The organism is Pseudomonas lini (assembly GCF_964063345.1).
Classification (GTDB): domain Bacteria; phylum Pseudomonadota; class Gammaproteobacteria; order Pseudomonadales; family Pseudomonadaceae; genus Aquipseudomonas; species Aquipseudomonas lini_B.
The window spans coordinates 1,601,920-1,659,590 of record NZ_OZ061318.1 but is presented as its reverse complement, the minus strand read 5'-3'; the positions used below and the strand labels follow the sequence as shown (position 1 = coordinate 1,659,590).

The following is a 57,671-nucleotide window of genomic DNA, read 5'->3' as shown; positions in this document are numbered from 1 at the left end:
CCGCGCCGAAGCGACTGCCCAGCAAGGTCAGGCCGCCGAACAGCTCCTGGCTGTCGAGAGTGTCCACTTTCGGGTAGCTGTAATGGATCATGCCCACTTCGTAGCCGAGGGAGTGATCGAAAGGCTGTTTAAAGCCCATGTAGGAATCGACTTCAAGGTTGCTCGATGGGCTCAATCCCATGCTGGGGGACCATTGACCCACGTAGAAGCCGCTGTCGTGGCTCAGGTCGAGACCACCGTGGAACGAGCCGGTCGTCGACGGTTTGACCAGTCCTTGGGCCATGCTGCGGCTGGGGGTGGTGGCGAGCTTGAGATCGAAGTCGCCCAGTTCGCGCTGAAAGACTTGCGCATGGGTGACGGAACACCACAGCAGGCTGGCGAGCAGGAAAAGAGAGGGCTTGAACATGCGTCACTCCATGAACAGCGAGGAACAGGTTCTGAAAACCTGCTGAAACGCTTGATCCAGACACGTGCAAGCATACCGGCGAATGTTCGGCATCGAGGGCCGTTCGTCGATTTTTGAAATATTGATTTGTTTGATGGGGTATTGCGGGAGGGTTCCAGTCCAAGCGCTTCGAAGCTCAAAGCGCTTAGGGACCAGTTAACGCGGGGGGAATTACTTTTTGCCCAGCGTGATCTGCTTGGACGGGCCGAACGTCTGGCCGCTGACGCCTTTGGCAATTTGCTGGATCTCTCCGCCGGACTTGAGGAACGCAGCGATCTGGTTGTTGATCGATTCGCTGGTTTCAACGGCTGGAGCTGGCTTTGCTTTGCTGTTGGATGCTTTTACACGCATGGCGGCCATTAACCTGTAGAAATTAACTTGGCCAGGCATAGTACAGGAAATACTTGACAATTGCTTGGTAAATATCCTCCCGAAATACACGTTGGAGAAACGCGATTCATCGCAAGTTATTATTCGCAATGTTCCCCTAAGCTACTGTTTTAACTAAGAACCCAAATGGAAAAAAGGCGCTTTTCAGATGGGCGACCCCGGGTGCGAGGCACCTAAATGGCCTGACGAGCGGCCAAACGCACACGGCAAAACCCAGGGAAATTAAGCCCTTTCGCGGATTTTCTTGCGCCCCCGGGCCGGCCGCCGAACGCCACCCGCAAAAACGGGTAGAATGCCGCCCACGCAATGAGGGTATTGGACATGGCTTTAGTCGGGCGCTACAACAGTTTGCAAGTGGTTAAACACACTAACTTCGGTTTATATCTGGACGGTGGCGCGGACGGTGAAATCCTCCTGCCTAATCGTTATATCCCCAAAGATATTCCCAGCGAAGATGAAGACTGGCTCAACGTTTTTATTTATCTGGACAGCGATGACAAACTTATCGCCACCACCGAAAAGCCGAAAGTTCAGGTCGGTGAATTCGCCAGTTTGAAAGTTGTTGAAGTCAACAGCATCGGCGTGTTCCTGGATTGGGGTTTGCCGAAGGATCTGCTGCTGCCGTATTCCGAAGAGAAGCGCCAGATGACGGCCGGCGAGTATGTCGTGGTGCACGTTTATCTCGACAAACACACGCGCCGTATCACCGCGACGGCGCGTCTGGACCGCTACCTGGACAAGACCCCGGCCAATTACACCCCGGGCCAGGAAGTTGATTTGCTGGTGGCCGAAGCGACCGATATGGGCTTCAAGGCAATCATCAACAACAAGCACTGGGGCCTGATCCACAAGAACGAAATCTTCAAGTTCATGCGTGCCGGCAAAGAAGAGAAAGGCTTTATCAAGGAAGTCCGCACCGACGGCAAGATCAGCCTGAGCCTGCAACCGGTGGGCGAAGAAGCCGCCACCAGTCTGAACTCGAAGATTCTTGCCAAGTTGCGCGACAACAACGGCACCCTGCCAGTCAGCGACAAGAGCGACCCGACGCTGATCAGCAGTATGTTCGGCGTCAGCAAGGGCAACTTCAAAAAGGCCATCGGTGCGTTGTACAAGAACGGCCAGATCGTCATTCACGCTGATCGTATCGAGCTCAGCTGACCCTACGCGCTCCCTGTAGGAGCTGCCGCAGGCTGCGATCTTTTGATCTTGATCTTTTACAGGCAAAAGATCGCAGCCTGCGGCCGCTCCTACAATATGCGTCGGGTACAAACTCCCACGCTCACCACAAATCCAATGTGGGAGCGAGCCTGCTCGCGATCGACTGCGCAGCAGTCACCCATCTCTTTGTATACATAATGTCCTGCACCGTTTACAGGCGCTGACGCCCTGTTCATGGGCATTACCATCCCCTCTACGTCTTAAAGCCTTTCCTCTGAACAGAGCTGAAAGCCCGATTTGTCGCATCGTTCGAACGTATGGCACGCATTCTGCGTAGCAACTCGTATACAAACCATGCCAGCTCCCGTACGCAGTGTGGTCGCCACATCAATCTCGGGGGCCGCGCCTGTACTTTCGAGGAGCCCTGCGATGACCGAGCAATTGCCCAATGGCTACAGCCCACGCCTGTATAACCAGGACCTGGGGCCGCTGCCGCAGAAATGGAATTGGTACAACATCTTCGCCTTCTGGATGAGTGACGTGCATAGCGTCGGCGGCTATGTGTTCGCCGCCAGCCTGTTTGCACTTGGGCTGGCCAGTTGGCAGGTGTTGATTGCGTTGCTGGGCGGGATTTGCATCGTGCAATTGATTGCCAACCTGGTAGCCAAACCGAGTCAGCAAGCAGCGGTGCCATACCCGGTGATCTGTCGACTGGCGTTCGGGGTGTTTGGGGCGAATATTCCTGCGGTCATCCGCGGCCTGATCGCGGTGGCCTGGTACGGGATTCAGACGTACCTGGCGTCCAGTGCCCTGATCATCGTCGTGTTGCGGTTTTTTCCTTCAATGGCGGCCTACGCCGAACCGCACTTTGCCGGTTTGTCCTACCTCGGCTGGTTCGGTTTTCTCAGCCTGTGGTTCGTCCAGGCGCTGGTGTTCTGGACTGGCATGGAGTCGATCCGCCGCTTCATCGACTGGGCCGGCCCGGTGGTCTACGGCGTGATGTTCCTGCTCGCCGGCTGGATCGTTTGGCAGGCCGGGTGGAGCAACATCAGCTTCACTCTGGCGGAAAAATCCCTGTCTGGCTGGGAAGCTTTCGGCCAAGTGATCGTGGCAACGGCGTTGGTGGTGTCGTACTTTTCCGGACCGACCCTGAACTTCGGTGATTTCAGTCGCTACTGCCGCAGCATGAACGACGTGCGTCGCGGCAATTTCTGGGGGCTGCCGGTAAACTTTCTGGCGTTCTCGTTGGTGACCGTGGTGATTGTTTCCGGCACCTTGCCGGTGTTCGGTGAGATGCTTCACGACCCGATCGCCACTGTTGCGCGCATCGACAACAGTGTGGCCGTGCTGCTCGGCGCCTTTGCTTTCGTCACCGCGACCATTGGCATCAACATCGTCGCCAACTTCGTGTCCCCGGCGTTCGACTTCGCCAACATCGCCCCGAGCAAAATCAGCTGGCGCGCCGGTGGCATGATCGCCGCCGTGGCTTCGATTTTCATCACCCCGTGGAACCTGTTCAACAACCCCGAAGTGATTCACTACACCCTCGACGTGCTGGCGGCGTTCATCGGGCCGCTGTTCGGGATTCTGCTGGTGGATTACTACCTGATCAAAAAGCAGCAGATTGATGTCGATGCGCTGTTCAACGACGGCCCGAGCGGACGTTATTACTACAGCGGCGGGATCAATTGGACGGCGGTCAAGGCATTGATTCCGGCGACCTTGATGGGCGTTGCGATCGCGTTCATTCCAGTCCTGCAGCCGATGGCCAACTTCGCCTGGTTTACCGGCTGCTTCCTTGGCGGCGCCCTGTACTTCGCACTGGCCAAGCGCGAGCAGGCACAGCAGTCGGCGGCGCTGGTCATAGCGGGATGACGCAAGCGGCGATTTAAAGGTCTTTTGCAGACACCTTTTTCTGTCCATCTGGTTAATAATCGACAGCATAATTTTTTGCCCCGGCACTCTGCTCAGCCAGAAGGTCGGGGTTTTGCTTTTACTGTCGAGTCACTGCCATGGATTGTGTTGTCGAGGTGTTCAGGTGAGCGCCACCCGGCGTAGCGCCGATGGATTTGCCCTGCAGGTAATGGTCGGGCTGTGCCTGATCTGGGGCGTGCAGCAGGTGATGATTAAGTGGGCCGCGCCCGACATCGCGCCGGTCATGCAAGCAGCTGGGCGGTCGGGTATTTCCGCGTTGCTCGTAGGATTGTTGATCTGCTGGAAGGGCGGTTGGGATCAGGTCGGTAATACCTGGCGCGGCGGCTTGCTGGCGGGTGCGTTGTTTGGTCTGGAGTTCTTCTTCATTTCCGAAGGCCTGCAATTGACTACGGCGGCGCACATGTCGGTGTTCCTCTACACCGCGCCGATTTTCACTGCGTTGGGCGTGCATTGGCTGCTGCCGAGTGAGCGTTTAAGACCGGTGCAGTGGCTGGGGATTTTTCTCGCTTTCATCGGCATTGCCATTGCGTTTGCCGGGGGCGTGTCCTGGAATAACCTCGACCACCGCATGCTGATGGGCGATGCGTTGGGCGTGCTGGCCGGCGCATCGTGGGGCGCGACCACCGTGGTGGTACGCGCCTCGCGTCTGTCGGAAGCGCCGGTGACCTTGACGCTGTTTTATCAACTGATCGTCGGCTTCGTTGGCCTGCTGTTGATCGCGATCCTCAGCGGGCAGGTCAGCCATGTCAGCCTGACCACTGTTGCCGTGGCCAGCGTGCTGTTCCAGGGATTGGTGGTGTCGTTCTTCAGTTACCTGACCTGGTTCTGGCTGCTGCGTCGTTATCTGGCGGCAAACCTGGCAGTGTTTTCGTTCATGACGCCGCTGTTCGGCGTCACGTTCGGTGTGGTGCTGCTGGGCGAAGAACTGAGCCTCAACTTTGTGATCGGCGCGGTGCTGGTTCTGCTCGGGATCACTTTTGTGAGCGCAGAGCAGTGGGTCCGCCGTCGTTTGCGCAAAGCACTTGGGCAACCCTGACCGGGCGCAGCAACAGGCCTCCTGCGATGAGCAAACCGCTGCCGGCGATCACTAGCGCGGGTTGCAATCCACCGCTGAAATGACTGCTCAGCGCTGCCAGCAACGGACCGCTGAGTTGCCCCACGGCAAAGCACGCGGTCAGTAGCCCGGCGTTGCGCTGGGTGGCATGGGGCGCCAGTTCCCGGGAGCGCTGCATCACCAGTTGCATGCAGGCCAGGAACGGCCCACCACACAGGATCACTCCCAGTGCCAGGCCGGCACCGCTGCCCAACAGGCAGGCGAAGACCCCGGCCGCCTGCAACCACAGCGTTGCCATCAGCCAATGGCGGGTGGCGTTTGGGTTGTGTCTGCGCAGGCTCACTAACACCACCCCGATTGCTGCCGCCAGACCGAAGCATGGCCAGAACAGATCGGCTTGCCATTGCCCATGGAACTGCGCGCTCGCCATTTGCGAGAGGAAAGTGGCCGGGATGATGTAGCCCAAACCGTATAACCCATAGATCACCGGTAAACGTCCGACACCTTGGGTGCCCGATGTAACGGCAGACGGTGTCGCCGTAGAAAGGGCAGCCGGTTGCGGCAAGAACGGCAGAATCCCCAGCAGCATCACCAGCCCGACACCGGCATACACCAGCCACAAGGTCGCGGACGTCTGCCCCAGCAGGTTCGAGCCCAAGGCCAATAATCCTGTCAGAAAAATCCCCAGCCCCGGCCCGGCAAAGACCAGCGCGCCGAGCCGTGGACGACCGGCCGCCGCTGCCAGCGGTTGGCTCAATGCGGTAATCATCACCAACACCCAGGCGCTGCCCACGCCCGTGCCGAAACGCAGCACCAGATGCGACCAGAACCCGTCGGCCCAGAACGAGGCCAGGGTCAGCAGTACACAGAGCCACAAACCACCGAGCAGGCGCCGACGAACCTGGTCGGGGCGACGGGCGAACATCGCGTCCACCGCGCCGGCGAAGTAGCCGAGGTAGTTGGCAGCGGCAATCAGACCGGCGGCAGTCAGGTCGATCTGGCCTTCGCTGAGCAAGTGCGGCAGTTGCGGCGTCAGGGCGAAACGCCCGATGCCCATGGCCATCATCAGGGCGATAAAGCTGGCGGTTAAGCGAATCAGAGGAGACATGGTCTGAGTTCCTTTTCGAGGATCAATGACCGTCAGGCTAGGACTGATTGACTTTCTTTAAAAATGAATAATAGTGAGAAACTTGTTCTGATTTGGAGAATGGCGTGGAATTCAGCCAATTGCGGATCTTCCAGGCGGTGGCGCAGGAGGGCTCCATTACCCGCGCGGCTGAACGCCTGCATCGTGTGCCGTCCAACCTGTCGACCCGGCTCAAACAGCTCGAAGAGCAACTCGGTGTCGAACTATTCGTACGCGAGCGTCAGCGTTTGCAGTTGTCACCTGCGGGAAAAGTCCTCTTGGACTACACCGCCAAGCTGTTCGCCTTGCACGACGAAGCCCACGCGGCGGTGCAGGGCGGGCAACCGGCCGGGGATTTTGTACTGGGCACCATGTACAGCACCGCTGCGATTCACCTGCCAGAGCTGTTGGCGCGTTATCACCGCAGCTATCCGGCGGTAAACCTGCAAGTGCAGTCGGGGCCCAGCGGCGAATTGCTCGAAGGTCTGCTCACCGGGCGCCTCGATGCGGCGCTGGTGGACGGCCCGCTGGAGCTGGCCGGGCTCGACGGCGTGCCATTGTGCGACGAACGGCTGGTGCTGATCAGCGAGGCCGATCATCCGCCAGTGCGCAGTGCGCTGGATGTCGAAGGGCGTTCGGTGTTTACGTTTCGGCAGGGCTGTTCCTATCGGATGCGCCTGGAAGCCTGGTTCGCCCATGATCACGCGGCCATGGGCCGGGCGATGGAGATCGAGTCTTATCCGGGAATGCTCGCCTGCGTGATTGCCGGCTCCGGCGTGGCGCTGATGTCGGAGTCGATGCTCGCCAGCCTGCCGGGGCGCGAAAGCGTGGCGGTGCACCCGTTGGCCGAGCCGTTCGCCAGCGCGACCACTTGGCTGATGTGGCGCAAGGGCATGGTCGGCGCCAATCTGAATGCATGGATCGAGCAGCAGCAGGCGATGTATCCGTCGGCAGCGATTCCGGCCAAGGCATTTGCTTGAACCGACGTCCAGGAATTTGGATCAATTCAGTAACAGATCATTGCGATGTTGGACGAGCATTGCGTAGGACTTCGGACTATTATCAGTTCGAAGGGGCTACAGAACTTCGGCCGCTCGGCACTACCCTGAAGGGGGCACCATGAAAGAGAAAATCCAAAACTGGCTGCATGACCTGGGTGTCGCACTCGGTTTGATCGAACCGCCTCTGCAACCCGTGCCTATTCGCACGGACGACGAACAACGTCGCCGCCAGCAGCAGCGCCGCCGGTAAGTCTGGGCAGGGGGCTTGCCTGTGGCGAGGGAGCTTGCTCCCGCTGGGCTGCACAGCAGCCCCCATTGATCACCACCGAGGTGTATCAGGCAGCATTCGGATCCTGGTTCTGCGACTGCTGCGCAGTCGAGCGGGAGCAAGCTCCCTCGCCACAAGAGCCTGCACTCTTGCCTCAAAGGTGCATTTCAACCCATCTCAATACCGCCCAATCTCAATCAAAAACCGGCTCAAGTCGTCGACGGTCGTCGCGGTCTGGAACATCCGGTCTTCTTCGGCGGTAAACGCTGTCAATCCCAGCTGATCTTCCAGATGGAAAATCAGATCTTCAATATCTTCTTTATCCAGTCCCAACTGCACCAGACGGGTGTTGTCGTCGAAGTCATCCCGGCCCTCCAGCAGGCGGCTGATGAAGCAGTGCACGGCGGTACGAACGGCATCTCTTGTCATGATTGTTCTTCGAGGGCGTTATTGTTGTTGTCCCTGGTGCTGAGTACAGCAGGCTTCAGGCTTGCCGGCGCTGCCACTCGTCAATCATCGTGCGTAATAGCAGTTTTCTTCAGACGAAAAAAAACGGGTGTGGCAACCGACGCCACACCCGTCGAAGAAAGCATCAAGTCGTTATAGAAAGCTTAGATAGCGCTCGCCACCACTGCCGGGCGGCGGGACAGCAAGCTGACCACCACGAAACTCACCAGGCCAACGCCGAGGCTGTAGTAGATCGGGGTGTTGGAATCCATACCGTCCTTGATCATGAACAGCAGCGCGGTGGCAAAGCCCATGCCCATGCTGGCGATAGCGCCTGCGGTGGTTGCGCGTTTCCAGAAGATTGCACCGATCAGCGGGATCAGCATGCCGCCCACCAACAGGTTATAGGCCAGGGTCAAGGCACTGATCACGTCGTTTACCACCAGCGCGATACCCAGCACGGCGACGCCGGTCAGCAGGGTGAACAGGCGGTTGATGCCCAGGCTCGACTGTTTACCGCCGCGCAGTTTCGGCAGCAGGTCTTCGGTCAGGGTGGTGGCAGCGGCGAGCAGGCCGGCGCTGGCGGTGGACATCATGGCCGCCAGGGCCGCCGCAATCACCAGGCCACGGATACCGTCCGGCAGGGACAGTTTGACGATGGCGGCGAAGGCGTTGTTGACGTTGTCCAGGTCCGGGATCAGCACATGAGCGGCCATGCCGATCAGGGCGCAGGCCAGTCCATAAAGGATGCAGTAGACGCCTGCGAATGTACCGGCGACCTGAGCCACTTTGGCGCTCTTGACGGTGAACACACGCTGCCAGATGTCTTGGCCGATCAGGATCCCGAAGAAGTAGATCATGAAGTAGGTGATGATGGTGTCCCAGCCAATCGTGGTGAAGCTGAAGGCGGTTGCCGGCAGTTTCAACACCAACTCATCCCAACCACCGACGCGGTACAGGCATATCGGCAACAGGATGAACATCAGGCCTACGGTCTTGATCACGAACTGGACGATGTCGGTCAGGGTCAGCGACCACATGCCGCCAATCGCGGAATAAATCACCACCACGCCACCGCCGACCAATACCGACAGCCAGAACGGCAGGTCGAACAGCACTTGCAGCACGGTGCCAATGGCCAGGATCGAGACCACGCCGATCATCAGCGCATACGCCAGCATGATCACCGCGCTCGCGGAGCGGGCCATCGGGTTGTAGCGTTTTTCCAGCACCTGGGTAACGGTGTAGATTTTCAGTTTCAGCAGTGGTTTGGCGAGGAACAGGTTCAGCGCCACGATCCCGCAACCGAGGGCCGCGCAGAGCCAGAAACCGGAGATGCCATGGACGTAGCCCAGGCGTACGGTGCCGACGGTAGATGCGCCGCCCAGAACGGTAGCGGCCATGGTGCCCATGTACAGGCTCGGGCCGAGGTTACGACCGGCGACCAAAAAGTCTTCGTTGGTCTTGGCCTTGCGCATGCCGTAGTAGCCGAGCACCAGCATCGCGGCGGCGTAGATGAGTACGACGAATAAATCCAAAGCCATGATGGCGTGTCTCCGATTGTCTTTTTTATGGTGAGGCGAAAATCAATCTTTGTGGGAATACCAATCCCTGTGGGAGCGAGGCTTGCCCGCGAAGGGAGCGCCACGGTCAGTCAGGCCGACCGCGTTATCGTTCATCGCGGGCAAGCCACGCTCCCACAGGTAATGCGTTGACCACAGGTAATGCGTTGAATCAGGCGGCTTGGCGCAACGCCGGTTTACCGAGCGAATCCTTGCCCTTGCTGCGTGGATCGTTGGGGCCGAACACCGTGGCCGGTTCCGGGAACAGGCTCAGCAGCGTCAGGTACACCAGCGAGGCCAGGCCGAGGGTCACCGGCAGGCTGATGTCGATACCGCCCGCCAGATTCCCGAGTGGCCCGACAAACTGCCCCGGCAGGTTCACGAAGCACAAACCCACCAGCGCGCTCGGGATCCAGGCGCCCAGGCCACGCCAGTTCCAGCCGTGGGTGAACCAGTAACGGCCGCCTTTCTCGCCACGGGTGAACACTTGCAGGTCATCCGGGCAGTAGAAGCCGCGACGCACCAACAGGCCGATGATCATGATCACCATCCACGGAGTGGTGCAGGTGATGATCAGCACGGCGAAGGTCGACACGCTCTGCACCAGGTTCGCCGCAAAGCGCCCGATGAAGATGAAGGCAATCGACATCACCCCGATCAGCAGCGTTGCCTTGACCCGCGACAGCACCCGTGGGAACACGCTGGACATGTCCAGCCCGGTGCCATACAGCGAAGTGGTGCCGGTGGACATACCGCCGATTACCGCAATCAGGCACACCGGCAGGAAGAACCAGCTCGGTGACACTGCCAGCAGACCGCCGACGTAGTTGTTGGCCGCGATGTAGTCCGGTGCCTTGACCGCCACGATGGTGGCGGTGGCGAGGCCGAACAGGAACGGAATCAGCGTGGCCAGTTGTGCGGCAATCACCGACAGCATGATCCGGCCTTTCGGCGTATCACGCGGGATGTAACGCGACCAGTCGCCGAGGAACGCGCCGAAGGAAATCGGGTTGCTCATGGCCACCAGCGCCGCGCCGATGAACGCCGCCCAGAACCCCGCCTGACCGAGGGCCACGCTGCCGGCGTATTGACTGTCGAACGCCGGGGCGAAGGCGAAGATGCCGAGCAGGAACAACAGGCTGGCGGCCCACACCGCGATGCGGTTGACCCACAGCATGAAGCGGAAGCCGTAAATGCACACCGTCAATACCAGCAGCGCGAACAGACCGTACGCCAGGCCCAGGGTGAGGTCGGTTTCCGGCAGGTTGATCAGGCGTTTGGCGCCGCCCACCAGCGCATCGCCCGAACTCCATACGGAGAGCGAAAAGAACGCGATAGCGGTCAACAGTGACAGGAAAGAGCCGACGATTCGTCCATGCACGCCGAAGTGTGCACCGGAGGAAACGGCGTTGTTGGTGCCGTTGATCGGTCCGAACAGGCCCATCGGCGCCAGGATCAGCGCACCGATCACCACGCCCAACACAATCGCCCACACACCCGCCTGGAAGGACAGGCCGAACAGCACGGGAAAACTGCCGAGCACCGCTGTGGCAAAGGTATTGGCACCGCCGAAGATCAGGCGAAACAGGTCGCTGGGTCTGGCGTCGCGCTCATGATCCGGGATCTGTTCGACCCCGTTTGTTTCGATGCTGCTAAGGCTTTTTTCTTTGTTGTTGTTATTCATGATCTGCTCCGATCATAAAGGCGCGCTCATCGTGCGTGAGCGTCACCTGTTTGGCTAAGGGGGTGGCAGCCCTTCCGGCATGGCGGACAAATGTTCGTGGCAGGCCAGCCATAGGCCTTGTTGTTCTTGGCCAGACGTCTGTTTTTTGAAAACAATCGTCTCGCGCTCCTGGCTGAAGTGATGCTCCCCTTGCATGCGCAGCTCGGTGGCCACGTCATGGATGAAAATCGCCACGTCACCTTGCAGGCTGACGAAGGCGTTGCTCGAGGTGCAGGACAGCACCTCGAAGCCGTCCTCGGCGCGCCAGGTGTCCCACAACGCCTGATAAGCATCGCGCGACAGCAGGGGCTGCTCGAGGGTGTAGAACACGAAGCTGGCATCAACGCTGAATGCGCCGAAGTAGGCTTCGCGATCGTTACGGGCAAAGGCCGATACCAGCTCGGCGGCAGCGTTGAGTACCTGATCACGTTCGCTCATGACCGATCCTCAGCGATGGACCACGCCCGGCAGTACGCAGAGCATTTCGTACAGCAGGTTGGCGCCCAACAGCGAGGTATTACCGGTGGTGTCGTACGCTGGCGAGACTTCTACCAGGTCGCAACCGACCAGGTCGAGGCCTTGGCAGCCGCGCACGATTTCGATCGCCTGAATGGTCGTCAGACCGCCGATTTCCGGGGTGCCAGTGCCGGGTGCCCAGGCCGGGTCGATACCGTCGATATCGAAACTCAGGTACACCGGACCGCCGCCGACTTTCTCGCGAACTTCGGCCATCAGCGGTGCCAGGGATTTGTGCCAGCATTCTTCAGCCTGAACCACACGGAAGCCTTGATTGCGGCTCCAGTTGAAGTCATCAGCGGTGTAACCCTGGGCGCGCAGGCCAATTTGCACCACGCGGTCGCAATCCAGAAGGCCTTCTTCTACAGCGCGACGGAAGGTGGTGCCGTGGGCGATCTTCTCGCCGAACATGTGATCGTTCACATCGGCGTGAGCGTCGATGTGCACCAGGCCGACCTTGCCGTGCTTTTTATGGATGGCACGCAGGATCGGCAGGGTGATGGTGTGATCGCCGCCAAGGGTCAGGGGGATCACATCGTGTTCGAGGATATTGTCGTAGGCCTCTTCGATGATTCGCACGGCGTCCAGCAGGTTGAACGTGTTGATCGCCACGTCACCGATGTCGGCAACCGACAGCGAATCGAACGGCGCGGCGCCGGTGGCCATGTTGTACGGGCGGATCATCACCGATTCAGCGCGGATTTCACGTGGCCCGAAACGGGTGCCGGGGCGCAGGGAAGTGCCGATGTCCAGCGGGATGCCGATAAAGGCAGCGTCCAGGCCGGCAGCGGATGGCAAATGGGGGAGTCGCAGCATGGTGGCGATGCCGCCGAAGCGCGGCATTTCGTTGCCGCCCAGTGGTTGGTGAAGAATCTTGTCCACGGGTAAGGCCTCATCGTCGTTGTTTTATTTATGTCGGTTGCACGCTCGGGGAGAGACGGGCACCGCTGTGGGCCGATTCTGCGAAATGCAGTGATCGGGAAGAATCGCTACGGGCAAATACTTAGTTCAGATTTTTCTAAACTAATGGCGAGGGCAGAGATAGACTTCTGACCACACGCAGACCCCCTGTGGCGAGGGAGCTTGCTCCCGCTGGGCTGCGAAGCGGCCCCAAAACCATTCACTTCGTTGTGTCTGGTGGACCGCATTGGCAAGTTTTACGACTGCTGCGCAGCCGAGCGGGAGCAAGCGCCCTCGCCACAAAAGCAACATGCATTACCTTGCAACCGGAGCCCCCATGGCCAACGCTTTACCCGACCTGAAACTATTGCGCATCTTCGTCAGCGTGGTCCGCCATCAGGGGTTCGCCAACGCCCAGCAAGAGCTCAACCTCTCGACCTCGGCCATCAGCACTTACATGAGCCAGCTCGAAGCGGCCCTTGGCTTGGTGCTTTGTCATCGCGGGCGCGGTGGTTTCAGCCTGACCAGCAAGGGCGAGCTGTTCCATCAGGAAACCCTGCGTCTATTGGCGGAACTTGAAGGTTTCGAACAATACGCCGCCGCCCTCAAAGGCGAGCTGCGCGGCACCTTGAACCTAGGTGTGATCGACTCCACCGTCAGCGACAAGGCCTTGCCGTTCGCCGAAGCCATCGGCGCCTACAGTCAGGAACACCCGGCGGTGCATTTGCATCTGTCGGTCATGAGCCCTTACGAGCTGCAGCTCGGTGTGCAGGACAACCGTCTCGACCTGGCCATCGGTGCCTTTTCCACGCGCATGAGCGGTCTGGTCTACATGCCGCTGTACCGCGAGCAACATTGGTTGTATTGCAGCAGTCGTCATCCGCTGTTCACCGAGCGGCGTATCCCCGAGCAAGTCATCACCCAACAGCGCATGGTCGGTCGCGGCTATTGGAGCCAGGCCGAACTGGCTCGCCACGGTTTCAAACACAGCGCGGCGACCGTGGAAAGTATGGAAGCCCAGCTGATTCTGGTGCTGTCCGGCGCCTACATCGGTTACCTGCCGGAGCATTACGCCCAGGCTTGGGCCGACAAAGGGGATTTGCGCGTGTTGCTGCCAGCGACGTTTGGTTATCAGGCGCCGTTTTCGATGATCGTGCGCCGTGGCCGCAGCCGCGAACCGCTGATCCAGACCTTTCGTGATTTGCTTAAAGCACAGCTCAATCAGGCTTAAGAATATGTCCAGAATCCAGTGCCCACGCTGTCTCCGCCCGCAAACCCATTGCCTGTGCCCGCTGATCCCGAGCCTCGACAGTCGCACTCGGGTGTTGCTGCTTCAGCATCCAAGCGAAGTGAACCATGCGCTGAACACCGCGCGGTTGGCGGCGCTGGGGTTGAAGAATGCCGAGTTGATTGTTGGCGAGGTGTTCGAGGATTTGCCGGCGCTGTTGAATCAGCCGGGCTATCAGGCACGGTTGCTGTTTCCCGGTGAGGAGGCGCAGCCGATGCAGGCCTACACCGCGAATGATGAGCCGCTGCTGCTGGTGGTTCCGGATGGTACCTGGCGTAAAGCGCGCAAAATGCTGCACCTCAATCCGTTGTTGGCGGCGTTGCCCAGAGTGACGTTGGCCGAGGGCGGGGTGTCGCGTTATCGATTGCGCAAAGCTCCGGGGCCGGGGGCGTTGTCGACGTTGGAGGCGATTGTGCAGGCGTTGCAAACGCTTGAGTCACCGGCCAGTTTTGTGCCGTTGTTGAAGCCGTTCGAGGCGTTGATCGAGGGGCAGATTGCGGCGATGGGGGAGGAGACCTTCAAGCGCAATCATGGGCCGAAATGATCGTTGTTTGTGCGGACCTCTTCGCGGGCAAGCCCGCTCCCACAGGTTTAGCGGTGTTCGCAGAATTTGTATTCGACACGGACACTGTGGGAGCGGGCTTGCCCGCGAAGAGGCCGGACCAATCACCGCAGTATCTGGATAATCACTACCGCTCCCGCATCGCCTCGGTCCGCGCTTTCAACACTGGTTTAAGCAGATAATCCAGCACGCTTTTCTCCCCGGTAATAATGTCCACCGTCGCCACCATCCCCGGAATGATCAGCAGCGGTTTCACGTCCCCGCCCAAGTGATTCTTGTCGGTTCTTACCTGAATCAGATAAAAGCTGTTGCCCTTGTCATCGGTGATGGTGTCCGCGCCAATCAACTCCAGCTTCGCACTCAACCCCCCATAAATCGTGTAGTCGTAAGCGCTGAACTTGACCATGGCTTTCTGGCCGGGGTGCAGGAACGCCACGTCTTGAGGGCGGACCTTGGCTTCGATCAGCAGGTTGTCTTCCAGCGGCACGATTTCCACCATGTCGTTGCCCGGCTGGACCACGCCGCCGATGGTGTTGACCTTCAGCATTTTGATAATGCCGTGAACCGGCGACACCACGGTGGTGCGCGTCACCCGGTCGTCGATGGCGATGCTCGTCGCGGTTATTTTCGACAGGTCGGTGCGTTTTTCATTCAGCTCTTTTGCCGCGTCTGAACGGAAGGATTGTTCGGACTCATCGATCTTGCTTTTGATCTCATTGATCGCCGATTCGGCACGGGGAATCGCCAGGGTCGTGGCATTCAGCGAGCCGCGGATTTCCACGGCGCTGCGTTTGAGTCGGAGGATTTCCACCGGCGAAACCGCTCCGGTGCCCACCAGCGGCGCAGACATGTTCATCTCTTGTTGCAGCAAGGCCAGGCTGGAACTGAACTGCCCCTGTTTGGAGCGGAATTCCGCCAGCTCCTGGGTTTTCTGCCGGAGTTGTTCGGTCAGCGTGCGCTGTTCGCTGGCCAGTCGGCGCTGGCGTTGTTCGTACAGCGAGCGTTCGTCCTCGGCCACTTGCGGCGCCTTGGCGATCACTTCCGCGGACAGCTTGAACGGCCGGCCTTCCGCTTCGGCCGACAGCCGTTCGACCTGCGCGGTCAGTGCATAGCGGTCCGCTTCGCTTTCACCTTTGTTCGACAGAAATCGCGTGTCATCCAGGCGCAACAATGTGTCGCCCTTATTCACCATCTGTCCTTCGCGCACGAAGATTTCCGTGACGATGCCGCCCTCCAGGTTCTGGATCACCTGAATCTTGCTCGACGGAATCGCCTTGCCTTCGCCCGTGGTGACTTCCTGCAACACGGCGAACTTGGCCCAGAGCAGTGCGGTGATCAGCAGCGCTGCCGCCAGCCACACGGTGATCCGCGACCAGCGCGGCGAATCCTGCAACGAGGCGCCGGCGGTTTCCGGCATGAATTCGCTTTCGGCACTTTTGCTGAAACTGCCGAGGTAGCTTCGGGCCGCTGAATCCGGTGTTTGAGCAGACATGGGCAATACCCGTCAGTTAAGAGAAATAAAGCCGAACACAAACCTGTGGCGAGGGGGCTTGTCGGAACGCCGCATCGCCCCGTTCGGCTGCGAAGCAGTCGTAAACCTGCCAGCTAACGGGGTGAATGGCTTTGGGGCCGCTTCGCGACCCAACGGGGGCAAGCCCCCTCGCCACAGGTTTTGTGCTGGCATCGAGTGGGTGCCCCTAAACCGTCGCAGAGCCGACACGGCCCTTGCGCAATGCATCGATGACTGCTTCTTTCGGGCCATCGGCGACGATCCGCCCGTTGTCCAGCACCACCAACCGGTCCACCAGGCTGAGCATCGAGGTGCGGTGGGTGACCAGCAGCAGGGTTTTGCCCTGAATCCAGCCGTGGAGTTTTTGCCGCAGAACGTCTTCGCTGCTGTTGTCCATGGCGCTGGTGGGTTCGTCGAGCAGCATGATCGGCGGGTCGAGCAACAAGGCCCGCGCCAGCAACACCGCTTGGCGTTGACCGCCCGACAGCAACTGACCGCGTTCGCCCACCGGCCGGTCGAAGCCTTGGGGATGTTGGCGAGCCAGTTCGGTGACGCCGGTCAGTTCAGCGACTTCAAGCATCCGGGCATCGCTGATGTAGCGCGCGCCCAAGGTCAGGTTGTCGCGCAAGCTGCCGGCCAGCAGCGGCAGGTCGTGGGCGACGTAGCCGATCTGTTGGCGCAGGTCGGCGACGTCCAGTTGTCGCAGGTCCAGGCCATCGAGCAGCAACTGGCCTTCTTCCGGTGCATAGAAACCCATCACCAGCCGCGCCAACGTGCTTTTGCCCGAGCCGCTGCGGCCGATGATGCCGATCCGTTCGCCCGGTTTCATGCTGAAGCTGACGTTGGCCAGGGCCGGAGCATTCTGGCCGTTGTAGTGGAACGTCACGCCGCTGACATCCAGTGCGCCTTGCAATTGCGTGCGCTCCAATGGCCGCTGTTTGGCGTCACGTTCTTGCGGTAACGACATCAGCGCATCGGTACTTTTCATGGTCAGTTGCGCTTGCTGATAACGGGTGATCAGCCCGGCGATTTGTCCCAGCGGCGCGAGTACGCGGCTGCCAAGCATGTAGGTCGCCACCAGCGCACCAACGCTGAGGTTGCCGGCGATGATGCTGTAGACGCCGGCGACGATGGTCGCCATGCCGGAGAATTGTTGAATGAACAGCGTGCCGTTGGTGGCCAGCGCCGAGAGGTTGCGCGCGTGGCTGTCGAGGCGGGTGAGGGCGCCGTGGGTGCTTTCCCATTTGTGTTGGCGTTCGCTTTCGGCGCTGCAGGCCTTGAGGGTTTCCAGGCCGCCGAGGGTTTCGATCAGCAGGGCCTGGCGCTCGGCGCCGAGGCTCAGACTCTTCTGCACGGTGTCGCGCAGACGTGCCTGAATCACCATGGCAAAAATGATCGTGATGGGGAAGGCCAACAGCGGAATCACCACCAGCCAGCCGCCAAGCAGGCCGATCACCACCAGCATCAACACCGCGAAGGGCAGGTCGATCAGGCTGGTCAGCGTGACGGCGGTGAGAAATTCCCGCAGGCCCTGAAAATCATGAATGCTCTGGGCGAAACCACCGATGGTTGCTGGCCGCGCTTTCATCGCCATGCCGGTGATGCGTTCGAACAAGGTCGCCGAAAGAATCACGTCGGTTTTCTTCCCGGCGGTGTCCAGCAAGTGCGCGCGAACCACCCGCAGCACCAGTTCGAACCCGGTGCCGATCAGCAAGCCGATCGACAGCACCCACAACGTTGAAGTGGCCTGGTTCGGCACTACCCGGTCGTAGGTCTGCATCACGAACAGCGGCACCATCAGGCCCAGCAGGTTGATCAGAAAACTCGCCAGAATCGCATCGCTGTACAGCCACTTCGACAACTTCAACGTGTCGCGAAACCACGCCTCGACTCGTGGCACCAGTGGCGCGCGCAAGTCTTCGAGTTCATGCCGCGGCCGGGCGAACAAGGCCTGGCCGCTGTAGTTGGCGGTCAGCTCTTCCGTGCTGACCCATTGTTCTCCACCGTCGGCTTCGCTCGGCAGAATCAGCGCCTGACCGTCATCGCCGAAGCGACGCAAGATCGCGCAGCGGCCATGGTTGAGGATCAGCATCACAGGCAGGTTGAGCGCGGAAATTTCCCCCAGCTCACGGCGCAATACACGCGCCTGCAAACTGGCCCGGGCCGCTGCGCGCGGCAGCAGGTCCAGGCTCAAGCGTTGGTGTGCCATTGGCAGCCCGGCACTCAGGCTGGCGCGACTGACCGTCGCGCCATGAAGTTTGCAGAGGATCAACAGACCGTCCAGAAGCGGGTCATCGAAGTTTAGACGCGGATCGACACCCGTGTTGCCGGGTTCCATGCTGGTCACATTGATCGCTCCTGTTGAACCGTGGCAATGGATGCACATCTCCCTGTAGGAGCTGCCGAAGGCTGCGATCTTTTGATCTTGATCTTAAAAAACAAAATCAAAAGATCGCAGCCTTCGGCAGCTCCTACAGGGTTATTTCATTTCAGTTCAGGCAAACGAGCTTCGTTTTTCACTTCGGTGGAGGCGATCGCATCGGCGGGCAGCACCACCCGTTGTTTGCTCAGCAACTGGCCCATGTTCGCCAGCACGCGGTACATCGAAAACTCCTCGGTGTAGCGCACTTCGGTGTAGCGGCGGTTGGCGTTGTAGAGCTCGTTTTCACTGTCGAGCACGTCGAGCAAGGTCCGTTGACCAAGGCCGAATTGATCCTGATACGCGGCCCGCACACGGGTGGTGGTTTCGGCGTATTCACGGGCGGTCGGGGTTTGTTTCTTGGCGTTGAGCATGGCGTTCCAGGCCAGGTGGATGTTCTCGTTGAGCTGGCGCAGGGCGTTGTTGCGGATGTCCAGCGCCTGGTTAATCTGGTGCGCATCGGAGGCCAGTCGGGCCTTGTCGCTGCCGCCGCGGAACAGGTTGTAGTTCATCACCACACCCACTCGCCATTCGTTGTCGTGGCCTTCGTCGCCCTGAATATTATTATTCGCACCCACCGCCGCTTCAGCGTCAAAGCGCGGGTAGAACGGCGACTTGGCGACTTCGTATTGGCTTTCGGCCGATTGCACATCGGCCTGGGCGGATTTCAGATACGGGTTGTTTTCCACCATGCTCTGCTGGGCTTCCGGCAGGGTGGCGGGCAATTCGCCGCGGGTCGATGGCGGCGCTTCGAGTTCATCGGGCATGCGCCCCACGACGCTGTAGAAATTCGTCTCGGCATCGGCCAGATCGACTTCGGCGGTGTCGAGGTTGTTTTGCGCCAGCGCCCGGCGAGCGGTGGACTGGTCGGAGTCGGCGTTGCTGCCGACCCCACGCTGGGTGCGCAGACCGATCTGATCGTTGACCCGCATGTGCGCTTGCAGATTGTTCTTGGCCAGGGTCACCAGTTCGCGACGCTTGAGCACTTCGAGGTAAACCTCGATGGTGCGCAGGGCCAGATCCTGGGCGGTGCCCTGAGCGTAATAGGCTCGCGAGTTGGCCACGCCTTTGGTGCGCGCGACCTCGTTGGAGGTGTTGAAGCCGTCGAAGAGCATCTGCCGCAGGCGCAGTTCCGATTGGGTGTAGTTGAGGATTTCGGTGTGGTGATTGCCCTGCGCCCGAGTGGTGGTGTTATCGCTGTACCCGCGCCCGTAGCCGGCGTTCAAATCCACCGATGGATAGAAGCCCCCTTTGGCGACTTTAATCTGCTCGTCGGCCGAGAGCCGGGCATCGACCCGCGACGCCAGTTCCGGGTGGGTCGCAATGGTGCTCTGGATCGCCTCGGTCAATGACATCGCCTGTGCTTGAGAAGTGCAGGCCATGGCCAGCAAAATCGCGCTGCAGAGGGGGGTTAAAACGCGCATGGATGCCTCTCCCTGATTCCTGATGGTACTTAGTGAGTCGCCAAATATTTGACGTTATTTTTAAGTGAAACCGTCTCACGCTTGTTACATCAGAGCTAAGAACATCCTGAGGCGAAGCTAAGAAGGATTTCTCATAAGACTTATGCCGAAAAAAACTTATGCGCTCTGAAAAATCCAGCACATTGTTCAATGCGAAAGCCTTTGTTTATGAGCTCTGAGGAGCATCGAAGGGCTTGAGGAAAGTTCAATTCACTTTTCGACACAGAGCGAAGAAGTGCTGGAGGGGAGGGAAGCGAGACGGTTTAGAGGCGACAATTTTTTGTCACTCGAGTGATTCGAAACCGTTACGCATCGTTAGCAGGACGGTTATTTTGGAAGTGGACCCCGATGCTGTTGATTGCAGAGGGTTTTATCCCGATCCAGAAATTCCCCTTGCGAGCGACACGCCTGGCGAGAATGTCGGGAGGCAGTTGTTTACGTCAGGTAAACGCTTTCTCGGCAAACGATCCGCTAGGCCAACCTGCTTCAACCATGAGCAACTTCTTCGCGCAAACAGGATGCCGACAGCAGTTGGCAGCGGAGGAAATGCACATGGCAACGCTCATCGGTATCGTCAGTAAAGTCATCGGTCAGGTGTACGCAGTGGCGGGTGATGGCACCCAACGTACCTTGGTCGAGGGCGATCGGCTGTTTGCCGGCGAGCAACTGGTCACCGGGGCCGAAGGCGCGGTGGCGGTGCAACTGCAAAATGGCCAGGAGCTGACCCTGGGTCGTGACAGCAGCCTGCAGATGACGTCCCAATTACTGGCGCATCAGGTCCCGCACGTGGAGACCTCTGAGGCGGTGACACCGAGCCAGGCGCAACTGACCGATGTCGAGCAACTGCAAAAAGCCATTACCGCCGGCGCCGACCCGACTCAAACAGGTGAAGCCACTGCCGCCGGACCGGGCGCCTCGGGCGCGCCGGGTGGATTGGGCGGCGGTCACAGTTTTGTGTTGCTGGAGGAAGTGGCGGGCCGGGTCGATCCCATCATTGGTTTCCCCACTGCGGGCTTCAACGGTATTCCCGAATTCCCCCTGGCGCGCCGGGACGCTGATCCGGGCAATGGCGATAACGGTGCGGGTGGTGCAGGTGGTGCGGGTGGGACAGGCGCGCCGAATAACCCGGTCACCCTCATCGGCCTGTCGGCGGCGGGAGGCGAACTGACCCTCAATGAAGCCAACCTGGCGGACGGTTCGGCCAGCAACCCCGGAGCGCTGATTCAAAACGGCACCTTCACAATCATTGCGGCTGACGGGCTGAGCAGCCTGAATATCGGCGGAATCAACGTGATCAGTGGCGGTGTGCCCGCCGGTTTCCCGCAATCGATCACCACGCAACTGGGCAACACCCTGACGATCACCGGTTACAACCCGGCCACCGGCGTGGTGAGTTACAGCTACACCCTGGTGGGCAACGAAACCCACTCGGCTGGCGACGGCGCCAACAACCTCAGTGAACAGTTCACCGTGGTCGCGAGTGACAGCAACGGCGATACCGCCACCGGTTCGCTGGACGTCAACATCACTGACGATGTGCCCAAAGCGATCGACGACACCAACGCCAATACCGCCTCGGAAACCCTGCTGACCCTGACTGGCAGCGTGCTGCCCAACGACATCCAGGGCGCCGACCGCATTGCCACCGGTCCTGACAGCGGGCCGGTCATCGGCGGCACGTTCAACGGGACTTACGGCACACTGGTGCTTAATGCCAACGGCACCTACACCTACACCCTGAACACCAGCGATGCCGACTTCAAAGCCCTGAACGGCGGTGGCAACGGCACTGAGAATTTCGTCTACACCCTCACCGATTCCGATGGCGATACCAGCACCGCGACGCTGGTGCTGAACATCCATAACAACGATGACCCGGTGACCCTCGATGGCCTGAACATCAACGGCGGCGAACTCACCGTCTATGAGAAAAACCTCAGCGACGGCACCAGCCCCAATACACCAGCCTTGACCCAAAGCGGCACCTTCACCGTCACCGCCCTCGACGGTTTGCAAACCCTGACCGTGGGCGGTATCGCAGTAGTTACCGGTGGCGTGGCCGCAGGCTTCCCGCAATCGATTGTCACTGCGCTCGGCAATACGCTGACCATCACCGGTTTCAACAGCACCACCGGTGTAGTCAGCTACAGCTACACCCTGACGGATAACGAAACCCACCCGAACGCCGACGGCACCAACAGCGTCACCGAGAACCTCAACGTCGTTGCCACCGACGTCGATGGCAGCACGGCATTGGGGCAGATCAACGTCAACATCGTCGATGACTTGCCCACCGCCAACCCTGATCACGCCACGGTGGCCGAGGGCGCGACGGCCTCGGGCAACGTGCTGGACAACGACATCGGTGGCGCCGATGGCCCGGCACTCAGTGGTGCAGTGGTTGGCGTGCGCGCCGGCAGCGACACTTCGACTTCAGCCATCGGTGGCCTGAATACGCAAATCAACGGCGCCTATGGCTACCTGACTCTGGATGCCAACGGCAACGCCGTGTACCACAGCAATCCGAACTCGGTCAGCGCGCCGGGGGCCACGGATGTGTTCACCTACACCGTGCGCGATGCAGACGGTGATGAAAGCACCACGACCATCACCATCAATGTGGCGGACTGCACCCTCATAGCGGCCAGCGATAGCGACGTGACGGTTCAGGAGAAAGCTCTCGATTTGACCAAGGATGGCCAGGATCTGGCGGCAGGCACGGTCACCGGCAGTGAACCTGGCAATACCGGTGAAACCGGCTCCGGCACGTTGGTCGGTTCGGTCACTGGCACCACTGGCGCGATCACTTACACCTTGGTCGGCAGCGCCACCGGGACTTATGGGCAAATCGTGCTCAACCCCGACGGCAGCTACACCTACACCCTGACTTCCGCACCAACGACCACGCCCCATGCCAACGACGGGCCGAATACCCTGAGCGAAAGTTTCACCTACCAAGCGACCGATCCCTTGGGCAACAGCGTCACCAGTACCATCGTGATCAACATCGTCGACGACGTACCCACCGCTCACGCCGATGCAGTCTCGGTGGCGGAGGGTGGGACGGTCAGCGGTAATGTGTTGGGCAATGATGTGCTCGGCGCTGACGGCCCTGCGTCGGGTGGTGCGGTGGTCGGCGTGCGCGCCGGCAGCGACACATCCACTTCGGCCATCGGTGGTCTGAACACCCAAATCAACGGCACCTACGGCTACCTGACTCTGGATGCCAACGGCAACGCCGTGTATCACAGCAATCCGAACTCGGTCAGCGCGCCGGGCGCCACGGATGTATTCACCTACACCGTGCGCGATGCCGACGGCGATGAAAGCACCACGATCATTACCGTCGACGTGTCCAACTGCTCCCTCGTCGTGGCTCCTGATACCGACGTGACGGTTCAGGAAAAAGCCCTGGATTTGACCAAGGACGGCCAGGACCTGGCGGCGGGCACGGTTACCGGCAGTGAGCCTGGCAACACTGGCGAAACCGCCTCTGGGACGTTGGTCGGCTCCATCACGGGCGCTACTGGCGCAATCACTTTCACCCTGGTCGGCAGTGCTTCCGGGGCGTATGGGCAAATCCTGCTCAACCCGGATGGCAGCTACACCTACACCCTGACGTCCGCACCCGCGACCACGCCCCATGCCAACGACGGGCCGAACACGCTGAGCGAAAGTTTCACCTATCAGGCCACCGATTCTTTAGGTAATAGCGTCACCAGCACCATCGTGATCAACATCGTCGATGACGTGCCGACCGCTCACTGCGATTCAGTCTCGGTGGTAGAAGGCGGGACAGTCAGCGGTAATGTATTGGACAACGATGTGCTCGGTGCCGATGGCCCAGCCGTGGGTGGCGCAGTGGTCGGCGTGCGTGCCGGCAGCGACACCTCGACCTCGGCCATCGGCGGCTTGAACGCGCATATCAATGGCACTTACGGCTATCTCACACTGGATGCCAACGGTAATGCCGTGTACCACAGCAACCCGAACTCGGTCGGCGAGCCGGGCGCCACAGATGTATTCACCTACACCGTGCGCGATGCTGATGGCGATGAAAGCACCACGACCCTGACCATCGATGTGTCCAACAGCTGCCTCGTAACGGTCACCGATACTGACGTGACGGTCTACGAAAAAGCCCTGGATTTGACCCAGAACGGCCAGGACCTGGCAGCGGGCACGGTCACTGGCAGCGAGCCTGGCAACACCGGTGAAACCGGCTCCGGTACGCTGGTCGGTGCGGTCAGCGGCGCCAGCGGCGCGATCACTTACACCCTGGTCGGCAGTGGCACCGGAACCTACGGGCAGATCCTGCTCAACCCCGACGGCAGCTACACCTACACGCTGACCTCGGCGCCGAAAACTTCGCCCAACGCCAATGACGGCGCGAACACCCTGAATGAAAGCTTCACCTACACCGCCACCGATGCCGTGGGCAACAGCACCACCGGCACCCTTGTAGTCAACATCGTCGATGACGTGCCGCCTAACGCCGACGCCTCGTACCGTTCGGTGCCCGCGGTGCAGATCGACTCCAACCTGCTGCTGGTGATCGACGTGTCCGGGAGCATGGACGACCCCTCCGGCGTGTCGGGGCTGTCGCGACTGGAACTGGCCAAGCAGGCGATCAGTGCACTGCTCGACAAGTACGACAACCTCGGTGATGTGAAAGTGCAGGTCGTCACCTTCAGCAGCAGCGCCACGGACCAGACGTCGATCTGGGTCGATGTGGCGACGGCCAAGTTGATCATCGCGACGCTGACGGCAGGCGGCGGGACCAACTACGACGCGGCCGTAGCGACCATGCAAACCGCGTTCGACACCATGGGCAAACTCATCGGGGCGCAGAACGTCGGCTACTTCTTCTCCGATGGCAAACCCAACGAAGGCGACATCGGCAGCGCGGACGAGACTGCCCTCAAAGCCTTCCTCGACGCCAATGGCATCAAGAACTACGCCATCGGCCTGGGCAACGGCGTCAGTAATGACAGCCTCGATCCAGTGGCCTATGACGGCAGTACGCACACCAACACCAATGCCGTGGCGGTGACCGACCTCAATCAACTCAACTCGGTACTCTCGGGCACCGTGCAAGGCGCGCCGGTCACCGGCTCGCTGCTGGGCGAGGGCGCGGGCGGTACGTTCGGCGCCGATGGCGGCTTCATCAAAACCATCACCGTCGATGGCACCACCTATACCTATGATCCAAAAGCCAACAGCAACCAGGGTTCGCTGAGCTTCAGCGGCGGTGCGAACCACGGCACGTTCAACACCGCCAATAACACCCTGAGCATTGCCACGGACAACAGCGGCACCCTGCTGGTGAACCTCGACACCGGCGAGTACACCTACCTCTCGCAGAAAACCACGGCGGCGGTGATCACTGAGAACATCGGCTTCATCGCCAGCGACAACGACGGCGATCTGGCCAGCTCCACGCTGGTGATCAACGTGATTCCGAACACGCCACCGGTGGCGGTCGATGACCACGTCATCACCAACGTGCTGTCGGGCAGCATTGTAGTGCCGGGCGAACTGCTGCTGGCCAACGACACCGACGTCAATGGCGACACGCTCACTGCATCGCCGACCACCTTCAACACGGGATGGGGGGCCAAGGGCGCAGACTTCATCGGTACCAACTCGAGCTTTAGCTTCACCGCCAATAACACCCAGGCGGTGACCATCGCCCGCAGCGCATTTGTCGCCAACACAGCGGCCATGACGGCGATGTTGGTGGTCAGCGGGGCACTGGGGTCGGTCAGCGCCAACAATACCAATGATGAGGACCGCATCACCGTCACCCTCAAACAGGGTGAAACCCTCAACCTGGACCACAACCTGGCGGCCGGCCACGTCACCATGGAGTACTCGGTCAACGGCGGTGCTTTCATTGCCATCGCCGACGGCCAGACCATCACCGCCACGGCGGACGGCACGTACCAGATCCACATCACCAACATCGACGACGGCGGTCCGGGCAACAGCGGGAAAGGGGCGGAAAACTACCAGCTGACCATGACCGTCAACTACGCCGGAGCACACGACACCACGCCGGACTTCCACGGGACCTACACCGCCAACGACAACCACGGCGGCAGCGACTCGGCCAATGTGACCATCAGCTATCAGGACGGCCATACGCTGACCGGCACTTCGGGCGACGACGTACTGCTGGCGGGCGCTGGCAACAACGTCATCAATGCCGGCGACGGCAACGACGTGCTTACCGCAGGTTCCGGCAACAACGAGATGCACGGTGGCGCCGGCAATGACTTGCTGTTCAGCGGCGCGGGCAACGACCTGCTCGATGGCGGCACGGGCAACGACACCGCGAGCTACGCGCACGCCACTGCTGGGGTCTCCGTCGACCTGAGCTTGCTCACCGCGCAAAACACCCTTGGCGCGGGCACCGACACTTTGACCGGCATCGAAAACCTCACCGGCTCAAACTTCAACGACAGCCTCATGGGAAACAACAACAGCAACGTCATCAACGGCGGTTTGGGTAACGATGTGCTCAACGGCGCGGGTGGCGACGACTTCCTCATCGGTGGCCTCGGCAACAACACCCTCACCGGCGGAAGCGGCGCCGACACCTTCCAGTGGCTCAAAGGCAACAGCGGCCACGACGTCATCACCGACTTCACCCCTGGCACCGACAAACTCGACCTGTCGCAACTGCTGCAAGGAGAAAACGGCACCGCGGCATCACTGGATGACTACCTGCACTTCACCGTCAGCGGCAGTGGCGCGTCGGTGATCACCAGCATCGACGTCAGCGCCATGGCCGGCGCCACGCCGAACCAGACCATCGATTTGGCGGGTGTGAACCTGGCCAGCCACTACGGCGTGACCCCGGGTGCGGGTGGGGTGATTGCCGGTGGGGCGGACACGGCGACGATCATTAACGGCATGCTCAATGACCATTCGTTGAAGGTGGATACGGTGTGATCTAAACGTACAAAGCCCGCCATTCCTGTGGAAAGAAATGGCGGGTTTGTGTTGTCTATAGCGTCGCCACAGTCGGATCGCCGGCCCGGAGCGGGCTCGCGAAGCGATCCCGAAGAACACTGCGCAACTCTCCGGTCAGCCATGCAACTGTGGCGAGGGAGCTTGCTCCCGCTGGGCTGCGAAGCGGCCCAATCCCGGCAATCACGGTTTTTCAGACATACCGAATGTTCTGGCTTTGCGACTGCTGCGCAGCCGAGCGGGAGCAAGCTCCCTCGCCACAAAAGCCCTGTGGCCTCGGGTCAATGGTCAGGACGGCGGATCGAGATTATCCAGCACCCGATTCACCGCCAACTCACCGAGCATGACCACCGATTGAATCCCCAACATCATGTTGCGATGGGGAATGTCCATCAACCCGGCGAATTCACTGAGCATCACGCTCGCTGACGCCAGGGATTCGCAGGCGTTGACCTGCAGGGTTTCGTTATCGACCTTCGCACCCACATGGTAAATGGTGCTGGGTTTGCGCGGAGTGTCTTTGGGAATGACCGGTTTGAGGTAGTAATCAAGAGCGCGGTCGGCGGCTTCATTGAGTTTTCTCGAATCGGTGGTTTCGTACGGGGAAACATCGTCGGTTTCCGGAGGATTTGGCGTTGGTTTGAACATGGTGAAACTCCTTGATGATTGGAGCTGTCACCCATCGCTGCTAAACGAATATGGGTGGCGGCTGTACGCGGGTTAGCAGACCAGGCATCAAGGAACCCGGCGCACCGAAGTGCCCCACGCATAGCCGCCATAACGCAGACCAGCTGACGAAAACGCTGTCGACCGATCACCGGCGGCACTGACGTGCCTTGATATTCACCGAGCTGCTAAACCCGATCGCTGATTTGTCAGCGACCCGGAAACGATAGAGGCCAGGCTCAAGGCGCACAAGCCGGCGGATTCTGGCGCAGTCGTAGGCAGCGACGCAAGGTTGTGTAGCCTGAGTGAGTGTCTGGAAATGTTTTTTAAACATTGATGTTTAATGTTCTTCGCGGGCAAGTCGGATCGCCACCTGTTGCGGCCGTCGAGGGTAGCGTTGAAGGGGGTTGTGGGCGTGTCGTGTGTGTACCGAACTCGACACAATTGCCGCAGGAGCTAGTCTTGTCTTGACCGCGACGACGAATTACCGATCACCGGGTCCCGCAGCGGCGCTGGTTCCGCTACAATGCGCGCCGATTTCGACTTGCCTGAGAGCCCACTCATGTCCGCCTGCCAGACGCCTATCATCGTCGCCCTGGATTTCCCCTCCCGTGATGCCGCACTGAAGCTGGCCGATCAACTGGACCCGAAGCTGTGCCGGGTCAAAGTCGGTAAAGAACTGTTCACCAGTTGCGCCTCGGAAATCGTCGGCACCCTGCGCGACAAAGGCTTCGAAGTGTTCCTGGACCTCAAGTTCCACGACATTCCGAACACCACCGCCATGGCCGTCAAGGCCGCCGCGGAAATGGGCGTGTGGATGGTCAACGTGCACTGCTCCGGTGGTCTGCGCATGATGGCCGCCTGCCGTGAAGTACTCGATCAGCGCAGCGGCCCGAAACCGTTGTTGATCGGCGTGACCGTGCTGACCAGCATGGAGCGTGAGGATCTGGCGGGTATCGGTCTGGACATCGAGCCACAGGAACAGGTGCTGCGCCTGGCCGCGCTGGCGGAAAAGGCCGGGATGGACGGTCTGGTCTGCTCGGCCCTGGAAGCCCGGGCCTTGAAAACCGCTCACCCGTCGCTGCAACTGGTGACCCCGGGGATTCGCCCGGCGGGCAGCGCCCAGGACGATCAACGCCGCATCCTGACCCCGCGTCAGGCGCTGGAGGCCGGTTCCGACTACCTGGTGATTGGTCGCCCGATCAGCCAGGCGGCGGATCCGGCGAAGGCGTTGGCGGCAGTCGTTGCCGAACTCGCTTAAACGCCACTAAACCTGTGGGAGCGGGCTTGCCCGCGATAGCGGTGTATCAGACAACATTGATGTTGACTGACACGCCCTCATCGCGGGCAAGCCCGCTCCCACAAGGTTTTGTTGTGGTCAGGTAATACGTTAAACCTTCAACACCAACTTCCCGAAATTCTCGCCGCTGAACAATTTCATCAGCGTCTCCGGGAATGTTTCCAGCCCTTCAACGATATCTTCCTTGCTCTTGAGCTGCCCCTTGGCCATCCAGCCGGCCATTTCCTGCCCGGCAGCGCCGAACTGTGCGGCGTAATCCATCACCACAAAGCCTTCCATCCGTGCGCGGTTGACCAGCAGCGACAGGTAATTGGCCGGGCCTTTGACCGCTTCCTTGTTGTTGTACTGGCTAATGGCGCCGCAAATCACCACCCGTGCCTTCATGTTCAGGCGGCTCAGCACAGCGTCGAGAATATCGCCGCCGACGTTATCGAAATACACGTCGACCCCTTTCGGGCATTCGCGCTTGAGGCCGGCCTGCACGTCTTCGTTTTTGTAGTCGATGGCACCGTCAAAACCCAGTTCATCGATCAGGAATTTGCACTTGTCCGCACCTCCGGCAATACCGACTACCCGACAACCTTTGATCTTGGCGATTTGCCCGGCAATGCTGCCCACCGCACCGGCCGCGCCCGATAGCACCACGGTGTCGCCGGCTTTCGGCGCGCCGACATCGAGCAGGGCGAAGTAGGCGGTCATCCCGGTCATGCCCAGCGCGGATAAATAGCGCGGCAGCGGTGCCAGTGTTGGATCGACTTTATAGAAACCTCGTGGCTCGCCGAGGAAGTAATCCTGCACGCCGAGGGCGCCGTTGACGTAGTCCCCCACGGCGAAACCCGGATTGTTCGAGGCGATGACTTTGCCTACGCCCAATGCGCGCATGACTTCGCCAATGCCGACCGGAGGGATGTAGGACTTGCCCTCGTTCATCCAGCCACGCATGGCCGGGTCCAGGGACAAGTATTCATTCTTGACCAGGATCTGACCCGCCGCCGGCTCGCCGACCGGTACTTCTTGATACGTGAACGTCTCACGAGTGGCCGCCCCCACGGGGCGTTTGGCGAGCAGGAACTGGCGATTGGTCTGGGTAGTCATGACAGGCACTCAAGATGAATGAAGTCTTGTTGATAGACCTTCATTGGCGATGCTGCAAGGTTGGCTGACGCTGCGAATGCACATCGATCCAGTGCAGTGATAGTCAGAGTGGCGGTTCTATCACTGCAACTCATGGGGGGCCAACCGGCCTTCTGATAGTGCTGCCGTGCAATAGACCCCTGTGCCTAGACTGGGAACACGCAATTCCCCTCCGCATTCTTCCCTCCGAGGACATAACAATGAGCATGACGTTTTCCGGCCAGGTCGCCGTTGTGACAGGCGCGGCCAATGGTATTGGCCGCGCGACCGCTTTGGCGTTCGCCGCTGAAGGTTTGAAAGTGGTGGTCGCCGATCTGGACGCGGCCGGTGGTGAAGGCACTGTGGCGCTGATTCGCACCGCGGGCGGTGAAGCGACTTTCGTGCGCTGCAATGTCACAGTGGAAAGCGAGGTAAAAAATCTGATGGACGAGGTCGTGAATACCTACGGCCGTCTCGACTATGCCTTCAACAACGCCGGTATCGAAATCGAGAAAGGCAAACTGGCCGAAGGCACGATCGATGAGTTCGACGCGATCATGGGCGTCAACGTCAAAGGCGTCTGGCTGTGCATGAAGTATCAATTGCCGTTGTTGCTGGCCCAGGGCGGCGGCGCGATCGTCAACACCGCTTCGGTCGCCGGCCTGGGCGCTGCGCCGAAGATGAGCATCTACGCTGCCTCGAAACACGCGGTGATCGGCCTGACCAAATCGGCGGCCATCGAATACGCCAAGAAAAAGATTCGCGTGAATGCAGTCTGCCCGGCGGTGATCGACACCGATATGTTCCGTCGAGCCTACGAAGCGGACCCGAAGAAGGGCGAGTTCGCCAACGCCATGCACCCGGTCGGGCGTATAGGCAAGGTCGAAGAAATTGCCAGCGCGGTGTTGTACCTGTGCAGCGACGGCGCGGCATTCACCACCGGTCATTCGCTGGCGGTGGATGGTGGGGTTACGGCGTTTTAATGCTGCAGGCCGCGTAATGCGTATCAAAGCGCAATCCATGTGGGAGCGGGCTTGCCCGCGATGAGGGCGTGTCAGTCGACATCTATGTTGTCTGATACACCGCTATCGCGGGCAAGCCCGCTCCCACAGTTTTTTTTATCGATCGGCCCCGGTTCCCTGATGACGCCGATCAATGTGTTTCAAATGATTAGATTCGAGGGTTTTGGCGGCGTTGTCGCACATCCCCTGGAGCGCTCCTGTGATTAACTGTTTCCCGCAAAACTGACAGGAGTTTGCTTGCTCATGGAGTTGAGAATCGATCGACAGGCATTGGTGCCTGTCGTGCAGCAAATCGTCGACGCATTGGCGGATTGGCTCCGTCGTGGCGAGGTGTCGCCGGGGACGCGTTTGCCTTCTGTGCGGCACATCGCGCGAATCAATCTGCTCAGTCAGTCCAGTGTCGTCGAGGCCTGTGAACGGCTTGTGACTCAAGGCGTATTGGCGACGCGCAACGGGGTGGGTTTCTTTGCCGCGGCAACGGTGCTGGCTGTTCAGGAACAACGGGATCTTCCCTGGTTCGAAGGGGTCGAGCAGCAGAGCAATCTCATCGGCGAACTGAAACTGGGTTGCGGCGGATTACCTGAAAGCTGGCGCGAGACTGACGACCTGAGCTACGCCATACGCCAGGTCAGCCGCACCGACATGGCCGGGTTGTTCAACTACAGCACGTCACTGGGCCTGCCAGCCTTGCGCCTGCAGATCCTCAAACGACTGAAACAGCTGAGTATTACGGTGGATGAAAACCGAATCCTGACCACGGCGGGGGCCAGTCATGGGCTCGATCTGATTGTGCGCACTTTGTTCAAGCCAGGCGATTGTATGGTGGTGGAGAGTCCCGGTTATTCGATGCTGTTCGATCTGCTCAGGCTGCACGGGATCAGCATGATCGAGGTGCCACGAACCCCTCGCGGACCAGACCCTGAAGCACTCGAGGTATTGTTGCTGAAGTACAAGCCCCGTGGCTTGTTCATCAACAGTTTTTATCACAACCCCACCGGCAGCAGTTTGACCCCGGGGGTGGCTCAGCAGGTCCTGCAACTGGCCAAAAAACATGGCGTGCTGGTGATCGAAGACGACGTCTATGCGGATTTGCACAGCGGTCCAGGCACGCGGCTTGCGGCGCTGGGCATCGATGACAACGTGATCTACGTTGGCAGTTACTCCAAAACCCTCAGCAGTTCGTTGCGGGTCGGCTTTGTAGTGGCCAGTGCCGATGTAATTTCGCGGCTGGCAGAGGTCAAGATGATCAGCAGCATGGGCGCTTCACGGTTTAGCGAGTCGGTGCTGGCTTGTCTGTTGGCCAGTGGTGCCTATCGCAAATTGGTGCAGCGTCAACGTCAGCGTTTAAGCACTGGCAGGGAAGCGGCCTTGCAGGTGCTCGAAGACGCGGAGTGGGAGGTTTTCGGCAAACCGGCGGGCGGCCTGTTTATCTGGGCGCGATCGCGCAAGTCTGACTACGCTCAGGTGCGAGCTCAGGCGCGACGCTTCGGTATCGTGCTGTCTTGCCCGACGGCATTCAGTCCGACCGGCCAAACTCATGACTGGCAGCGGATCAACGTTGCCTATGCCTGTGATCCGCGCGCCCGGGCATTTTTTCACGCCACCGCCAGGGTCTGTTGACGTTTGGTGACGAACCGCGTTGCGATGCGAACGTCAACAGACCCTGGGGATCGACCTCAAGCGTTCTGAAAGCGACGCGGGCGTAGCTTTTTGCCATTATTCCGACGCCAGAGACTTGTGTTGGCACAAGCCCGTTGCGAATCTGCATCAACAGACAATGGCAGGGGACTAAGCGCAATGATTTCGGCCGTGCAAGGACGTTTTGCCAACCTCGGTATGGCGAAAAAACTGGGTGTCGGGTTTGTACTGGTGCTGCTGTTGACAGCCCTGGTGGCGGCCATCGGCGTATGGTCCCTGCAAACCATCAGTCAACGCTTCGACGGGCTCAAGCAGATGTCGTCGCTCAACAGTGGTTTGCTCAAGGTTCGCCTGCTCGAGCAGGAATACGCCTTGCACGGTAATCCGAAAACCGCGGACGCCTTGCGCGCCGGGGTGGATGCTCTGATCGGCCTGGCGACCGAACTCAAGGCACAGTCGACGGCCAACGTGGCGGTCATGAATGACGTCGAGCAATCTCTGGGGGCCTATCGCAAGGCGTTCGACGAGTTCGTCTCGCTGAGTCAGGCCAAGGACCTGGCGCTGGAAATGGCCAGTTGGTCGGTGTCCAGCGTGGCCAATAACCTGGATGTGCTACAGGCCGGGCTCGCCGACGATGGTGCTTATACCTTGAAGGAGTCCGAGGGCAAGGACGGCGCGCAATTCATCGAGCAGGCCAATCAGGTCAGTCAGGTATCGCGGCTGATGTTGCAGGCCATGAACGAAGCACGCGTACGCCTGGACCAGAGTCGCAAGGGCGACGACAGCGGTGGGCAGGGCAAGATTGAGCAAGCCGATCAGGCACTGACCCAGGCCGAGCAGCTGAAAACCACGATCAAGGATGAGGGTTACCAGACCGTCCTCAATGAAGTGTCCGGTCACATCGCCGGTTTCAGTGAAAAACTTGCCGAATACACCGGTCTATTGGCACAGGAAAAGACCGTCTACGAGCAACTTCACCAGCGCGCCGCTCAAGTGGTGGCGCGGGTGGACCAGGCCTACGTTGCCGAAGACCATTCGATGCAGGCTGAGCTGAAAAAGAACTCGCTGTTGATCATCGGCTCTTCGGCACTGGCCCTGCTGGTGGGGCTGATTGCTTCGTGGGTGATTACCCGATTGATCGTTACCCCACTGCGCAGTGTGATTCGTGTCGCTCAACAGATCGCCGCGGGCGATTTGAGTGCAACGATTGAAGTGACCCGCCGAGACGAGATCGGCCAGTTGATGCAAGCCATGCAGCAAATGGGGGCGGGGCTCAGCAGTATCGTCAGTGGTTTGCAGGCCGGTATCGAACAGCTGGCAAACTCTGCGCAATCGCTGTCTGCAGTGACCGAGCAGACCAACCTTGAAGTCAGCAGCCAGAAGGAAGAAACCGAGCAGGTCGCCACCGCGATGAATCAGATGACCGCCACGGTGCACGACGTCGCACGTAACGCGGAAGAGGCCGCTCAGGCGGCGCAGACTGCCGACGGCAAGGTCGAAAGCGGTCAGCAGGTGGTGCGCCAAAGCATGGCGCGAATCGAACAACTGGCGGACTCAGCCACCTCGGCCAGCTCCAGCATCGAAAGCCTCAGCGCAGAAATCCAGAACATTGGCACGGTGCTCAGCGTGATCAAAAGCGTCGCCGAGCAGACCAACTTGTTGGCGCTCAATGCGGCCATCGAGGCGGCACGCGCCGGCGAGCAGGGCAGGGGCTTTGCGGTGGTGGCCGATGAAGTTCGGGCGCTGGCCAAGCGAACCCAGCAATCGACCGAAGAAATCGAACGGCTGGTCAGTGCCTTGCGCTCGGCGGCGCAGTCGTCGGTGCAGCAAATTCAGAACAGTGGCGAGTTGGTGAAGCTGGCGGTGAGCGATGCGTTGCAGACCGAGAGCGCCTTGGGGAGCATTGCGGCAGCGGTGTCGTTGATTCAGCAGATGAACCAGCAGATTGCGGCGGCTGCCGAAGAGCAGAGTTCAGTGGCCGAGGAGATCAATCGCAGTGTCACCAGTATCCGCGCCAGTGCGGATCAGTCGTCATTGGCGATGCGGGGCAATGCGGCGTCGAGTATTGAGTTGGCGCAGTTGGGGGTTGAGTTGAAGGGGATGGTGGGGCACTTCAGGCTGTAGAAGAAAAGAGCAGAAGCAAAGATCGCAGGCTTCGTCAGCTCCTACAAAGGCAGGCGTACACCCCGTAGCTGCCGCAGGCTGCGATCTTTTGATCTTGGCGGCTGGACGCACTCACCCATCAATCCCAGTGTCTAGTCCTGAATAAGTACACCTGTTCAGGGCCTGACACATTTACTGAACTCAGCACAAATACCTGTGGGAGCGGGCTTGCCCGCGATAGCGATATGTCTGTTACATCAATGTCGGATCTGCCGCCGTCATCGCGGGCAAGCCCGCTCCCACAGGGATATGGGGTACCAGGTTAATACGCAAAAAAAAGCCACCTGACCCGGTGGCTTCTTAGCATTTGGATGATCAGTCGTAGATGACTTTTTTCTTCCAGTCAGCATCAGCCTCGACGTCTTTGAGGCCTTCGGTCAGTTGGTTCACCTCGCCTTCAACCGGAGCGATCTTGTCCATGACCTGGGCGTTGGCGCGGGCCAGGAGTTTCTCCAGGTATTCCAGCTGTTCAGCGTAAATCTGCGGTTCCTGTTGTTTGCGCAGGTATTGCACGCCGCGTTCAAAGGCGAGGCGGGCCTGGCCGGGCTGGTTCTGTTGCAGGGAATGCTGACCCAGGTTGTTGAAGAATTCGATGTGCAGCAGGACCAGGATGTGTCGGACTTCGCGGATCCAGCGCTTGGCTTCGTTGGTCGGCAGAAAACCGTCCTGTGCCGCGCGGGTGATCTGGCCATGCAGGGCTTCGAGCAGGAAGCGCACGTCCTTGGCTTTGGCTTCGGTCTGGATCGGTGCCGGCGGGTTGTTGACCGGAATCGATTCGCCCTGGGCGACCAAGGCACTCAGCTCGGTAATCCGTGCCTTCAACGTGGCGTTGGTTTTTTCCAGGTTCAGCAGGCGCTGGCAGACATTCAGTTCCAGACGGGTCAATAGAAGCTTGAGCGCCGGCGTCATCAACTGACCGGGGAAGGTCTCGGTGATTTCGCCGCAGCGACGCAGGCGGTCGTTGAGTTCAACCTTGGTGCGGGCCTTTTCCAGCTTGTTGTTTTCCACCACATGGTTCATGTAGCCAATGGCGATCAATAGTGCGATCCCGGCTACGACTAGCAGGGTGATCATGAGTGGTGTCACCGGTAAGACCTCTTTTATTAGGGTTCGCGTGCGAGTCGAGTGTAGTAGCTTGGCATTTGCGCGCCTAGGGCCGCTCGACGAGTTGAATCGGCTATGGCTCTGCTTATATCGGCCGTATTGCTGCATATATAAGTAAATAGCGTGTGAGGTGCACATTGCCATCATCTCGGCGTGGACTATAGCGCCTTGCTGGATGCCAGAATATAGGCGCCAAAGGTCAGTCGACGGAAAAGCCTGAATCGCCGCTGAAAGCAGGGCGAAGTCATTGATTTAAATAAATTTATATCTGGGGGTTGACGACCCCTCAATCCATCCATAGAATGCGCGCCACTTACAGCGTAAAGCACACAGCGAAACGCGGTAGGGGGTGAATGTTGTACGTGTGTCCCCTTCGTCTAGTGGCCTAGGACACCGCCCTTTCACGGCGGTAACAGGGGTTCGAGTCCCCTAGGGGACGCCAATGCGGGAATAGCTCAGTTGGTAGAGCACGACCTTGCCAAGGTCGGGGTCGCGAGTTCGAGTCTCGTTTCCCGCTCCAGTTTTAAACGGCTTTGCTTTCGGGCAGGGCTGAGTGAAACCAGAACCAAATCTTCGGATGCGGATCTGGGCACCGAAACACACACCATGTGTTCCGGGCAGCGTGTCCCCTTCGTCTAGTGGCCTAGGACACCGCCCTTTCACGGCGGTAACAGGGGTTCGAGTCCCCTAGGGGACGCCATTTGCGGGAATAGCTCAGTTGGTAGAGCACGACCTTGCCAAGGTCGGGGTCGCGAGTTCGAGTCTCGTTTCCCGCTCCAAATTCAAAAAAACGCCGCTCATTGAGCGGCGTTTTTTTATGCGCGCTATTTGTCATTTTCATTGATTGGAATAAGCACCTTCGGGTAATCCGTAGCAGCTCGGCAGCAGCTACAAGGAGTGCGTCATGGCTGAAACTGCTGGGTGGCTTGCACCTATTTCGTCCGCTCGTAGGGCGCCAAGAGCTGGCAGTTTCGTTCAGATGGCTGGCAAGCCGGCTCGCTTTCCTTGGGAGTACCGCAGTCCTCGCCCGGCGAACCTTCAAAACGGTGGCGTTGAAGGTGGGTCGCAAGACCTCGTTTTTTCAGAGGCTGTCTTCGGCAATGACGGACGTTGGAATGCAAGCGACGAGTAACCCTCATCGGCTTCTAAACAAAAAATACCGTGATAGCATTTTGATCTAAGCGTTTCAAAATTCCCCCGGACGTCCTCGTCTACGCTCGCATTAGTGCCTCTTGTCAGAGGGGGTTGTGATGTTAAAGGGGAGCACACGATGAGCGAAAGTCGGCCCGATAGTCCTCGTAGGTGGTACAAGAGTCCCGCGGAAATTATTTGTGTCGGTTATGTCGTATTTGCGTTTGTTACGGTTTCTTACCAGTGGTTTTCTCACGCCCCGACTGAGCTGGATACGCTGTCAGGCGTGCTTTCGGAGGAAAAAGTTGGAAGGAATATTCTGACAAAAATTACTGATGGCGAAAACGTATATTGGTTTACGTGTGCTTCCAGACTTGGCGGGTTCTCTAAGTGTATTACCACGGATAGTTCCCCAGAATTGATTGGCAAAAAAGCCACTGTTTCTTGGTACTACCAGCGCGTATTTCCAACAGTAGAAAATCGAAAGTTAGTTGTTTTGTTGGTGGACGGAAAAGAAATTATCAGCAGGATAGACTCTGAGGAGCGTCTGGCGAGAAGCAAAAAAACAGATCTTTGGCTGTACGGTTTTTTCGGTGTTGTCGTACTTTGTGTTTCGGCTTTCTTAATAAGAAAAGCAAGGAAGGGCCGAAGTGGATAACGCAACAGAAAAAGCTAAGTCGGTACCTGGAATGAGAGCAATGTGAGTCTCGTTTCCCGCTCCAAATTCAAAAAGAACCGCCTCAACTTCCGAGGCTCTGCACCAGGCTTTCAAGCACGTCAGCGGTTGTATCCTCCAGCGCCGGTTGCGCGGCTACCGCTCTGAGTTGGCATGCCAAACGGTATTCGCTGGGCGTGCAGTTGACGAATTGCTTGAAGGCGCGAGCGAAGTAGGACGGGTCTTTGAAACCGGCCTCATAGCCGATGCTGGTAATGGGCATCTGGCTATTGTCGAGCAGTTGCTTGGCGAAGTTCATGCGCTTGTCCAGGATGTAATCGGTGAAACCAACACCATTGGCTTCCTTGAACAGGCGGCTGAAGCGAAAGGTCGTCATGCCGCAGCGCTTGGCCAAATCCCTCTGATCGATGCTGTCGCGATAGTGCTGATCGATGTACAGCATGATGTTGCTCAGCGCCTGGTGTTTTTGGTGCCCCGAGGTCAGGCGGATGCTGTCCGGCAGGGTCGGGGAGTGATCGATCAGCGATGTCTGGCCTTGACCGTTGATGTTTCCGCGCAACTCGCACAGCTGCACCACTGCTGTCAGATAGCGCTTTCTCTCAGTGCCTGAGAGCGGGAGCACCATGTATTCCCAGACACTGGAGCGCATGGCCCAGACGGCCAGTTCTTCGGAGTGCTGCACGGTGAACATGGTGATCGGGATGGTGGGAGTGGTGCGTTTGATCTCCAGCAACAGCCTCAAGCCCGGTGTGTCGGGGCGATCGAAATGGATGCAGATCATGTCTGCCTGTTCCCCGTGGGGCAGCACGGAGTTTTTCGTCAATTTGCAGTCGCAGGTACCCTCGAACTGCGCGATCAGTTCCTTCGTGGAACGATCGTGAGTCAGATCGAACCACAGTAGCGATGGCCTTCTGGTCAAATTGGACGTCATGTCTCTACTCTGCGGTTCTTAGTGCCCCTCTTTCGCTGAGTAGTATTGCTAACGTGCTATCACTTTGCAGACTAAATGCTGATAAGAAAGTCAAAAGTTAGTTCTATTTGCTCTATGTGTTGCCTGAAGTCGGTCTAGGACAACTGTTTGTTGACGTGGTTTGGCACATACGGCGTCAACCGCTCGTCGCTTGTGAATCAATAGCAATCTCCTTTGCCTGCCACCCCTCGTTTTGCCCCCTCTTAATACCTCTTCAAAGGCCAATGACCGTATTTGGCTCACCCGCAAAAAAGTCCTAGTGATGTGCAAAATCTTCCTAACGCCTAAGCCTTGCCCCTGACTAGGGTTGCATCAGGCAGCGCAGAACGTACTGCCTTCCGAAAAAACAACATTCGAGTGAGGTGGGCAAAATGATCATTCAAGCAATCAAGGCTTCGGCAGTGAAGTTCGCCAAAGATGAAGACGGCCTGACCATTGTGGAATACGCGGTGGCCGGTGGGTTGATTACAGGGGCTGTTGTCGTGGCGTTCACCCTTCTTGGCGGGGTAGTGGATACCAGAATCCGGCAACTTTGCAATGCCATTATCGCTGGTTCTTGCCCATAACAACTCTGCCTATAACAACTCTGATAGGGAGATACACCATGTCCATGGAACAGCTGATTGCTACCATTGTGCTGATAGGACTGCTGGGCGTGGCGGTGGTGAGCGACTTGCGTCGCCACCGCATTCCCAACCTGTTGATCCTGGTGGGGCTGGCCTTGGGATTGGCCGGCCAGACTTACTCAGGCGGAGTCAGCGGGCTGGGGGACGGTCTGCAGGGCCTCCTGATCGGTTTTGCACTGTTTCTGCCCATGTATGCGTTGGGCGGCATGGCTGCCGGCGACGTCAAGCTGATGGCCATGGTTGGCAGTTTTCTACCCCCCCATTTCGCATTGTGGGCTGTGTTCTTCAGTCTGCTATGGGGAGGCTTGTGCGGTTTCCTGATCGTGCTGGTGCGCGGTCAATTGTTGCAGACCCTGGGGCGCTATCGGCTGATGTTTCGAGCGCGGGCCTATATGGCACCGAACTCGGACGAGGTGGCTGGCAAGCCCTTTCCTTATACGGTAGCGATCCTGCTCGGGACGTTGAACAGCGTCTACTGGCAACTCGTTGTCGGTGGAGTCGGTGGATTCGGAGGTTAGTCATGCACGTCATCGTCGATAGTGATGCCTACCCCAGCGAACGAGAAGCGGTGCAGCGGCTGGCTCCTCAGCCTTGCACTATCCGCGAAACTGGTCTGACTGACAGTTTTCTCGGCGAGTTGGTGTGCAAGCATTTGTATGACGCCGGCGTGCTGGACATGTCGCGTCTAGTGGAGCGCCTGGCCCTGACCGGCGCCGTACTTGAAGAGGTCCTGGCGTTTCTGCGCAAGGACGGCCGTGTCGAAGTGCTTGGCCAGATGGGGCAATCCAGTGGGCAGATGCTGCGTTATGGCCTGACCGAACGCGGTCGCAGCGCCGCCCGCGATGCCTTGTCGCGCAGTGGCTATATCGGAGCGGCACCTTTACCGGTGAGTACCTATCGGTCCCTGATCAAAATCCAGACCATTCACCACGGTCGCATCACCGCCAACGAAATGCACAGGGCCCTCGCAGGCGTAGTGCTTACCGACGGCATGCTCGATCAGTTGGGTGTGGCGCTGAACTCCGGGCGCGCGATCATGATTTATGGCCCTGCGGGTACCGGCAAGACTTATGTCAGCAGTCGGCTGATTCGTCTGTTCGCCGAGGCCATCTGGGTACCTTATGCCATCGTCATCAACGAGTCGGTGATCGAGATCTATGACCCACAGGTGCATCAGCGCCTGGATGACAACAGCCAACAAAACAATCTGATGCTCAATGAAGGGATCGACCGTCGACTGCTGTGCTGCAAACGCCCGATCGTTATTACGGGTGGCGAGCTGAGCATGGAGCAGCTGGACGTTCGCTATGACCCCTTCACCCGTCAGTACCAGGCTGCCTTGCAACTCAAGGCCAGCAATGGCCTGTTCATCATCGACGACATGGGACGCCAGCGCATGGCCCCCGCCGAACTGTTGAACCGTTGGATCGTACCGATGGAAGAGAAGCGCGACTTCCTCAACCTGGGCGGCGGTCGGCATTGCGAACTGCCGTTCGATCTGATTCTGGTGTTCTCCACCAACCTCAATCCCCTGGAGCTGGCCGATGAGGCTTTCCTTCGCCGGATTGGCTACAAGCTGCAGTTCGGTTACCTGAAACCTGAGGAGTACGAAAAGATCTGGCGTCAGGAAAGCGAGCGTCTGGGCATCCCTTTTGACCCGCTGCTGCTGCGTTATGTACTGCAAAGGCTTTACGCAAGTGAAGGCATGCCCCTGGTGCCTTGTCATCCCCGCGATCTCCTGAATATGGCGCTCGATCGTCAGCGTTATATGGGCGGTTCCGGACCCCTGTCACCGCAAGAATTGGAATGGGCCTGGCACAACTATTTCGTCCAGCTCGACTTTCTTTGATACGGAGATACTGACATGAGCTCTCGTACTCTTCCCCTGATAGGCGTTTCCCTGGTCATGGGCCTTGGTGCTGCATGGATGGCCGACTCCTGGCTGAGCGCACGGCTCAATGCCAGCCCGGATGACCACCTTCGAAGCGTGGTAGTCGCCACGGTCGAGATTCCATTCGGGCAGATGGTCGAGGCTCAACAAGTCACGACCATGCGCATGCCCATGGACACGATACCGGACGATGCTTTCGACTCCAGCGAGAAGGCAGTGGGCAAGATCGCAACGTTCGACATCCTGAAGGGCGACATCATGCGCGGCGCACGCCTTAGCGAGCACTTGGGTGGCAGTACCCTGGCCTCTCTGATTGCGACAGACAAACGTGCCATCTCGGTACGCGTGGACGACGTGGTCGGCGTGGGCGGGTTCCTGTTACCGGGTAACCGGGTCGATGTACTGGCAACCAAACGCACTGATGGCACCGGCAACAACGCCGTGTCCAAGACCATCCTCGAAAACTTGCGGGTGTTGGCAGTGGACCAGACGGCGGGTACCGACAAGACCCAACCGGTGGTGGTGCGTGCGGTAACGCTGGAGATGACGACCGCAGAGGCTGAAACCCTGGTCACGGCGCAAACGGAAGGGAAATTGCAACTGACCCTGCGCAACCCGCTGAACTCCGAGAAAAAAATCGCGGCCGTTGCGCCTGCCGCACCGGTCATGGCTGTGGCCACCGCCACTGTGCCAACACGCGTAGTGCAGCACCGCAGTGGCGAGCGTGGCGGAGCCATCACCATTATCCGTGGGGTCGAAACCAAGGTAGTCAACATTCGCTGACAGAGCGCAACAGGTGCCTGGACACCCAGGTCTTGGCGGAGCCGATCCGGATCAGCATCGGCAAATGAGGGCTTGATGATGAATCTTCGTATTCAGCAGCCGTTCACTGCGACGCCAAGGCGCCAGGAAGGATCGGTGAGCGTATTGATGGTAATCGCGTTGGCGGCGATTTTAATGGTGGCGGGTCTGGCTCTAGACGTGAGCCACATGTTGTTGAACAAGTCGCGCCTGCAGAACGCTGTAGACGCCGCCGCCCTGAGTGGCGCTAAAACCCTGCTTCAGGTGGAAGGTGGTGTCAACATTGCCAGCGTAACACGCACTGCCGCTCTCAATACGCTGACGCAAAATGCCAATGCCTCCGGCAACACCGAGTTGGCCACGGCGGTCGCCGGCAACCCAGGCGCCTTTGCGGTGGTGGAACTGTCCAGCCTCGTCTATGGCCCGTTCTCCTATCCCGGGCCTTCGGATGCCAAATACGTTCGCGTATCGGTACCGACCTATAGCCTGACGGGGTTTTTCTGGAACTTCGTCCAGACCTTCGGCACTAGCGGCTTGGGAAACAAAGCAGTGTCGGCGATCGCCACCGCAGGCCCCAGCCCTACCAGCCCGTGTGATCTCGCCCCTTTGATGGTCTGTGGCGACCCGACTAAATACAACCCGGGTGCCGGCATGTTTTGGGGCTTCCAGTTTGGTGATCTGCAAGTATTGAAGACAGCTGCCGGCAATTCGTCGCCCATTGGTCCAGGCAACTTCCAGTTGCTCGATTTTGGCTCGGGCGGCAGTACGGTCAGGGATGACTTGGCCGGAGGTGGCTCGGTCTGCCGCAATGTAGGGGACAATGTCCAGACGGCCCCTGGCAACAAGGTCGGCCCTACCTCTCAAGGCCTGAATACGCGCTTCGGCATTTACAACGGCCCTGTCAGTGCCTCGGACTATCCGCCAGACCTGGTGACCACGTCCAGCAACCCCGCGATCACTTACGACGACTCGGTCACCCCGCCACAAATGAAGTACCAGGGGCAATCCGTCACCTCGAGCAACGGCAATCTCACCGCGGGCAGTAACGCGATATTTGACTACAACGACTGGCGTACGAGTACTGCCGCGTGTGTGGCAGGCGGAAGTGGCTGTCAGAGCGGTGGGGTGTTCGAGCGCCGGATGCTGAAAATAGTGGTGGGCAACTGCACCGGTAAACAGGGCGGTACCACCTCGGTCCCCGTCCTGGGTTTTGGTTGCTATTTCGTGGTGCAGCCAATGAGCAACGGCGGCACGGAATCGCAGATATTCGGCCAGTTCGTGAAGGAGTGCGAAGGCGACAACGTGCCCGGTCCTAATACGACGAGCGATGTTGGCCCGCAGATCATTCAACTCTACAAAACCTATCTTAACGGCAGCGGCACTCCGAGCACTGACTCATAGGAGGCGTCATGAGACTTCACACGTTTAAACATTCGCGGCGCCAGCAAGGCCTGGCCATGGTGGAGTTCGCCCTCACCCTGCCGCTGTTGCTGTTGCTGTTGCTGGCCTTCGGTGAGTTCGGCCGCATGCTCTATCAGTACAACGTCCTGCTACAGGCCAGTCGTGATGCCGACCGTTTCGTCGCCAGCCAGGCCTGGGACTCGACGCTCGGCGCCGTCTCCCTGAGCAATACGCTGCAGACCCAGACGAAAAACGTTGCGGTCTATGGTGTGCCCAGCCAGAGCGGAGCCGCGGTGTTGTCAGGGCTGACGGCCAACAACGTGGTCGTCGCCGCCGTAGGCCTCGACCATGTGCGAGTGACCATCACATATACGTTCTGCCCGGTGATTGGTGGTGGCAATTGCACCGGATCGCTTCCCGGGTTTTTCGGTAATCCGATTGCGCTGAGTATTCCGCTGGTCGCCACTACTGTCATGAGGGCATTGTGATGAATCGCAAACGCATGCAGGGCACTTATGCGGTGGAGTTCGCCATCATTGGCGTGCTGATGTTCACGCTGTTGTTCGCCGTGTTGGAAATGGGCCGTCTGTACTTCACGGTCAATGCGCTGGATGAAGCCGTGCGCCGTGGCGCGCGCCTGGCGTCGGTGTGCAATATCAGCGATCCGGTGGTGTTGCGGCGGGCGATCTTCAATGCCGCGACCGACGCCGGTACGAGCCAGCTGATCACCAACCTGAACACCAGCAACCTGACGCTGACCTATCTGGACGTAAACGGTGCTCAGGTGGCCAACCCCGGCGACCTGGTCAGCGTCAACGGTTTTCGTGCCGTCCGATATGTCCGGTTGAGTCTGCAAAACTTCGTTTTCAATCTGTTTATTCCCGGGTTTGGCGTGCCCATTACCTTGCCCGTATTCAGGGCAACCTTGCCACGCGAAAGCCTCGGGCGTCATTCCGATTCCGGGGAGATCACGCCATGCTGAATACCAAGGACACACCACTCTCCACTTCGACTGGCAAAGCCGGGCTCCGGTTGCTGATCAGCAGCCGTGATGCCACCTCTTTGCGCGATTTGCAGAGCGTCTGCCAACGCATGCCTTGCCTGGAGGTGAGCACTCGCCTAGTGAGCAACGGGCATGTCGACCCGCTCTACGGTCTGGACCGGATGCCCGATCTGCTGCTGCTGCGCGTCAGCCACCTGTGGCGTGAGGAGCTGGCGGCACTGTTGCTGCACCCGGCTCATGAGCGTCCGCCGATGTTGGTCTGCGGCCTGCTGAGCGATCAGGAAGGCATGCGAATGGCGATGCAGGCCGGCGCCCGTGACGTGTTGCCGGAGCCCATCGCCGAGACGGAATTGGTTGCCGCCTTGAATCGGCTGGTCATGGAGGTTCGGACCGGCAGTGGGGCGGAAGGGAAATTGATCGCCGTGATGAGCGCCAAGGGCGGCTCCGGCGGAACCCTGGTGGCCTGCAACCTGGCCCAGCAGCTCAGCGCCAGGGGCGGCAGTACCCTGTTGCTGGACATGGACCTGCAATTCGGCAGCGTGACGCATTATCTGGATGTGGCGCAAACACACAGCCATCTGGAGGTGTTGCACCAGATCGACGGCATGGACAGCGTCGCGCTACGCGGTTTTTGCAGCCACTTCAGCCCGACCTTGCATGTGCTGGGTGGTCGGGCCGGTGAGCTGTGTCTACCGCAGGATGCCCAACCCGAGCAGCTTGATGCCCTGTTGAAGTTGGCCCGTGCCAGCTATGACTGGGTGGTGATCGACCTGCCGCGGCAAATCGATCACCTCACCGGCTCCGTGCTGGAACAGGTGGATCGGGTGTACGTAGTGGTGCAGCAGAGTGTCAGCCATCTGCGCGATGCCAGCTCCCTGGTGCGGATTCTTCGCGATGACCTGGGCGTGCGCGGGGATCAATTGCAGATAGTGGTCAACCGCTTTGACAAGGCGGGAGCGATCAGCCTCAAAGACATTGGCGAGGCACTGCGCTGCACCAATCTGTCGAAATTACCCAACGACTTCAACCTGGTCAGCCAGAGTCAGAACACTGGCGTGCCGTTGGGGCTGCATGCGCCGAGGGCAGCGATTACTGCCGCACTGCGCGACATGACCGAGGACCTGGTCGGTCAACAGGTGGCCGGGAACAAAGGCTTACTCAAACGCGCCTTCAACCGTTTTTTCGGGGGATGACCCATGATCAGCGACTTTCGTAACCGCTTGCGCAAACAGTCCGGTAAACCTGCCTCATCGTCGGCTGCCCAGTTGGGCGGTGACCTGCCGGATCCGGCAGACGAGATGATGGCGTGGGAGCACGTAACCCCGGATGTTCTGTACGAAACCAGAAGCCAGGTCACCCCGGTGGAAGCCGAGTGGCGGGAAAAGATCTACCAGCAGTTGCTCAAGGTCATGGACCTGTCTTTGCTGGACTCCCTCGAACAGGCCGAGGCCACGCGGCAGATTCGCGACATTTGCCAGCGCCTGCTCGATGAGCATTCGGCGCCGGTGAGTACCGCCAGCCGTCAGTTGATCATCAAGCAGATCACCGACGAGGTGCTCGGCCTGGGTCCTCTGGAACCGTTGCTGGCCGATCACAGCGTGTCCGACATTCTGGTCAACGGCTTTGCCTCGGTCTATGTCGAGCGCTTCGGCAAACTGCAACGGACCGATGTGCGCTTTCGCGATGATCAGCATTTGCTCAACATCATCGACCGCATCGTGTCCAGCCTGGGGCGGCGCATCGATGAGTCTTCGCCATTGGTGGATGCCCGGCTCAAGGACGGTTCGCGGGTCAACGCGATTATCCCGCCGCTGGCCATCGATGGTCCGAGCATGTCGATTCGCCGCTTTGCGGTGGACCTGCTCAATACCGACAGCCTGATCTCGGTGGGGACATTAACCCCGGCCATTGCTCTGCTGCTCAAGGCGATTGTCCGCGGGCGCCTGAACGTTTTGATTTCCGGCGGTACCGGCAGCGGCAAGACCACCATGCTCAATGTGCTGTCCAGTTTCATTCCGCAAAACGAGCGGATCGTCACCATCGAAGACTCGGCCGAACTGCAACTGCAACAGCCCCATGTGGTGCGCCTGGAAACCCGCCCTTGCAATATTGAGGGACGAGGCGAGGTGAGCCAGCGGGAATTGGTGCGCAACAGCCTGCGGATGCGCCCGGACCGCATTGTGATTGGCGAAGTGCGTGGCGCTGAGGCGTTGGACATGCTGACCGCCATGAACACTGGCCACGACGGTTCCTTGACCACCATTCACGCCAACACCGCACGGGATGCGCTGGGGCGGGTCGAGAACATGGTGTCGATGACCGGGGCGACCTTCCCGATCAAGGCCATGCGTCAGCAGATCGCTTCGGCCATCGATGTGGTGATCCAGCTGGAACGTCAGGAGGATGGCAAGCGCCGTCTGGTCAGCGTTCAGGAGATCAACGGCATGGAGGGCGAGATCATCACCATGACCGAAATCTTCTCCTTTGCGCGTCAAGGCATGGGCGAAAACGGCGAAGTGCTCGGCGATTACCGCCCCAGCGGCATGATCCCGGCCTTCCGCGATGTACTGGCCAAGCGCGGCATCGAATTGCCGCTTAACATGTTCAGGCCTGAATGGATGGAGGCGCGGCAGCCATGAGTCATATTCCTGGTGAATTCATTCTGATCTTCCTCGGCATGGTGTTTATTGCCGTGTTCCTTTTGTCCCAGGGCGTGGTGGTGCCAGTGTTCGGCGAGGCCGGCAAGATGCGCAAGCGTATCCGCGGCCGTCTGCATGTTCTGGAGAAAGCCAACAATTTGCCCAACATGCAGACGGTGTTGCGGCAGAAATACCTGACACGCTTGTCGCCACTGGAGGCCATGCTCGAGCAGTTACCCTTTATGGCGAACCTGACACAGATGATCGAGCAGGCCGGCCATGAATATCGTGCTTATCGGGTGATGTTGCTCGGGCTGCTAATGAGCACCTGTGTGGGCATCTCGATCTGGATAATCTCGTCAGTCTGGTGGATGGCGCTGCTCGCGAGCTTCGGGGTGTTCTGGTTACCCCTGCTGAAAATTTCTCGTGACCGTGGCAAACGTTTCGCTGCGTTCGAGGAAGGCCTGCCGGATGCGCTGGATGCCATGTGCCGGGCTCTGCGCGCCGGGCACCCGTTCAACGAAACCCTGCGCCTGGTCGCCGAGGAGCACAAGGGGCCGGTCGCTCATGAGTTTGGCCTGACCTTCGCCGATATCAACTATGGCAACGATGTACGCCGGGCCATGCTCGGCCTGCTGGAGCGCATGCCGAGCATGACGGTGATGATGCTGGTCACCTCGATCCTTATCCATCGCGAAACCGGCGGCAATCTGACCGAGGTGCTAGAGCGTTTGAGTCGCCTGATCCGCGGACGTTTTCGCTTTCAGCGCAAGGTCAGGACCCTGTCAGCCGAAGGGCGGATGTCGGCCTGGATACTGGTGGCCATTCCCTTCGTGCTGGCCATTGGGATCGTTATCACAAGCCCCACCTACATGCCTATGCTGCTCAATGATCCCCTAGGACATAAGCTGATCATCGGGGCTTTCTGCGCCATGTTGGTCGGGATTTTCTGGATTCGCAAAATCATCCGGATTCAGGTTTAAGCGTTATTCGCCATGTGGAGGTGCAGGTCATGGACTATTTACTCGGGTTGTTCAGTCGAGTAACAGGCAATGAAGAGATGGCGCGCCTGTTGTTTGTCGGTGCGATGAGTCTGAGTGCAGTGCTCGCGGTCATCACCGTGATGCTACTGCTGTTGGGGCTGCAGGACCCCGTGCAGCGTCGTCTGGCGTTGATCAAGCGTGGTCATTCAGGGAGTTCAGGGCAGGAGGCACCGAGCAATCTGCAATTATTGCTGGAGCGGGTCGGCCAACGCTTTGGCTCGACTGAGACGGCTCAGACGTCCGCCACCCAAACCCTGTTGATGCACGCCGGTTACCGCTCACAGTCGGCAGTCCAGATGTACTGGGCGGTGCGCTTGTTGTTGCCACTGGTGTTGGTTGGCGTAGCGCTGTTGGTGTTACCGATAATCCCCAAGCTTTCTCTGATTTCGGGGTTGGCGTTGGTGTTGATAGCCGCTGCAGTTGGATGGCTGGCGCCTGCGCTGTATGTCGGAAAGCGCAAGCAGGCCAGGCAGGGCAGGCTGCGGGCGGCCTTTCCGGATGCGCTGGATCTGATGGTGGTCTGCGTGGAGTCGGGTCTGGCCTTGCCTCTGACTATTGAGCGGGTGGCAGAGGAGATGTCGGTCAGTCAGGTTGAGTTGGCTGAAGAACTGGCTACGGTCAATGCGCAAATCCGCGCGGGCATCTCCAGTACCGAGGCACTCAAACAATTGGCCGTACGCACCGGGCTGGAGGACGTACAAGGGTTGGTCAGCCTGTTGGCGCAGAGTATCCGTTTTGGTACCAGCGTGGCCGATACCTTGCGCATCTATGCCGATGAGTTCCGTGACCGGCGTACACAGGCCGCCGAAGAGATGGGGGCGAAAATCGGCACCAAGATGATATTCCCTCTGATTTTCTGTCTGTGGCCGAGCTTCTTTCTGATAGCCATTGGCCCCGCCTTGATCGGGGTATTCAAAGCATTCGGGAAGTGAACAGGAGTGTTTATTTCGAACAGGGTTGTTGTACTGCGTAAACCCGAGGTGGAGCAGGCGAGCGGAGGGTCTTCACTCCAATCGCCTGCTCCACCTCGTACTTCATCTGTATTTTCTGCACATGTGACTGAGCCTGGCTCTTTAGCCAGGCCACTCTGGAATACGCCAGAGGCCGATCACCCAGTTTTTTCGTCCATCTGTTAATCATGACCTGGCGCTAATTGCCGTGATCACGCTCGGTGATAGGCTGGTCAAGGCAGAAGCAATAGTTACCAGACACCCCCTTTAAGGAACACCGCGGTCAAGCGTAGGAGCTGGCGAAGCCTGCGATCTTTTGATTTTGACGGCGGAGGGATCGCTGAAGAGCAAAAGATCGCAGCCTGCGGCAGCGCCTACAGAGATTGCGTACGTCTGTTAATCACGACCTGGCGCTAATTGTCGCGATACGCTCGGTGACAGGCAGGTCAAGGCGGAAGCAATAGTTGCCAGGCACCCCTTTAAGGAACACCGACGTCGGTCAGACGTTGGAGCTGGCAAAGCCTGCGATCTTTTGATTTTGACGCCCGAGCGACCGCTGAAGAGCAAAAAATCGCAGCCTGCGGCAGCTCCTACAGGGTAATTCGATCAGGATCAGATAGTTTCAATGCTTTCCTGCATACGACGTCTAGCCCGGCTTTGCAGCCAGGCCACTTTAGACGATGTCAGAGGCTGATAACCCGTGACGCGCCTCAATTACTGCTGGGCATCTCTCCCGCAGTATCCTGGTCAAAAAACTCCGGAATCGGGTCGCCGATGAAGCTATTGATCCAACGCTGCATGGCCAGGTCACGTTCGGTGGCCGAAGCGGTTTGCAGTTTAGGCGAGGCAACTACACCGCGATTCTGTAACACCAACCACTGCTCGGTGCCTTTTTGCTCCTTCGAAGAGGGACCTGGTTCAAAAGCCCAGGCACTGGTGGACAGGCAAGCCATGCACACGATCAACAGCCTCTTGGTATTCATCTCGACTCCTCGTACGTTTTACTTGGTCGCACTGGGTGAGGCAGCGGCTACCTCGGTTCTGCGATTCCCCTCGGAAGCCACCGCTTTTTTAGCAGAAGCCTTGAGTTTTTCCGCGCGGCTCTGAGCCTCTGCGACTTGCTGAGGACTCAAGCTGGCGCGGGTAACGAGCTCGGAAGCTGCCTTCCAGTTATCCTGATAGATCAGCAGCGTCACCATATTCAGTGCCGCCAGTGAATCGGTCTGCTTGAGTTCCATGGCGGTCATGAACTCGAAGCGTGCTTCAGGGATGCGTCGCTGATTGAGGTAGACCACCCCCAGGTCATTGCGCATCCGGTCGTCGGTGGGGGCCATCTTCACCGCACGTTCAAGGTGAGTGGTAGCGGTGACGTAATCATTTTTGGCCGCGGCCAACTGGCCCAGGCCATGTTCCCCGTCAGCGGCCAGACAGGTGCCGAGCAAGCTTTGATACAACGGCTCCGCGTCTTTACGCCCCATCAGGCGCAGCACTCGAGCCTTGCGCAGGCGAACCTGGACCAGGCTGTCGGGCAAACCTTCCAGGTTCGCCAGGCTGGCATATAAACGGCCTTCGTTGACCATATTGTCGGCCAGGCTCAGGGCCAGCTCTTGCTCCGAAGCGGGCTTGGCACAGTCAGCCGGTCGCGAAGACAGGCCATTGCTGGCACAACCTGTGAGCATTATTGTCGCCGCTATTGCAATGACTGCTTTCATCGAGTGTCCTCTGGCTACAACACGTTGAACGCCTGGCCAATGGCAATAAAGCTGGCTTGGCAAGCGTTCAAGATCACCGGTACGAGTGAGGGCGAGGCAAGTCTGATTCAGGCTCATTGCGAGAGCCCGGAGCGACTGTCGAAATCGCCATTTTCGAGGAAGAACATGCGGTAGAAATTCGGGTCGTAATTGCGCAGCTGCTCGCCTGGCAATGACGGTAGTTGTGCATTGGCAGCCAGTGGCTGGACCAGATGCGGGGTAACGATCATCAGCAGTTCGCGCTCTTCACGGTTGATGGTGTTGTCGCGGAAGAACGCACCTAGAATCGGGATATCGCCCAGCCCCGGAAACTTGTTCACCTGGGAATTATTACGGGTACTGATCAGGCCGCTGATGACGAAACTTTCGCCGTCGGCCAGGGAGATGCTGGTGTCGGTGCGGCGTATGGTCAGCGCCGGAACAATGGTGCCGGCGATGCTCACAGCGTTGGTGAAGTCCAGTTCACTGACTTCCGGCGCCACCTTCAGTGCGATACGGTTTTTGCCGATGATGGTCGGCGTCAGGGTCAGGCGGATACCGAATTCCTTGTACTCGATAGACACGTTATCGCTACCTGAGCTGGGTACTGGAATCGGTACTTCACCGCCGGCCAGGAAGCTCGCACTCTGCCCGCTGAGCGCTACCAGGCTTGGCCGCGCCAGGGTGTAGGCGAAACCGCTGCCTTCCAGCGCGTTGATCGCCACCAGAGTATTACCGGTAGCAAAAGACAGGTTGAACATGCTGTTGTTTACCGGCACCGACGGCGTGACAATGCCGCCGATGGTGGGCAAGGTTCTCGGCGAGCCGAACAGGAAGTTGCCCTGGCGGCCAAAAATCGAGGTAGAGGCTTCCTTGAGTTTGGTCCGGCTGACTTCAACGAAACGGATGTCAGTCTGCACCTGGCTTGGCAGAAGCGGGTCTTCGGAAGGCACCGTCGACACGCTGGTCAGCGCTGCCGTGGCCTTGCCCTTGACGAATACCATGCTTTGGCGCGGCGTTTTCGAACAGGCGGTCCAGACCATCAGGCTGGTGGCCCCCGGCGCGAGGCCCGTGAGTATGAAGGCGTTGCTGCCGCTGGGTTGCACGTCGGCAATTTTCGGGTCACCTACTGCCAGCTGTGTCACCGCGACGGGGACGCGCAGTTCGTTCTGAAGTCCCTGACCGACCTCGAACGTTGCCGGCAAACTGTCCAGTTGCGAACAATTGGCCGGCGCGGCCTGAGCCGCGTTCACGCTGAGGCCCGTCCAGAACAGGCCATGGATAATTCGCTTGAAAGCGGGCACGGTACGATAGCTCATTAAGTGCATCCTCGCTGAATAGGCCATCTTTGAGGCTAACTAGGTTGCCTCGGATCACTACAAGGGGCCTTGGTCGGCCCTCTACCCCGCCAGACCCCTGACTAATGGCCCCGGCAATATTCCTTGGTGCTACATGCAAGCAACTGCAATACGCTGTTCTGACGGAACAACGAGCGACCTTCGCTATAACGGTTTTTAGTGATCCAGATACCTGAGCTGGCGAGCCGAACTATAGGCTCGGGCTCGAAAGCAACAGCAGCTAAAGACGGCACTTTTCGCCGACCTGACTCCCCTAAAAAGCAACCGGCAATCAACGCAAAGAGCCGGTAAACGCTTGTCAGGACCATAGTGAGGTAACTCCTTTTGCCATTTCGCTATCTGATCGCTGAACCTAACGTGGCATTTCGAACCGTTATGTCTTCTTCTTGTTTGAAAGGTAGTTCAACCAAGGCAAAGCGCCACGCTTTGAACGAAAACTTTCGATACAGATGCTGGTTTTTTTCTGAAAGCCACGGTCAGGCCACGCAATCATTGGTATTGCGCTGGATGCTGATGAAATAAGGGGTGCTTCACGGTCCCGCGAGTTTTTCTTGGGGTTTTGCGCTGCATATTTCCCAAAAACGCCACTCATTGAGTGGCGTTTTCAGGCGTGCCGTTTTGTACTTCTCGAATGCAGACCAATAGTAACAACGGCATCTGGCGGGATATGACAAGGAAGCTGAATACGACTGATTGTGTAGCTCTACACCTGCCAAGTGCAGGTTGGAGTATTGGCCGCAAGGTACTGGATCACCTCTTCAAGGGTGTCTATGTCAGGAACATTGTTCACTAACGCTTGCGAACTGCACCATGGGTAATCCAGATGCGATACCCACTCCATGATGCAGTGCAGATCAGTCGCCGGCAGGGTTTTCATGTGCTCAATGGTGATTGTGAGCCTCTCGACAAGCCCCGACTCGGGGCTGAACTGCCACTCATACAGACCGCAACCGATCCGGACTTCGCCGCCGCTCTTGTCGGACATGCCGACCAGCCATTTGCACTGGAATGTTTTGGCCTCTGGTTCCGGTGGGAGTCCCAGGCAAAAGGTATAGACGTTTTCGAAGGTCTGGCCGAATCGCCTGACCAGCACATCGCCAATCGGTCCAAGGCCTTCAACGTGGGGTGGAAACGAGATAGATCCGGTGTGCACGACCATGTCCAGGATCGCGTCTGGCGCAAAGGCCTGGGGTAACAAATGTGGGCGGTTACCGTCCTTGGCTTTTATGTACTGTCGAATCGATTGTTGAGCAGTGTTCATTGTTTTTCCGTGGCATCCCTATCAGGTTGAAAACAGTCTAATCCAAGGCTCACATTACTATTCCACGCGAGCCCGCGCTCATTTACAAAGCGCTATTCCACACATCCGTTACCAGCATGCAGCCGGGGGCGTGGGTGATGCACAGCGGCGGACGTGAAGTTTGCACCACCGATTGCGGGGTCACACCGCAGGCCCAGAATACCGGGATTTCGTCGGCTTCGACTGGAACGGCATCGCCGTAGTCCGGGCAGCTGAGTGAATCGATGCCGATCAGCGCCGGATCACCGATGTGCACCGGTGCGCCGTGGACGTTGGGCATGCGTGCGGTGATCTGGATCGCCTGGATCGCCGCGGCGGCCTTCAACGGGCGCATGCTCACCACCAGCTTGCCGCTCAGGCGCGCGGTAGGGCGGGTGTCTATGTTCGTCCGGTACATGGCGACATTGCGCCCCAGATCGATGTGCCTGAGGGCGATGCCGGCATCCAGCAGCGGTTGTTCGAAGGAGAACGAGCAACCGATGGCGAAGGCCACCAGATCGTCCTGCCACAAATGCTCGATATCCGACGGTTCTTCGCTCAGTTCGCCATGGCGATAGACCCTGTATCGGGACACCTCGTGGCGGATATCAATGGCTGTACCGAGATTGCGAAAATACGGATCACCCGGTTCGGTAACGTCGAGCACCGGGCAAGCCTGCCGATTGAGCGTGCAATACCGGAGAAACTCGTTAGCCCAATCATTGGGCAGAATCACGATATTGGCTTGCACCCGACCTTGGGCCAGGCCGCTGGTGTGGCCCTGATATTGTCCGGCAGCGATGCATTGGCGCAGAGCCAGCGGAACGCTGTGCTTCAGTTGTTCGAAAGACAGGATGGGTTGGCTCATCACGGCATCTCTTCAGGTTCGATGAGCCTTTTTAGAAAACCATGACGATGGCGTCCAACAAGGAATGTTGTTACCCCCGGACAACTAAAAGTTATTCAAGAGTCCGTCGGTTGTTGAGAGCGGGTGCCGGAACCATTCGAAGCGGGCCGACATCCGCAGCGTATTGGGACACTACCTGGCGGCTCATGTCGACGATGCTCTCGATCAATTCCAGGCCGACGCCGGCGCGCCATGAAGCCACGACATCCAGCTGCGGCAAGCGAGTGCCTGGTTCCAGCTGAATCAGCTCGCCGCTGGCCAAGGGCTTGGCCACCAGCGCGGCCGGCAAGGCGCCAATACCGAAGCCGTCACGAATCAGCCGGGTCATGGCCGACACCGAGTTGACGCAACTGACGCGTGGCGTACTGATGCCGTGGGCGTGCAGCAGGTTGAGTACATCCTGATGCGGCCGGGAGTTCTTAACGAAGGTGATGATGCGCTCACTGGCCATTTCGGCCAAAGAGGTATAGGGGCGGGCATAGATTGAGTTACTGGCGGCGATCCAGTGCATGGGGTAGTGCGCCAGTTCGAGGTTGCGCACACTTTCGTGGCGGATCAGGTCCGTCTGGAACACGATGTCCAGATAGCCCTTTTGCAACTGATCGCACAGATTACGTGCGGCGTCGGCCGTGATCTCGATTTCCACGGCGGGGAAGGTCTGCATCAAGGTCGACATCAACGGGCTGAGCCAGGTGTGGATCACCGTATCCATCACACCGATGCGCACCAGGCCTTGTTGCGGGTTGGTGTTATCCAGTGAGTGTTTCAACGCTCGCTGAACCTCGAGCATCTGCTCGGCGTAGTCGAGCACCTTGAGACCTTCGAGCGTTAGCGACACACCGCGCGAATCGCGCACGAACAAACGCAGGCCCAACTCTTCTTCCAGCGAGGCAATCCGGCTGGAGATAGCCGCCTGAGTGCTGAACATTTTCTCTGCGGTAAGGCTGAAGCTTTGCAGGCGTGCGACCCAGACGAAGGTTTCGAGAAATTTGAGGTTCATGGCGGTTCTCGTGGTGGGGCGTTCACTGTTTTTCCACAGAGAACCGTGGTGGGGGTGCAGTAATTGTTACTCCAGAGTTCGTCGCCGGGGGTATCAAATTTTCTTATGTATAACCTCGTTTTTTTCCCGTTTGACGCAGTTTGGCCTTGGCGCGAAGAATCCGCTCCACGACGCAGCCACTGCGTCTGCCCCCCACGACAACGCCTTCACAAAAAAATAATGAGGCGTGTCCGTCATCTTCGCTTGCTGCCGCAGGAACTCCCATGGAAAAGACCATGACTGACCACGTGCTTTCAGGTTCGGGCCGCACCGGCCCGTTCAGTTGGTACGGCCCCCTGTCGAAAAATGAAAAGCGTACCTTCTGGAGTTGCAAGATCGGCTATGCCCTGGATGGCATGGACACACAGATGCTGAGTTTCGTCATTCCGACCCTGATCGCAACCTGGGGCATTTCCAAGGGCGATGCCGGGATGATTGGTACTTGTACGCTGCTGGCCTCGGCGGCGGGTGGCTGGATCGCCGGAATACTGTCCGACCGCATCGGTCGGGTGCGCACCTTGCAACTGACGGTGCTGTGGTTCGCCTTCTTCACTTTCCTCTGCGGACTGGCACAGAACTACGAGCAATTGCTGGTGGCCCGGACTTTGATGGGCTTTGGTTTCGGCGGTGAATGGACAGCGGGTGCGGTGCTGATCGGCGAGGTGATCCGCTCCCAGGATCGCGGCAAGGCAGTGGGCATGGTGCAGGCCGGATGGGCGCTGGGGTGGGGGCTTACGGCATTGCTCTATGCCGGATTATTCAGCTTTCTGCCGCCGGAAGAGGCCTGGCGGGCGTTGTTCATGATCGGGTTGGTGCCAGCGCTATTCGTATTGGTGATCCGCCGACTGGTCAAAGAGTCGGACACCTTCGAGCAGGCCTGCATTGAGCGCAAGGCCAAGCCTGAAAAGGATTCGCGTTGGGCCTTCTTTGAAATCTTCGCGCCCCGGATGCTCAGTACCACCTTGCGCGCTTCGTTGCTGACCACTGGCGCGCTGGGCGGTTATTACGCGATCACCACATGGTTGCCGACTTACCTGAAAACCGAGCGCGGCTTGAGTGTACTCGGCACTGGCGGCTATCTGGCGATGGTGATCGTCGGCTCCTACATCGGCTATGTGACCAGTGCATTACTGACCGATGCCATTGGCCGGAAGAAGAACTTCATCCTGTTTGCCGTCGGCTCCATGGCGATCGTTCTGGCCTACACCCAACTGCCCATCGACAACACCTGGATGCTTTGGCTGGGCTTTCCGTTGGGGTTTTTCGCCTCGGGCATTTTTGCTGGCATGGGCGCTTTTCTGACCGAGTTGTTTCCGACTCGCATGCGCGGTTCGGGCCAGGGCTTTTGCTATAACGCCGGGCGTTCCATTGCGGCGCTGTTTCCGTTGTTCATCGGTGCGCTGAGCGAAACGTTGCCGATTGGTACGGGGATCGGAATCTTCGCTGCCGGTGCCTATGGCGTGGTGATTCTGGCCGCGTTAAGCCTGCCGGAAACCCGCGGTCGGCAACTCGAATCCTGAACCCCGACACGTCTGGGCAGCTCTGCCCAGACGTCGCTGATCCATTGCTAATCGACAAACATCGGCCGCGATCGCAACGCCCCCGAGAGGGCTCGCTCGCGTCCGTAACAGGAGCAGGCATGAACTATTCGCTTTCCACCCAACGGTTGTACCTCCCGGTCGGCACATTGCTCGGCTTGAGCTTGCTCGGCGCACCGGCCGCTCAGGCGGATTTCATTGCCGACAGTAAAGGCAGCCTGGAAGCACGCAACTTTTACTTCAATCGCGATTTCCGCCAGGACGGTTCGCGAGACAAAGCCGAGGAATGGGCACAGGGCTTTCTGTTGCGGATGGAGTCCGGGTATACCGCTGGCACGCTGGGGTTTGGTCTGGATGCGCTGGGCATGGCCGGTTTTAAACTGGACTCCGGCGGCGGCACGGCGGGCACCAATCTCTTGCCGCCGGATTTGTCGGGCGGCTCGCAAGATCGCTATGGCGAGTTTGGCCTGACCGCCAAAGTGCGTTTGTCCAAGAGCACCCTGAAGCTCGGGACGTTGCAGATCAAGGATCCGGTGGTGAATTCCAACGACACTCGCCTGTTGCCGTCAACTTTCAAGGGCGGCTTGGTCAATGTGCAGGAAATCGACCGTTTGAAGCTCACGGCAGGTCAACTCGCGCAGATCAACTTTGTTGATTCCACTGACTACCAGGACATGACGGCCAATCGCATCGGCGGGCAAAGCGACAAGTTCCAGTTCGCCGGGGCTGACTATCAATTCTTGCCGAACCTGACAGCGCAGTACCGCTACGGCAAGCTGGAAAATATCTACCAGCAAAACTACCTCGGATTGGTGCACCTGCTGGATCTGGGAGCCGGTCAGTCGCTCAAGAGCGATGTGCGCTATGCGCGCAGCATCGAAGATGGCAACTTTCGTGACCTCGACAACCAGGCGCTCGGTGCGATGTTTACCTACAGTCTC

At 59.0% G+C, this 57,671-nt stretch carries 47 protein-coding genes and 4 tRNA genes (2 of these 51 only partly in view); 30 read left to right on the top strand and 21 right to left on the bottom strand.

From position 1 onward, the window contains the following. Positions 1-406 carry the 5' portion of a TorF family putative porin gene (locus AB3226_RS07515; RefSeq protein WP_367372612.1) on the bottom strand. 311 nt of this gene lie to the left of the window's left edge, so 406 of the gene's 717 nt are visible here — the first part of the coding sequence; the start codon lies at positions 404-406; its stop codon lies beyond the left edge, outside the window. 210 nt (positions 407-616) lie between these two features. After that, on the bottom strand, positions 617-805 hold the full coding sequence (locus AB3226_RS07510; RefSeq protein WP_017337097.1) for a hypothetical protein: 189 nt from the start codon (positions 803-805) through the stop codon (positions 617-619). Positions 806-1,156: 351 nt separating this feature from the next. Between AB3226_RS07510 and AB3226_RS07505 the strand changes: the two genes are divergently transcribed. The 3 genes from AB3226_RS07505 (at position 1,157) to AB3226_RS07495 (ending at position 4,964) form a co-directional block, all read left to right on the top strand. Then, complete coding sequence (locus AB3226_RS07505; RefSeq protein WP_223484332.1) at positions 1,157-1,993, top strand: S1 RNA-binding domain-containing protein; 837 nt, start codon at positions 1,157-1,159, stop codon at positions 1,991-1,993. Positions 1,994-2,422: 429 nt separating this feature from the next. After that, positions 2,423-3,868 (top strand): NCS1 family nucleobase:cation symporter-1, encoded by a 1,446-nt coding sequence (locus AB3226_RS07500; protein ID WP_367372611.1) that lies wholly within the window; start codon positions 2,423-2,425, stop codon positions 3,866-3,868. A gap of 163 nt (positions 3,869-4,031) precedes the next feature. Then, on the top strand, positions 4,032-4,964 hold the full coding sequence (locus AB3226_RS07495) for a DMT family transporter (protein ID WP_367372610.1): 933 nt from the start codon (positions 4,032-4,034) through the stop codon (positions 4,962-4,964). On the opposite strand, the gene AB3226_RS07490 is transcribed toward AB3226_RS07495, so the two are convergent. Then, positions 4,900-6,090: an MFS transporter gene (locus AB3226_RS07490; protein ID WP_367372609.1), complete on the bottom strand. Its 1,191-nt coding sequence runs from the start codon at positions 6,088-6,090 to the stop codon at positions 4,900-4,902. The two genes, AB3226_RS07495 and AB3226_RS07490, sit on opposite strands and share 65 nt — an antisense overlap. Before the next feature lie 104 nt (positions 6,091-6,194). Between AB3226_RS07490 and AB3226_RS07485 the strand changes: the two genes are divergently transcribed. Both AB3226_RS07485 and AB3226_RS07480 read left to right on the top strand, forming a co-directional pair. Further along, positions 6,195-7,088, top strand: a complete 894-nt coding sequence (locus AB3226_RS07485; protein ID WP_367372608.1) for a putrescine utilization regulator PtrR — start codon at positions 6,195-6,197, stop codon at positions 7,086-7,088. Between the two features lie 139 nt (positions 7,089-7,227). Beyond that, positions 7,228-7,359 (top strand): PA1414 family protein, encoded by a 132-nt coding sequence (locus AB3226_RS07480; protein ID WP_256580670.1) that lies wholly within the window; start codon positions 7,228-7,230, stop codon positions 7,357-7,359. Between the two features lie 195 nt (positions 7,360-7,554). On the opposite strand, the gene AB3226_RS07475 is transcribed toward AB3226_RS07480, so the two are convergent. From AB3226_RS07475 to speB, 5 genes are all read right to left on the bottom strand, one after another. Beyond that, positions 7,555-7,806 carry an acyl carrier protein gene (locus tag AB3226_RS07475; protein WP_367372607.1) on the bottom strand — a complete coding sequence of 84 codons (252 nt, stop codon included), beginning with the start codon at positions 7,804-7,806 and terminating at the stop codon, positions 7,555-7,557. Positions 7,807-7,988: 182 nt separating this feature from the next. Further along, complete coding sequence (locus tag AB3226_RS07470; RefSeq protein WP_367372606.1) at positions 7,989-9,368, bottom strand: sodium:solute symporter; 1,380 nt, start codon at positions 9,366-9,368, stop codon at positions 7,989-7,991. A 190-nt stretch (positions 9,369-9,558) separates the two neighbouring features. Further along, complete coding sequence (locus tag AB3226_RS07465; RefSeq protein ID WP_367372605.1) at positions 9,559-11,070, bottom strand: cytosine permease; 1,512 nt, start codon at positions 11,068-11,070, stop codon at positions 9,559-9,561. A 54-nt stretch (positions 11,071-11,124) separates the two neighbouring features. Beyond that, entirely contained in the window at positions 11,125-11,547 is a 423-nt protein-coding gene (locus AB3226_RS07460) for a nuclear transport factor 2 family protein (protein WP_367372604.1), read from the bottom strand. Between the two features lie 9 nt (positions 11,548-11,556). Continuing rightward, complete coding sequence (gene speB, locus AB3226_RS07455; protein WP_030131905.1) at positions 11,557-12,507, bottom strand: agmatinase; 951 nt, start codon at positions 12,505-12,507, stop codon at positions 11,557-11,559. A gap of 355 nt (positions 12,508-12,862) precedes the next feature. Between speB and AB3226_RS07450 the strand changes: the two genes are divergently transcribed. Together AB3226_RS07450 and AB3226_RS07445 are read left to right on the top strand one after the other, a co-directional pair. Then, entirely contained in the window at positions 12,863-13,756 is an 894-nt protein-coding gene (locus tag AB3226_RS07450; protein ID WP_008013540.1) for a LysR family transcriptional regulator, read from the top strand. Between the two features lie 4 nt (positions 13,757-13,760). After that, on the top strand, positions 13,761-14,357 hold the full coding sequence (locus AB3226_RS07445) for a tRNA-uridine aminocarboxypropyltransferase (RefSeq protein WP_367372603.1): 597 nt from the start codon (positions 13,761-13,763) through the stop codon (positions 14,355-14,357). Between the two features lie 145 nt (positions 14,358-14,502). On the opposite strand, the gene AB3226_RS07440 is transcribed toward AB3226_RS07445, so the two are convergent. The 3 genes from AB3226_RS07440 to AB3226_RS07430 form a co-directional block, all read right to left on the bottom strand. After that, positions 14,503-15,867 carry an HlyD family type I secretion periplasmic adaptor subunit gene (locus tag AB3226_RS07440; RefSeq protein ID WP_367372602.1) on the bottom strand — a complete coding sequence of 455 codons (1,365 nt, stop codon included), beginning with the start codon at positions 15,865-15,867 and terminating at the stop codon, positions 14,503-14,505. A 205-nt stretch (positions 15,868-16,072) separates the two neighbouring features. Next, positions 16,073-18,232 carry a type I secretion system permease/ATPase gene (locus tag AB3226_RS07435; RefSeq protein WP_367372601.1) on the bottom strand — a complete coding sequence of 720 codons (2,160 nt, stop codon included), beginning with the start codon at positions 18,230-18,232 and terminating at the stop codon, positions 16,073-16,075. Positions 18,233-18,369: 137 nt separating this feature from the next. Next, a complete protein-coding gene (locus AB3226_RS07430) occupies positions 18,370-19,728 on the bottom strand; it encodes a TolC family outer membrane protein (protein ID WP_367372600.1) in 1,359 nt (452 codons plus the stop codon). Between the two features lie 591 nt (positions 19,729-20,319). Here AB3226_RS07430 and AB3226_RS07425 point away from each other — a divergent pair. Beyond that, a complete protein-coding gene (locus tag AB3226_RS07425) occupies positions 20,320-26,724 on the top strand; it encodes a retention module-containing protein (protein WP_367372599.1) in 6,405 nt (2,134 codons plus the stop codon). Between the two features lie 306 nt (positions 26,725-27,030). Here the strand turns inward: AB3226_RS07425 and AB3226_RS07420 are convergent, their stop codons facing one another. Then, the gene (locus AB3226_RS07420; RefSeq protein WP_367372598.1) at positions 27,031-27,390 is read right to left on the bottom strand and encodes a DUF6124 family protein; all 360 of its coding nucleotides are present in this window, start codon (positions 27,388-27,390) and stop codon (positions 27,031-27,033) included. A gap of 580 nt (positions 27,391-27,970) precedes the next feature. Here AB3226_RS07420 and pyrF point away from each other — a divergent pair. Next, on the top strand, positions 27,971-28,669 hold the full coding sequence (pyrF, locus tag AB3226_RS07415) for an orotidine-5'-phosphate decarboxylase (RefSeq protein WP_367372597.1): 699 nt from the start codon (positions 27,971-27,973) through the stop codon (positions 28,667-28,669). Between the two features lie 129 nt (positions 28,670-28,798). Here pyrF and AB3226_RS07410 read toward each other — a convergent pair whose 3' ends face one another. Beyond that, positions 28,799-29,803: an NADP-dependent oxidoreductase gene (locus tag AB3226_RS07410; RefSeq protein WP_367372596.1), complete on the bottom strand. Its 1,005-nt coding sequence runs from the start codon at positions 29,801-29,803 to the stop codon at positions 28,799-28,801. 239 nt (positions 29,804-30,042) lie between these two features. On the opposite strand from AB3226_RS07410, the gene AB3226_RS07405 reads away from it, so the two are divergent. The 3 genes from AB3226_RS07405 to AB3226_RS07395 all read left to right on the top strand — a co-directional run bounded on the left by AB3226_RS07405 (position 30,043) and on the right by AB3226_RS07395 (position 34,605). After that, positions 30,043-30,804: an SDR family oxidoreductase gene (locus tag AB3226_RS07405; RefSeq protein WP_063341249.1), complete on the top strand. Its 762-nt coding sequence runs from the start codon at positions 30,043-30,045 to the stop codon at positions 30,802-30,804. Positions 30,805-31,086: 282 nt separating this feature from the next. Further along, a complete protein-coding gene (locus AB3226_RS07400) occupies positions 31,087-32,463 on the top strand; it encodes a PLP-dependent aminotransferase family protein (protein WP_367372595.1) in 1,377 nt (458 codons plus the stop codon). Between the two features lie 177 nt (positions 32,464-32,640). Continuing rightward, positions 32,641-34,605 (top strand): methyl-accepting chemotaxis protein, encoded by a 1,965-nt coding sequence (locus tag AB3226_RS07395; RefSeq protein ID WP_367372594.1) that lies wholly within the window; start codon positions 32,641-32,643, stop codon positions 34,603-34,605. 354 nt (positions 34,606-34,959) lie between these two features. Here AB3226_RS07395 and AB3226_RS07390 read toward each other — a convergent pair whose 3' ends face one another. After that, positions 34,960-35,718 (bottom strand): hypothetical protein, encoded by a 759-nt coding sequence (locus tag AB3226_RS07390; protein WP_367372593.1) that lies wholly within the window; start codon positions 35,716-35,718, stop codon positions 34,960-34,962. A 396-nt stretch (positions 35,719-36,114) separates the two neighbouring features. Here AB3226_RS07390 and AB3226_RS07385 point away from each other — a divergent pair. From AB3226_RS07385 to AB3226_RS07365, 5 genes are all read left to right on the top strand, one after another. Then, positions 36,115-36,190, top strand: a tRNA-Glu gene (locus AB3226_RS07385). 2 nt (positions 36,191-36,192) lie between these two features. Beyond that, a tRNA-Gly gene (locus AB3226_RS07380) sits at positions 36,193-36,268 on the top strand. Between the two features lie 104 nt (positions 36,269-36,372). Continuing rightward, positions 36,373-36,448, top strand: a tRNA-Glu gene (locus AB3226_RS07375). Positions 36,449-36,451: 3 nt separating this feature from the next. After that, positions 36,452-36,527: transfer RNA gene (locus AB3226_RS07370), tRNA-Gly, on the top strand. 491 nt (positions 36,528-37,018) lie between these two features. Then, positions 37,019-37,537: a hypothetical protein gene (locus tag AB3226_RS07365; protein WP_367372592.1), complete on the top strand. Its 519-nt coding sequence runs from the start codon at positions 37,019-37,021 to the stop codon at positions 37,535-37,537. A gap of 82 nt (positions 37,538-37,619) precedes the next feature. Here AB3226_RS07365 and AB3226_RS07360 read toward each other — a convergent pair whose 3' ends face one another. Then, positions 37,620-38,486, bottom strand: a complete 867-nt coding sequence (locus AB3226_RS07360) for a helix-turn-helix domain-containing protein (RefSeq protein WP_367372591.1) — start codon at positions 38,484-38,486, stop codon at positions 37,620-37,622. 410 nt (positions 38,487-38,896) lie between these two features. Between AB3226_RS07360 and AB3226_RS07355 the strand changes: the two genes are divergently transcribed. From AB3226_RS07355 to AB3226_RS07305, 11 genes are all read left to right on the top strand, one after another. Beyond that, a complete protein-coding gene (locus AB3226_RS07355) occupies positions 38,897-39,091 on the top strand; it encodes a Flp family type IVb pilin (protein ID WP_205891278.1) in 195 nt (64 codons plus the stop codon). 38 nt (positions 39,092-39,129) lie between these two features. Beyond that, a complete protein-coding gene (locus AB3226_RS07350; protein ID WP_367372590.1) occupies positions 39,130-39,669 on the top strand; it encodes a prepilin peptidase in 540 nt (179 codons plus the stop codon). A gap of 2 nt (positions 39,670-39,671) precedes the next feature. After that, complete coding sequence (locus AB3226_RS07345) at positions 39,672-41,000, top strand: AAA family ATPase (RefSeq protein WP_367372589.1); 1,329 nt, start codon at positions 39,672-39,674, stop codon at positions 40,998-41,000. Between the two features lie 15 nt (positions 41,001-41,015). After that, complete coding sequence (gene cpaB, locus AB3226_RS07340) at positions 41,016-41,825, top strand: Flp pilus assembly protein CpaB (RefSeq protein WP_367372588.1); 810 nt, start codon at positions 41,016-41,018, stop codon at positions 41,823-41,825. A gap of 75 nt (positions 41,826-41,900) precedes the next feature. Then, the gene (locus AB3226_RS07335) at positions 41,901-43,244 is read left to right on the top strand and encodes a Tad domain-containing protein (RefSeq protein ID WP_367372587.1); all 1,344 of its coding nucleotides are present in this window, start codon (positions 41,901-41,903) and stop codon (positions 43,242-43,244) included. Positions 43,245-43,252: 8 nt separating this feature from the next. Continuing rightward, on the top strand, positions 43,253-43,732 hold the full coding sequence (locus AB3226_RS07330) for a TadE/TadG family type IV pilus assembly protein (protein ID WP_367372586.1): 480 nt from the start codon (positions 43,253-43,255) through the stop codon (positions 43,730-43,732). Next, on the top strand, positions 43,732-44,226 hold the full coding sequence (locus tag AB3226_RS07325; protein WP_367372585.1) for a TadE/TadG family type IV pilus assembly protein: 495 nt from the start codon (positions 43,732-43,734) through the stop codon (positions 44,224-44,226). The genes AB3226_RS07330 and AB3226_RS07325 overlap by 1 nt, the downstream gene beginning before the upstream one ends. Beyond that, on the top strand, positions 44,220-45,440 hold the full coding sequence (locus AB3226_RS07320; protein WP_367372584.1) for an AAA family ATPase: 1,221 nt from the start codon (positions 44,220-44,222) through the stop codon (positions 45,438-45,440). The genes AB3226_RS07325 and AB3226_RS07320 overlap by 7 nt, the downstream gene beginning before the upstream one ends. 3 nt (positions 45,441-45,443) lie before the next feature. Beyond that, positions 45,444-46,886 (top strand): CpaF family protein, encoded by a 1,443-nt coding sequence (locus AB3226_RS07315; RefSeq protein ID WP_367372583.1) that lies wholly within the window; start codon positions 45,444-45,446, stop codon positions 46,884-46,886. After that, complete coding sequence (locus AB3226_RS07310; protein ID WP_367372582.1) at positions 46,883-47,869, top strand: type II secretion system F family protein; 987 nt, start codon at positions 46,883-46,885, stop codon at positions 47,867-47,869. Before AB3226_RS07315 ends, AB3226_RS07310 begins: the two co-directional genes overlap by 4 nt. A 29-nt stretch (positions 47,870-47,898) precedes the next feature. After that, positions 47,899-48,861 carry a type II secretion system F family protein gene (locus tag AB3226_RS07305; protein ID WP_367372581.1) on the top strand — a complete coding sequence of 321 codons (963 nt, stop codon included), beginning with the start codon at positions 47,899-47,901 and terminating at the stop codon, positions 48,859-48,861. A 728-nt stretch (positions 48,862-49,589) separates the two neighbouring features. On the opposite strand, the gene AB3226_RS07300 is transcribed toward AB3226_RS07305, so the two are convergent. The 6 genes from AB3226_RS07300 to AB3226_RS07275 all read right to left on the bottom strand — a co-directional run bounded on the left by AB3226_RS07300 (position 49,590) and on the right by AB3226_RS07275 (position 55,153). Continuing rightward, positions 49,590-49,862 carry a DUF3613 domain-containing protein gene (locus AB3226_RS07300; protein WP_367372580.1) on the bottom strand — a complete coding sequence of 91 codons (273 nt, stop codon included), beginning with the start codon at positions 49,860-49,862 and terminating at the stop codon, positions 49,590-49,592. A gap of 18 nt (positions 49,863-49,880) precedes the next feature. Then, positions 49,881-50,591 (bottom strand): tetratricopeptide repeat protein, encoded by a 711-nt coding sequence (locus tag AB3226_RS07295; RefSeq protein ID WP_367372579.1) that lies wholly within the window; start codon positions 50,589-50,591, stop codon positions 49,881-49,883. A gap of 113 nt (positions 50,592-50,704) precedes the next feature. Further along, on the bottom strand, positions 50,705-51,928 hold the full coding sequence (locus AB3226_RS07290) for a type II and III secretion system protein family protein (RefSeq protein ID WP_367372578.1): 1,224 nt from the start codon (positions 51,926-51,928) through the stop codon (positions 50,705-50,707). Between the two features lie 742 nt (positions 51,929-52,670). Further along, on the bottom strand, positions 52,671-53,228 hold the full coding sequence (locus AB3226_RS07285; protein ID WP_367372577.1) for a hypothetical protein: 558 nt from the start codon (positions 53,226-53,228) through the stop codon (positions 52,671-52,673). Between the two features lie 82 nt (positions 53,229-53,310). Further along, positions 53,311-54,114, bottom strand: coding sequence for a putative hydro-lyase (locus tag AB3226_RS07280; RefSeq protein ID WP_367372576.1), 804 nt, complete (start codon positions 54,112-54,114; stop codon positions 53,311-53,313). A gap of 91 nt (positions 54,115-54,205) precedes the next feature. Next, positions 54,206-55,153 (bottom strand): LysR family transcriptional regulator, encoded by a 948-nt coding sequence (locus AB3226_RS07275; RefSeq protein ID WP_367372575.1) that lies wholly within the window; start codon positions 55,151-55,153, stop codon positions 54,206-54,208. A 275-nt stretch (positions 55,154-55,428) separates the two neighbouring features. Between AB3226_RS07275 and AB3226_RS07270 the strand changes: the two genes are divergently transcribed. Then, the gene (locus tag AB3226_RS07270; RefSeq protein ID WP_367372574.1) at positions 55,429-56,712 is read left to right on the top strand and encodes an MFS transporter; all 1,284 of its coding nucleotides are present in this window, start codon (positions 55,429-55,431) and stop codon (positions 56,710-56,712) included. Positions 56,713-56,831: 119 nt separating this feature from the next. Further along, positions 56,832-57,671, top strand: the 5' portion of a protein-coding gene (locus tag AB3226_RS07265; RefSeq protein WP_367372573.1) for an OprD family porin. The gene runs 402 nt beyond the window's last position; 840 of the gene's 1,242 nt are visible here — the first part of the coding sequence; the start codon lies at positions 56,832-56,834; the stop codon falls past the right edge of the window.

Excerpts from the sequence above, each read along its gene's own strand:
- AB3226_RS07405 (WP_063341249.1), top strand. The coding sequence starts at position 30,043 with ATGAGCATGACGTTTTCCGGCCAGGTCGCCGTTGTGACAGGCGCGGCC.
- AB3226_RS07330 (WP_367372586.1), top strand. The coding sequence starts at position 43,253 with ATGAGACTTCACACGTTTAAACATTCGCGGCGCCAGCAAGGCCTGGCC.
- AB3226_RS07335 (WP_367372587.1), top strand. The coding sequence starts at position 41,901 with ATGATGAATCTTCGTATTCAGCAGCCGTTCACTGCGACGCCAAGGCGC.
- AB3226_RS07325 (WP_367372585.1), top strand. The coding sequence starts at position 43,732 with ATGAATCGCAAACGCATGCAGGGCACTTATGCGGTGGAGTTCGCCATC.
- AB3226_RS07410 (WP_367372596.1), bottom strand. The coding sequence starts at position 29,803 with ATGACTACCCAGACCAATCGCCAGTTCCTGCTCGCCAAACGCCCCGTG.
- AB3226_RS07280 (WP_367372576.1), bottom strand. The coding sequence starts at position 54,114 with ATGAGCCAACCCATCCTGTCTTTCGAACAACTGAAGCACAGCGTTCCG.
- AB3226_RS07460 (WP_367372604.1), bottom strand. The coding sequence starts at position 11,547 with ATGAGCGAACGTGATCAGGTACTCAACGCTGCCGCCGAGCTGGTATCG.
- cpaB (WP_367372588.1), top strand. The coding sequence starts at position 41,016 with ATGAGCTCTCGTACTCTTCCCCTGATAGGCGTTTCCCTGGTCATGGGC.
- AB3226_RS07300 (WP_367372580.1), bottom strand. The coding sequence starts at position 49,862 with ATGAATACCAAGAGGCTGTTGATCGTGTGCATGGCTTGCCTGTCCACC.
- AB3226_RS07315 (WP_367372583.1), top strand. The coding sequence starts at position 45,444 with ATGATCAGCGACTTTCGTAACCGCTTGCGCAAACAGTCCGGTAAACCT.
- AB3226_RS07290 (WP_367372578.1), bottom strand. The coding sequence starts at position 51,928 with ATGAGCTATCGTACCGTGCCCGCTTTCAAGCGAATTATCCATGGCCTG.
- AB3226_RS07395 (WP_367372594.1), top strand. The coding sequence starts at position 32,641 with ATGATTTCGGCCGTGCAAGGACGTTTTGCCAACCTCGGTATGGCGAAA.
- AB3226_RS07475 (WP_367372607.1), bottom strand. The coding sequence starts at position 7,806 with ATGACAAGAGATGCCGTTCGTACCGCCGTGCACTGCTTCATCAGCCGC.
- AB3226_RS07420 (WP_367372598.1), bottom strand. The coding sequence starts at position 27,390 with ATGTTCAAACCAACGCCAAATCCTCCGGAAACCGACGATGTTTCCCCG.
- AB3226_RS07270 (WP_367372574.1), top strand. The coding sequence starts at position 55,429 with ATGACTGACCACGTGCTTTCAGGTTCGGGCCGCACCGGCCCGTTCAGT.
- AB3226_RS07320 (WP_367372584.1), top strand. The coding sequence starts at position 44,220 with ATGCTGAATACCAAGGACACACCACTCTCCACTTCGACTGGCAAAGCC.
- AB3226_RS07275 (WP_367372575.1), bottom strand. The coding sequence starts at position 55,153 with ATGAACCTCAAATTTCTCGAAACCTTCGTCTGGGTCGCACGCCTGCAA.
- AB3226_RS07450 (WP_008013540.1), top strand. The coding sequence starts at position 12,863 with ATGGCCAACGCTTTACCCGACCTGAAACTATTGCGCATCTTCGTCAGC.
- AB3226_RS07305 (WP_367372581.1), top strand. The coding sequence starts at position 47,899 with ATGGACTATTTACTCGGGTTGTTCAGTCGAGTAACAGGCAATGAAGAG.
- AB3226_RS07470 (WP_367372606.1), bottom strand. The coding sequence starts at position 9,368 with ATGGCTTTGGATTTATTCGTCGTACTCATCTACGCCGCCGCGATGCTG.
- AB3226_RS07350 (WP_367372590.1), top strand. The coding sequence starts at position 39,130 with ATGTCCATGGAACAGCTGATTGCTACCATTGTGCTGATAGGACTGCTG.
- AB3226_RS07430 (WP_367372600.1), bottom strand. The coding sequence starts at position 19,728 with ATGCGCGTTTTAACCCCCCTCTGCAGCGCGATTTTGCTGGCCATGGCC.
- AB3226_RS07365 (WP_367372592.1), top strand. The coding sequence starts at position 37,019 with ATGAGCGAAAGTCGGCCCGATAGTCCTCGTAGGTGGTACAAGAGTCCC.
- AB3226_RS07355 (WP_205891278.1), top strand. The coding sequence starts at position 38,897 with ATGATCATTCAAGCAATCAAGGCTTCGGCAGTGAAGTTCGCCAAAGAT.
- AB3226_RS07390 (WP_367372593.1), bottom strand. The coding sequence starts at position 35,718 with ATGATCACCCTGCTAGTCGTAGCCGGGATCGCACTATTGATCGCCATT.
- AB3226_RS07360 (WP_367372591.1), bottom strand. The coding sequence starts at position 38,486 with ATGACGTCCAATTTGACCAGAAGGCCATCGCTACTGTGGTTCGATCTG.
- AB3226_RS07480 (WP_256580670.1), top strand. The coding sequence starts at position 7,228 with ATGAAAGAGAAAATCCAAAACTGGCTGCATGACCTGGGTGTCGCACTC.
- AB3226_RS07285 (WP_367372577.1), bottom strand. The coding sequence starts at position 53,228 with ATGAACACTGCTCAACAATCGATTCGACAGTACATAAAAGCCAAGGAC.
- AB3226_RS07310 (WP_367372582.1), top strand. The coding sequence starts at position 46,883 with ATGAGTCATATTCCTGGTGAATTCATTCTGATCTTCCTCGGCATGGTG.
- AB3226_RS07465 (WP_367372605.1), bottom strand. The coding sequence starts at position 11,070 with ATGAATAACAACAACAAAGAAAAAAGCCTTAGCAGCATCGAAACAAAC.
- AB3226_RS07445 (WP_367372603.1), top strand. The coding sequence starts at position 13,761 with ATGTCCAGAATCCAGTGCCCACGCTGTCTCCGCCCGCAAACCCATTGC.
- AB3226_RS07295 (WP_367372579.1), bottom strand. The coding sequence starts at position 50,591 with ATGAAAGCAGTCATTGCAATAGCGGCGACAATAATGCTCACAGGTTGT.
- AB3226_RS07500 (WP_367372611.1), top strand. The coding sequence starts at position 2,423 with ATGACCGAGCAATTGCCCAATGGCTACAGCCCACGCCTGTATAACCAG.
- AB3226_RS07505 (WP_223484332.1), top strand. The coding sequence starts at position 1,157 with ATGGCTTTAGTCGGGCGCTACAACAGTTTGCAAGTGGTTAAACACACT.
- AB3226_RS07510 (WP_017337097.1), bottom strand. The coding sequence starts at position 805 with ATGGCCGCCATGCGTGTAAAAGCATCCAACAGCAAAGCAAAGCCAGCT.
- AB3226_RS07345 (WP_367372589.1), top strand. The coding sequence starts at position 39,672 with ATGCACGTCATCGTCGATAGTGATGCCTACCCCAGCGAACGAGAAGCG.
- AB3226_RS07440 (WP_367372602.1), bottom strand. The coding sequence starts at position 15,867 with ATGTCTGCTCAAACACCGGATTCAGCGGCCCGAAGCTACCTCGGCAGT.
- pyrF (WP_367372597.1), top strand. The coding sequence starts at position 27,971 with ATGTCCGCCTGCCAGACGCCTATCATCGTCGCCCTGGATTTCCCCTCC.
- AB3226_RS07400 (WP_367372595.1), top strand. The coding sequence starts at position 31,087 with ATGGAGTTGAGAATCGATCGACAGGCATTGGTGCCTGTCGTGCAGCAA.
- AB3226_RS07425 (WP_367372599.1), top strand. The coding sequence starts at position 20,320 with ATGGCAACGCTCATCGGTATCGTCAGTAAAGTCATCGGTCAGGTGTAC.
- AB3226_RS07490 (WP_367372609.1), bottom strand. The coding sequence starts at position 6,090 with ATGTCTCCTCTGATTCGCTTAACCGCCAGCTTTATCGCCCTGATGATG.